43 protein-coding genes (1 of these 43 running past the window's edge) are annotated in these 57,671 nt (G+C 52.9%); 21 read left to right on the top strand and 22 right to left on the bottom strand.

Features of this window, described 5'->3' with window-relative positions:
* From AC23NW_RS31315 to AC23NW_RS31265, 11 genes are all read left to right on the top strand, one after another.
* Window positions 1–2,815 carry the 3' portion of a SusC/RagA family TonB-linked outer membrane protein gene (locus tag AC23NW_RS31315; protein WP_487454496.1) on the top strand. It extends 578 nt beyond the left edge of the window, so 2,815 of the gene's 3,393 nt are visible here — the last part of the coding sequence; its start codon lies beyond the left edge, outside the window; its stop codon occupies window positions 2,813–2,815.
* Window positions 2,816–2,833: 18 nt separating this feature from the next.
* Complete coding sequence (locus AC23NW_RS31310; RefSeq protein WP_487454495.1) at window positions 2,834–4,510, top strand: RagB/SusD family nutrient uptake outer membrane protein; 1,677 nt, start codon at window positions 2,834–2,836, stop codon at window positions 4,508–4,510.
* 150 nt (window positions 4,511–4,660) lie between these two features.
* Window positions 4,661–6,421 (top strand): FAD-dependent oxidoreductase, encoded by a 1,761-nt coding sequence (locus AC23NW_RS31305; RefSeq protein WP_487454493.1) that lies wholly within the window; start codon window positions 4,661–4,663, stop codon window positions 6,419–6,421.
* 72 nt (window positions 6,422–6,493) lie between these two features.
* Window positions 6,494–8,488: an FAD-dependent oxidoreductase gene (locus AC23NW_RS31300; RefSeq protein WP_487454491.1), complete on the top strand. Its 1,995-nt coding sequence runs from the start codon at window positions 6,494–6,496 to the stop codon at window positions 8,486–8,488.
* Between the two features lie 99 nt (window positions 8,489–8,587).
* Entirely contained in the window at window positions 8,588–9,895 is a 1,308-nt protein-coding gene (gene rimO / locus AC23NW_RS31295) for a 30S ribosomal protein S12 methylthiotransferase RimO (protein ID WP_487454490.1), read from the top strand.
* A 94-nt stretch (window positions 9,896–9,989) separates the two neighbouring features.
* A complete protein-coding gene (bshC, locus tag AC23NW_RS31290) occupies window positions 9,990–11,543 on the top strand; it encodes a bacillithiol biosynthesis cysteine-adding enzyme BshC (RefSeq protein ID WP_487454488.1) in 1,554 nt (517 codons plus the stop codon).
* Window positions 11,544–11,549: 6 nt separating this feature from the next.
* Window positions 11,550–12,155 carry a 5-formyltetrahydrofolate cyclo-ligase gene (locus AC23NW_RS31285; protein ID WP_487454487.1) on the top strand — a complete coding sequence of 202 codons (606 nt, stop codon included), beginning with the start codon at window positions 11,550–11,552 and terminating at the stop codon, window positions 12,153–12,155.
* Between the two features lie 86 nt (window positions 12,156–12,241).
* A complete protein-coding gene (locus AC23NW_RS31280) occupies window positions 12,242–14,146 on the top strand; it encodes a helix-turn-helix domain-containing protein (protein WP_487454486.1) in 1,905 nt (634 codons plus the stop codon).
* Between the two features lie 134 nt (window positions 14,147–14,280).
* The gene (locus AC23NW_RS31275; protein ID WP_487454485.1) at window positions 14,281–14,739 is read left to right on the top strand and encodes a nuclear transport factor 2 family protein; all 459 of its coding nucleotides are present in this window, start codon (window positions 14,281–14,283) and stop codon (window positions 14,737–14,739) included.
* Between the two features lie 36 nt (window positions 14,740–14,775).
* Entirely contained in the window at window positions 14,776–16,878 is a 2,103-nt protein-coding gene (locus AC23NW_RS31270) for a hypothetical protein (RefSeq protein WP_487454483.1), read from the top strand.
* 146 nt (window positions 16,879–17,024) lie between these two features.
* Complete coding sequence (locus AC23NW_RS31265) at window positions 17,025–17,861, top strand: ion transporter (protein ID WP_487454482.1); 837 nt, start codon at window positions 17,025–17,027, stop codon at window positions 17,859–17,861.
* Window position 17,862: 1 nt separating this feature from the next.
* Here AC23NW_RS31265 and AC23NW_RS31260 read toward each other — a convergent pair whose 3' ends face one another.
* Together AC23NW_RS31260 and AC23NW_RS31255 are read right to left on the bottom strand one after the other, a co-directional pair.
* Window positions 17,863–18,057 carry a cysteine-rich CWC family protein gene (locus AC23NW_RS31260; protein ID WP_487454481.1) on the bottom strand — a complete coding sequence of 65 codons (195 nt, stop codon included), beginning with the start codon at window positions 18,055–18,057 and terminating at the stop codon, window positions 17,863–17,865.
* Between the two features lie 71 nt (window positions 18,058–18,128).
* A complete protein-coding gene (locus AC23NW_RS31255; RefSeq protein ID WP_487454480.1) occupies window positions 18,129–20,192 on the bottom strand; it encodes a S9 family peptidase in 2,064 nt (687 codons plus the stop codon).
* 150 nt (window positions 20,193–20,342) lie between these two features.
* On the opposite strand from AC23NW_RS31255, the gene AC23NW_RS31250 reads away from it, so the two are divergent.
* A complete protein-coding gene (locus AC23NW_RS31250) occupies window positions 20,343–21,053 on the top strand; it encodes a sulfite exporter TauE/SafE family protein (RefSeq protein ID WP_487454479.1) in 711 nt (236 codons plus the stop codon).
* 3 nt (window positions 21,054–21,056) lie between these two features.
* Here AC23NW_RS31250 and rnc read toward each other — a convergent pair whose 3' ends face one another.
* From rnc to AC23NW_RS31235, 3 genes are all read right to left on the bottom strand, one after another.
* Window positions 21,057–21,821, bottom strand: a complete 765-nt coding sequence (gene rnc / locus AC23NW_RS31245; protein WP_293839387.1) for a ribonuclease III — start codon at window positions 21,819–21,821, stop codon at window positions 21,057–21,059.
* On the bottom strand, window positions 21,821–23,074 hold the full coding sequence (gene fabF / locus AC23NW_RS31240) for a beta-ketoacyl-ACP synthase II (RefSeq protein ID WP_293839389.1): 1,254 nt from the start codon (window positions 23,072–23,074) through the stop codon (window positions 21,821–21,823). Before fabF ends, rnc begins: the two co-directional genes overlap by 1 nt.
* 150 nt (window positions 23,075–23,224) lie before the next feature.
* Entirely contained in the window at window positions 23,225–23,464 is a 240-nt protein-coding gene (locus tag AC23NW_RS31235; RefSeq protein ID WP_293839391.1) for an acyl carrier protein, read from the bottom strand.
* A 293-nt stretch (window positions 23,465–23,757) separates the two neighbouring features.
* Between AC23NW_RS31235 and kdsA the strand changes: the two genes are divergently transcribed.
* On the top strand, window positions 23,758–24,567 hold the full coding sequence (kdsA, locus tag AC23NW_RS31230) for a 3-deoxy-8-phosphooctulonate synthase (RefSeq protein WP_487454477.1): 810 nt from the start codon (window positions 23,758–23,760) through the stop codon (window positions 24,565–24,567).
* Here the strand turns inward: kdsA and AC23NW_RS31225 are convergent.
* Window positions 24,564–26,948 (bottom strand): DUF11 domain-containing protein, encoded by a 2,385-nt coding sequence (locus AC23NW_RS31225; protein WP_487454475.1) that lies wholly within the window; start codon window positions 26,946–26,948, stop codon window positions 24,564–24,566. The two genes, kdsA and AC23NW_RS31225, sit on opposite strands and share 4 nt — an antisense overlap.
* Window positions 26,949–27,220: 272 nt before the next feature.
* Between AC23NW_RS31225 and AC23NW_RS31220 the strand changes: the two genes are divergently transcribed.
* The 3 genes from AC23NW_RS31220 to AC23NW_RS31210 all read left to right on the top strand — a co-directional run bounded on the left by AC23NW_RS31220 (window position 27,221) and on the right by AC23NW_RS31210 (window position 30,385).
* The gene (locus AC23NW_RS31220; protein WP_487454474.1) at window positions 27,221–27,817 is read left to right on the top strand and encodes a hypothetical protein; all 597 of its coding nucleotides are present in this window, start codon (window positions 27,221–27,223) and stop codon (window positions 27,815–27,817) included.
* Window positions 27,818–27,918: 101 nt separating this feature from the next.
* Window positions 27,919–30,171, top strand: a complete 2,253-nt coding sequence (locus AC23NW_RS31215; RefSeq protein ID WP_487454473.1) for a heavy metal translocating P-type ATPase — start codon at window positions 27,919–27,921, stop codon at window positions 30,169–30,171.
* 4 nt (window positions 30,172–30,175) lie between these two features.
* Complete coding sequence (locus tag AC23NW_RS31210; protein ID WP_487454471.1) at window positions 30,176–30,385, top strand: heavy-metal-associated domain-containing protein; 210 nt, start codon at window positions 30,176–30,178, stop codon at window positions 30,383–30,385.
* Between the two features lie 124 nt (window positions 30,386–30,509).
* Here the strand turns inward: AC23NW_RS31210 and AC23NW_RS31205 are convergent, their stop codons facing one another.
* The 9 genes from AC23NW_RS31205 to nagB form a co-directional block, all read right to left on the bottom strand.
* Window positions 30,510–30,893: a DUF4870 domain-containing protein gene (locus AC23NW_RS31205; RefSeq protein ID WP_487454469.1), complete on the bottom strand. Its 384-nt coding sequence runs from the start codon at window positions 30,891–30,893 to the stop codon at window positions 30,510–30,512.
* A gap of 161 nt (window positions 30,894–31,054) precedes the next feature.
* Window positions 31,055–34,504: a pyruvate carboxylase gene (locus tag AC23NW_RS31200; RefSeq protein WP_487454467.1), complete on the bottom strand. Its 3,450-nt coding sequence runs from the start codon at window positions 34,502–34,504 to the stop codon at window positions 31,055–31,057.
* Between the two features lie 243 nt (window positions 34,505–34,747).
* A complete protein-coding gene (locus tag AC23NW_RS31195; protein WP_487454466.1) occupies window positions 34,748–35,464 on the bottom strand; it encodes a Nif3-like dinuclear metal center hexameric protein in 717 nt (238 codons plus the stop codon).
* A gap of 67 nt (window positions 35,465–35,531) precedes the next feature.
* On the bottom strand, window positions 35,532–36,917 hold the full coding sequence (locus tag AC23NW_RS31190; protein ID WP_487454465.1) for an MATE family efflux transporter: 1,386 nt from the start codon (window positions 36,915–36,917) through the stop codon (window positions 35,532–35,534).
* Between the two features lie 373 nt (window positions 36,918–37,290).
* Window positions 37,291–38,481 (bottom strand): TlpA family protein disulfide reductase, encoded by a 1,191-nt coding sequence (locus AC23NW_RS31185; protein WP_487454464.1) that lies wholly within the window; start codon window positions 38,479–38,481, stop codon window positions 37,291–37,293.
* A gap of 109 nt (window positions 38,482–38,590) precedes the next feature.
* A complete protein-coding gene (locus AC23NW_RS31180; RefSeq protein ID WP_487454462.1) occupies window positions 38,591–38,752 on the bottom strand; it encodes a hypothetical protein in 162 nt (53 codons plus the stop codon).
* Window positions 38,749–39,216: a hypothetical protein gene (locus AC23NW_RS31175; protein WP_487454461.1), complete on the bottom strand. Its 468-nt coding sequence runs from the start codon at window positions 39,214–39,216 to the stop codon at window positions 38,749–38,751. The genes AC23NW_RS31180 and AC23NW_RS31175 overlap by 4 nt, the downstream gene beginning before the upstream one ends.
* Before the next feature lie 81 nt (window positions 39,217–39,297).
* Window positions 39,298–40,470, bottom strand: coding sequence for an acyltransferase family protein (locus AC23NW_RS31170; RefSeq protein WP_487454459.1), 1,173 nt, complete (start codon window positions 40,468–40,470; stop codon window positions 39,298–39,300).
* Window positions 40,471–40,568: 98 nt separating this feature from the next.
* On the bottom strand, window positions 40,569–42,515 hold the full coding sequence (gene nagB / locus AC23NW_RS31165) for a glucosamine-6-phosphate deaminase (RefSeq protein ID WP_487454458.1): 1,947 nt from the start codon (window positions 42,513–42,515) through the stop codon (window positions 40,569–40,571).
* Between the two features lie 384 nt (window positions 42,516–42,899).
* Between nagB and AC23NW_RS31160 the strand changes: the two genes are divergently transcribed.
* Entirely contained in the window at window positions 42,900–45,716 is a 2,817-nt protein-coding gene (locus tag AC23NW_RS31160) for a putative Ig domain-containing protein (protein WP_487454456.1), read from the top strand.
* A 73-nt stretch (window positions 45,717–45,789) separates the two neighbouring features.
* On the opposite strand, the gene AC23NW_RS31155 is transcribed toward AC23NW_RS31160, so the two are convergent.
* The 3 genes from AC23NW_RS31155 to AC23NW_RS31145 all read right to left on the bottom strand — a co-directional run bounded on the left by AC23NW_RS31155 (window position 45,790) and on the right by AC23NW_RS31145 (window position 49,343).
* Window positions 45,790–47,331: a Do family serine endopeptidase gene (locus AC23NW_RS31155; protein WP_293842755.1), complete on the bottom strand. Its 1,542-nt coding sequence runs from the start codon at window positions 47,329–47,331 to the stop codon at window positions 45,790–45,792.
* A 144-nt stretch (window positions 47,332–47,475) separates the two neighbouring features.
* Window positions 47,476–47,904 carry an Hsp20/alpha crystallin family protein gene (locus AC23NW_RS31150; protein ID WP_293842754.1) on the bottom strand — a complete coding sequence of 143 codons (429 nt, stop codon included), beginning with the start codon at window positions 47,902–47,904 and terminating at the stop codon, window positions 47,476–47,478.
* Window positions 47,905–48,074: 170 nt separating this feature from the next.
* Complete coding sequence (locus AC23NW_RS31145; RefSeq protein ID WP_487454454.1) at window positions 48,075–49,343, bottom strand: glucuronyl esterase domain-containing protein; 1,269 nt, start codon at window positions 49,341–49,343, stop codon at window positions 48,075–48,077.
* A gap of 82 nt (window positions 49,344–49,425) precedes the next feature.
* Between AC23NW_RS31145 and AC23NW_RS31140 the strand changes: the two genes are divergently transcribed.
* Window positions 49,426–49,929 carry a GNAT family N-acetyltransferase gene (locus AC23NW_RS31140; protein ID WP_487454452.1) on the top strand — a complete coding sequence of 168 codons (504 nt, stop codon included), beginning with the start codon at window positions 49,426–49,428 and terminating at the stop codon, window positions 49,927–49,929.
* On the opposite strand, the gene AC23NW_RS31135 is transcribed toward AC23NW_RS31140, so the two are convergent.
* The 4 genes from AC23NW_RS31135 to AC23NW_RS31120 all read right to left on the bottom strand — a co-directional run bounded on the left by AC23NW_RS31135 (window position 49,915) and on the right by AC23NW_RS31120 (window position 54,037).
* The gene (locus AC23NW_RS31135; protein ID WP_487454450.1) at window positions 49,915–50,532 is read right to left on the bottom strand and encodes a Uma2 family endonuclease; all 618 of its coding nucleotides are present in this window, start codon (window positions 50,530–50,532) and stop codon (window positions 49,915–49,917) included. The two genes, AC23NW_RS31140 and AC23NW_RS31135, sit on opposite strands and share 15 nt — an antisense overlap.
* Window positions 50,533–50,567: 35 nt before the next feature.
* Entirely contained in the window at window positions 50,568–52,661 is a 2,094-nt protein-coding gene (locus tag AC23NW_RS31130; RefSeq protein WP_487454448.1) for a BatA domain-containing protein, read from the bottom strand.
* Between the two features lie 145 nt (window positions 52,662–52,806).
* Entirely contained in the window at window positions 52,807–53,478 is a 672-nt protein-coding gene (locus AC23NW_RS31125) for a DUF1345 domain-containing protein (RefSeq protein ID WP_487454446.1), read from the bottom strand.
* A gap of 7 nt (window positions 53,479–53,485) precedes the next feature.
* On the bottom strand, window positions 53,486–54,037 hold the full coding sequence (locus AC23NW_RS31120) for a cob(I)yrinic acid a,c-diamide adenosyltransferase (protein WP_293842748.1): 552 nt from the start codon (window positions 54,035–54,037) through the stop codon (window positions 53,486–53,488).
* A gap of 207 nt (window positions 54,038–54,244) precedes the next feature.
* Here AC23NW_RS31120 and AC23NW_RS31115 point away from each other — a divergent pair, with 207 nt between their 5' ends.
* The 3 genes from AC23NW_RS31115 to tyrS are packed head-to-tail and all read left to right on the top strand — an operon-like array spanning window position 54,245 to window position 57,299.
* Window positions 54,245–54,760, top strand: a complete 516-nt coding sequence (locus AC23NW_RS31115) for a hypothetical protein (protein ID WP_293842747.1) — start codon at window positions 54,245–54,247, stop codon at window positions 54,758–54,760.
* A gap of 20 nt (window positions 54,761–54,780) precedes the next feature.
* A complete protein-coding gene (locus AC23NW_RS31110; RefSeq protein ID WP_487454444.1) occupies window positions 54,781–55,986 on the top strand; it encodes an S-adenosylmethionine:tRNA ribosyltransferase-isomerase in 1,206 nt (401 codons plus the stop codon).
* Between the two features lie 11 nt (window positions 55,987–55,997).
* Entirely contained in the window at window positions 55,998–57,299 is a 1,302-nt protein-coding gene (gene tyrS / locus AC23NW_RS31105) for a tyrosine--tRNA ligase (RefSeq protein WP_487454442.1), read from the top strand.
* Window positions 57,300–57,671 lie beyond the last annotated feature (372 nt).

The following is a 57,671-nucleotide window of genomic DNA, read 5'->3' as shown; positions in this document are numbered from 1 at the left end:
CTACCTGCTGAACATACCGAACGGCAGCATCACGCTGATTTATTCGTTCATCGGCTACGAAACGCGTGAAGTGGAGGTGAAAAACCAGACACAGATCAATATTTCGCTCGAAAACGACGTAAAATCGCTGGAAGAAGTAGTCGTGGTTGGTTACGGTACGCAAAAGAAAGTAAACCTGACCGGCGCCGTGGCGGCAGTCGATGGGGTTGAAATTGCCAAACGCCCGGTCGGGCAGACGTCTTCGGCCTTGCAGGGACTCATGCCGGGTGTCATCGTGAAAACGAGCTCAGGCAGACCGGGCGGTGACGGGGCAACTATCCGGATCCGCAACAGTCTGGGCGGTATGGGGCAGGCAGCACCCTTGACGCTGATCGACGGGATCGAAGGTTCGATTGATAACATCGATCCTAACCTGATTGAAACGATTTCGGTACTGAAAGACGCCGCGTCCTCGTCGATCTACGGATCGCGGGCCGCCGGCGGGGTAATTCTAGTGACTACCAAACGGGCGAAAAGCAACCGGATTTCGGTAAATTATAACAATTACGTAGGCATGCAGACACCGACCAACCTGCCGAAAATGGCCAATGCGGTTGATCACATGCTGCTGACCAACGAGGCTTATGTAAATGTCGGCCGCGCCCCGCTGTACTCGGATGACCTGATCCAGAAATACCGTACTGAAGGAGCTGCTAACCGCGACCTGTATCCGGATACCGACTGGCAGAAGGCGGTTCTGACCGGTTCCGGTTTACAGCAAAGCCACTTTCTGAGCATTAATGGCGGGAGCGAGCGTATCCGGTTTCTGACATCGATTGGCTTTTTCGATCAGAAAGGGATTATCGAAAGTTCAAGCTTCCGGCGGTATACGATCCGGAACAACGCCGATATTCAGCTCTCGAAGAAATTCAGCGCACGGGTCGATCTGCAGATTGTGGCGCCTACCACAATTGAACCGGGACGGGGTACAGAAGATGTCTTTCACTGGATGAACCGGATTCCGGCTAACCAGATCGGCATTAATTCGAATGGTACCTGGGGCGATGGCTGGAACGGGGATAACCCCATTGCCTTTTCACGCGATGGCGGTACCCGCAAAAATAACAGTCCGTATGTACTGCTGAACAGCGCCCTGACCTACCGGCCAACCAGCTGGCTGACGGCCGAAGTGGCGTTTGCACCAAAGTATGCCATCTCGTTCGACAAAAACTTCAATAAAGCCGTACAGACCTACAAGCCGAACGGCGCGCTCAGCTTCCTGGCACCAGCCAAAAGTACACTGACCGAAGCCAACAGCCGGTCGTTCTACAACACGCTGCGTGGTACGGTAACGGCTGATAAGGTATTCGGTGATCACGGGGTAAAAGTGCTGCTGGGCTTCCAGCGCGAAGACTTCCGGAACGATAACAACTCTGCCTACCGCGAGGGATTTATTCTGCCTGATTATCAGGTGTTGAATGCCGGTGCGTCGGATATTCAGCGGTCATCGGGAAGCGCATCAGAGTGGGCGTTGCAGTCGCTCTTCGGGCGGATAAACTACGACTACAAGCAGAAGTACCTGCTCGAAGCCAATGCCCGCTATGACGGATCATCGCGGTTTGCGGCGGGGCGTCAATATGGTTTCTTCCCGTCGGTATCGGCCGGCTGGCGGATTTCGCAGGAGGATTTTATGCAGCCCCTGTCGCATGTTATCAATGAACTGAAACTGCGCGGTTCGTGGGGACGCTTAGGTAACCAGAATACGACCGGTACATACGGCTTTACGTCTTATCTCAATTTCGGTGCCTATACCTTTGGCAAGCAGATTGTTAACGTAGCTGCCTTGAATACGATGGCCAATGCGGAAACCTCGTGGGAAACCAGCGAGATGACCGATGTCGGCCTTGACGCTACCCTGTTTTCGCATTTTACTGTTACGGCTGACTATTTCTACAAACGGACGTACGACATTCTGCTGACGCTGGATATTCCCGGCATTATCGGCCTGGGTGCGCCAACGCAGAATGCGGGTATTGTCGACAACCGGGGCTGGGAACTGGGTCTGAATTACCGTGGTGCTGTCAAAGACTTTAAGTTCGATGTAGGCTTCAATCTCTCGGACCTGACGAACAAGGTTATTGACATGCGCGGGGTGAATCAGACGGGTTTGACCGTTAACCGGGAAGGTTATCCGTCGGCGTCGATTTACGGGCTGGTGTCCGAAGGCTTGTTCCAGACTGCCGACGAGGTGGCGGGTCACGCCCAGCAGTTCGGGGTAATCAAACCGGGTGATATTAAGTATAAGGACCAGAACAACGACGGCATTATCAATGCCAGCGATGAGGTAGTCCTGGGCAGTCAGCTGCCACGGTTTACATACGGCACTACCCTGAATGCGTCATGGAAAGGCTTCAGTCTGAATGTGTTGGTGCAGGGCGTGGGCAAGGCAAACGGCTTCCTGTATCAGCAGGGTATTATGCCGTTCTACCTTGGCGGCACCGTACAGGAACAGCACAAAAACCACTGGACGCCGGAAAATCCGAACGCAGTGTTCCCGCGCCTGGCATTCAGCGAAGCCAACAACGAAAAGGTGTCGAGCTTCTGGATGAAAAACGCGGCGTATCTGCGCCTGAAAAACGTGCAGGTGAGTTACACGATTCCGTCAGCGGTAGTGCAGCGGGCGGGTATCAAAAACCTGCGGATTTTCGCCAATGGCCAGAACCTGTTCACCATCGACAAATTCTGGAACGGGTATGATGTGGAAACGCCGGTGGGCGTTGGTAATGCTTACCCGCAAGTGAAGCTGTACAGTTTTGGTATCGACGCAAACTTCTGATAAACCGCTGAACTCATCATGTTAAAATACATAAAATACGGAATGCTGGCGGCCGGTCTGATCCTTACCCTGCCCGCCTGCAACGATCATTATCTGGAGCGGTATCCGCTCGAAGGGCCGTCGGCCGAATCGTTTTTCTCCAACGAAAGTGAACTGCTGCTGGCGGTTAACGGGGCATACAAAGCCATGACCTACACGCCGAGCGACGGGATGCCGGTACCGCTGCTGCTCGATGTAGTGACCGATATTTCGTGGGACCGTAATAACAGCGCCTGGCAGCAGATCGGTAAAGGCAGCCACGACAGCAATAACTCGTATGTGGTGTCGGTCTGGAAGGAATCGTACAAAACGATTGCCCGCTGTAATTTCATTCTGGACAATATTGACAAGTTGCAGGGCAAAATGGACGCAGCGCTGTTTGCCCGTTACAAGGCCGAAACGCGGTTTGTCAGAGCCTATACCTATCATTATCTGGTCAGTTTGTACGGGGAGGTGCCGCTGGTGACCCATGTGCTGGCCCTGTCGGAGGCGCAGATACCCAAGAGTCCGAAGGCCGATCTGGTGACGTTTGTCCTGGACGAACTCGATCAGGCAGCGAAGGATCTGCCGGTTAGTTACGATGCCCGGAACAACGGCCGCGCCACAAAAGGAGCCGCGCTGGCGACAAAAGCCCGGTTTGCACTCTACAACGAGAAATGGGATGTGGCGGCAGCGGCGGCCAAGGCCGTTATGGATCTGAACTACCACAAGCTGCATACCAATTTCGGGGAGTTGTTTTCGTATAAGGGGCAGACATCGACCGAGATCATTTTTGCGTTTCAGTACCTGAAAGGCACACAGACGCATGCCACACCGCAGAACCTGCTCTCGCGGAATGCGCAGGGAGCATCCAACAAGGTGCCGGGGCAGTGCATGGTCGATTCCTATGAATGTACCGACGGTCTGTCGATCGACAAGTCGCCGTTGTATAACCCCAAAGATCCGTTTAAGAACCGTGACCCGCGCCTGGATTACACGATGGCCGTGCCCGGCTCGAACTACTTTAATTTCAAGTTTGAGACCCACAAGGACAGCGTAAAGACCTGGAATTATAACACGACACCGGCCACGCGGATTGATAACCAGGATGCTATTCACGCTTTTGCAACCTATACGGGGTATTGCTGGCGGAAATACACGGACATGACCGATAAGGACGACCGCAGTAATTCCGAAATCAATGCGATTCTGATCCGGTATGCGGAGGTGTTGCTGATTTATGCCGAGGCTAAAATTGAAGCCAACCAGATTGATCAGTCGGTGTATGATGCCATCAACGCCGTGCGGCAGCGGCCGGGAGTGAATATGCCGGCCATCAAAACCGGTCAGTCGCAGGCGGCGATGCGGTCGGCGGTCCGGAAAGAACGGAAATACGAGCTGGCGAATGAAGGCTTGCGGCTGTTTGACATCCGCCGCTGGAAAATTGCCGATAAACTGATCGCGGGTAACTTCCTCGGCCGGATTCCGAAAGGCTTGCTGGCAACGGCACCGAAAATTGACGAAAACGGGACACCGGATTACAGTGTGGTACCAAACCGTGTCGATATGCGGGTGGTCGAGGTACGGGTTTTCAATACAAACCGCGATTACCTGTGGCCGATTCCGAACATCGAAACGGTAACCAACAAGGCGCTGACGCAAAATCCAGGTTATTAACTATCAGGCAGATCGGTATAAAACGGTGGGTGGGTGCTTACTTCAGAAACACGTTTTTATATTGATTAAACGGGCGAATATTAATGGGCGGTTATTAACGGGCGACAATTAATGGGCGACCACGTGGGGTCGCCCCTACATTATAACGATATGTACTCAACACGACGCGAATTTATAAAACTGTCAGGGCTGGGTGGGCTGGCGCTGACAACCGGCTTATCTGCACTGTCTATCCATACGTCAGCCGCCCCGGCAGCCGCCGATTATGATCTGATCATCGTCGGCGGTACGCCCGGGGGTATTATGGCGGCAGTGGCAGCGGCCCGATTGGGCAAAAAATCCCTGATTCTGGAACGGACGGCCTACATGGGCGGGTTGCCTGCCAACGGGCTGGGAGCTACTGATATTGCCACCCGTGGGGCGACCGGCGGGCTGTTTCTGGAGTTCGTACAGCGGATCAAAAAACACTATGTAGAGAAGTACGGTGCCGATTCACAGCAGGTTAAGGATTGCTCGGATGGCTATCACTTTGAGCCGTCGGTAGCGGCAAAGGTATTTGACGATCTGCTCCGCGAGCATCCGGCCATCACGGTGCTGACGATGCGCCAGTTTGACTTTGAACCCGAAAACCTGACGATTCAGCAGAACCGGATTCAGGGTATTCGGGTCATTAACCGCAAAACGGGGCAGCCGGAAACGTATCAGGGCAGTATGTTCGTGGATGCTACCTACGAAGGTGACCTGATTGCGGCGGCGGGTGTGCCGTTTATGATTGGCCGTGAAGGAAAATCAGAATACGACGAAGTCGGTGCCGGCCGTGTGTATAAGCACTGGGCAGGGAAAGAAGGACCCGGCTCAACATTTGAGGCCGATAATGCGGTACAGTCCTACAATTACCGGCTGTGTGTGACCAATGACCCGAAAATCCGGACGAAGATTCAGAAGCCGGCCCGCTACAACCGCGAAGAGTATGTGTCGCTGGTGGGTGATGTAACAACCGGTATTCATACGGGCGTTGACGTGCTGAAACTAACCGACGCCCAAAAGGCCGAAAACGAACGCCTGGCAAAAGCCGGTATGCCGCCGGTTGTGCCGGGTATGCCCAAAGGGATTGCCTGGCTGACCAACATGGTGAAGCTGCCGAACGGCAAAAACGACGGCAACAACCAGCACCTGGCCTTTATTTCGACCGATCTGCCGGAAGAAAACTGGCCGTATCCGACTTCTGCCTGGGAATGGCGCGACCGGTATGCGCAACGCCTGCGCGAGTATACTGAAGGCTTATTTTACTTCGCTCAGAACGATCCCGCCCTGCCGGAGTGGTTCCGGAAACAGTGTTCGGAATGGGGCTGGGCTAAGGACGAATATACCGACAACGGCAATTTCCCGCGGCAGCTGTACGTGCGCGAAGGTCGCCGCATGAAAGGCAAATACATTTTTAAGGCCCACGATGCACGGCCAACGCAGCCGGGCGGGCGGCCGCCGGTGCATGCCGACAGCATTACGGCCAGTCACTACGCGCTGGATTCGCACGCGGTCCGGAAGCGGGAAAAAGGCCGGATTCACCTCGATGGTTTCCTGAGCTATCCGTCGGCGGTCTACACAGTGCCGTATGGCGTTATCGTGCCCGACGCACCGATTGAGAACCTGCTGGCACCGGTACCGGCCTCAGCCACGCACATCGGCTTTTCGACCCTGCGGATGGAACCGTGCTGGATGGCATTGGGCCAGGCAGCCGGTACGGCCGGTGCGCTGTGCATTCAGCAGAATAAGACCGTGCACTCGCTGCCGGTAAAAGACCTGCAAAAGGCGCTCCTGCAACAAAAGGCGATCCTGATTTATCCGCCAAAACTCTCGCCCACCGACCCGACCTTCGAAACCGCTCAGTGGGAAGCGCTGAATGGTAAGTGATTGATCTTATTCTTCTGAACTCCCCGAAAGTTCAAAACTTTCGGGGAGTTTGACATACATAGTCAAACCCCTATGCGAATCCTGAAAACCCTTTTCCTGAGCTTGCTGGCGTCGGTAGCCCTGGCGCAGCAGCAAGTCGATATTTGTATCTACGGCGGTACCTCCGGCGGGGTAATTGCGGCCTATACCGCCCGGAAGATGGGCAAAACCGTATTGCTCATTGAACCTGGTCAGCACCTTGGGGGTATGACCTCCGGCGGTCTCGGCCTGACCGATATCGGCAATAAATACGCCATCACCGGCCTTGCCCGGGACTACTACCGGCGTATCGGCCAGCATTACGGCAAGTTTGAACAATGGATCTTTGAACCGCACGTGGCCGAGGACCTTTTTAAGGACTATGTCCGACGCGGGAACGTATCGGTGCTGTACAAACACCGGCTGGCCGGCGTGAAGAAAAAAGACGGCCTGATTCAGGAAATCGTGCTGGAGCAGTCAGATGCCCCTGCGAAGAAGCAGACCATCCGCGCCAAAATGTTCATCGACTGCACCTACGAGGGCGACCTGATGGCCAAAGCGGGGGTTTCGTATTTTGTAGGGCGTGAGGATAATTCGGCTTATAACGAAACACTGAGCGGTGTACAACTGATGAACGGTCACCAGCTGCCCGACGGTTTGGATCCCTACAAGGTACCCGGCAAACCGGAATCGGGTTTGCTGTGGGGTATCAGCACGGCTAAACTGGCTCCCAACGGCACCGGCGATAAATCGGTACAGGCCTATAACTACCGCATCTGCCTGTCGTCGGACCCCGCTAACCAGGTGGCCATTACCCGTCCGGCGGGTTATGACTCCACAAAATACGACCTGCTGGCCCGGCTGATGGCGGCCCAACCGCAGAAAAAAACGCTGAACGATTACTTTATCTGGAGCGGAATGCCGAACAAAAAAACGGACATCAACAACCGGAACGGCTTTTCAACGGACATGATCGGCATGAACTACCGCTATCCGGATGCAGACTATGCCGAACGGGAGCGCATTATCCGTGACCATGAGCTGTATACCAAAGGCTTGCTGTATTTTGTCGGGCATGACCCGCGTGTGCCGGAAGACCTGCGTAAGGAAATGCGGAAGTGGGGCTATCCGAAAGACGAGTATACGGATAGCGGCAACTGGAGCTCGCAGCTGTATGTGCGGGAAGCCCGCCGGATGATCGGGGCGTATGTCATGACGCAGGCCAATTGCCAGGCGAAGGAAGTGGTCACGGATGGCGTCGGGCTGGCGGCTTATACGATGGACTCCCACAACTGTCAGCGGCTGGTGATTGAAAAAGACGGGAAGCTGATCGTTAAAAACGAAGGCAACGTCGAGGTAGGCGGTTTTGGGCCGTATCCGATTTCGTACCGCTCGCTGATTCCGAAGGCAACCGAATGCCGGAACCTGCTGGTGCCGGTCTGCCTGTCGGCCAGCCACATCGCCTACGGGTCGATCCGGATGGAGCCGGTCTTTATGGTACTGGGGCAGTCAACGGCACTGGCGGCTGCGATGGCGATTGATGCCAAAACCGATGTGCACCATGTGGACATTGCCCGCCTGCAACGGGAGCTGAAAATGAACCCGCTGGCCGACGGCTCAACGCCTGAAATTCTGGTGGATAACGAAGACAAGGACGGCATTACGGCCTCGGGTGACTGGAAGACCGACAAGAGCAAGGCAGGCTACGGGGCATCTTATCTGGTGTATGAGGCGCAGAGCGGGACACCATCGGTGCGGTTTACGCCGACAATTACGCGTCCGGGAAAATATCAGGTCTTTACCTATTTTCCACGGCTAGCCAAAAGCGCTACGGAGCTGGGAATCACCGTGTCTGACGGCAGAGGTAGAAAAGAAATTAAGGTAAAACCCGCTGATATTGTGGTAGTTGGCCAGACATCCGGCGAATGGGTAGCCCTGGGTGAGTATGACTTCAGTCAGGGTAAAAACGGCTTTGTGGAGATCGGTGCCAGCCAGCCCGACGGGCCTGTTGTGGCCGATGCCGTCCTGTTTGTTCCGGTACGGAAGTAGAGAAGGTTTTTTTCGGTGTGCTATTTTTCCGAACTTTGAGGAATAGTTCAACGTTGGCCATTGAGAGAGCCACGATTGGCTGCTAAAGCAGATAGTACATTGAAAACAAAAGGATTACGGACCAATAAAGTCAATATCGTTACGCTGGGCTGTTCAAAAAACCTGGTTGATTCCGAAGTTTTATACACGCAGCTCAGAGGAAATGGCTACGATGTGACGCATGAGTCGAAAAAAGACGATGCCAACATCGTGGTCATCAACACCTGCGGGTTTATTGACAACGCCAAAGAAGAATCGGTTAACACCATTTTGCGCTATGCCGACGCCAAGGAGGCGGGCATCGTGGATAAAGTGTATGTGACGGGCTGTTTGTCGCACCGGTACAAGGATGAACTGTCGGTCGAAATACCATCGGTTGACGCATGGTTCGGTACGAATGAACTGCCCCGGCTGCTGAAAACGCTGAAAGCCGACTACAAGCACGAACTGGTAGGGGAGCGGCTGCTGACTACGCCGGCGCACTATGCCTACCTGAAAATCGCGGAGGGCTGCGACCGTCCGTGTTCGTTCTGTGCCATTCCGCTGATGCGTGGCCACCACGTGTCGCGGCCGATTGAGGAGCTGCTGACCGAAGCCCGGTCGCTGGCCCGTCGCGGCACAAAAGAGCTGATTCTGATTGCGCAGGACCTGACCTATTACGGCCTCGATATTTACAAAAAGCGTAATCTGGCCGACCTGATGAACCAATTGGCCGATGTCGAAGGCATTGACTGGATCCGGTTGCAGTACGCCTATCCGTCGGGCTTTCCGATGGACGTGCTCGATGTGATGCGTGAGCGCCCGAATATCTGTAACTACCTCGATATGCCGCTGCAAACGGGTTCAACCGAGCTGCTGAAGCTGATGCGCCGTGGCATTACGCGTGAGAAAACGGAAGAGCTGGTGCACACTATCCGTGAGAAAGTGCCGGGCATTGCCCTGCGGACGACCCTGATTGTGGGGCACCCTGGCGAGACCGAAGCCATGTTCGAGGAAACGTATGATTTCGTGGAGCGCATGCGGTTCGACCGGCTAGGCGTGTTTACGTACTCGCACGAAGAAAATACGCATTCATTCTCGATGCCCGACGACATTCCGGACGACATTAAGCAGGAACGTGCTGATGCCATCATGGAAGTACAGCAGGGCGTTTCCTATGAACTGAACCAGGAGCGCGTCGGGAATACCTATAAAGTGCTGTTCGACCGTAAGGAGGGAGGCTACTTCATCGGCCGGACCGAGTTCGATTCACCGGAAGTGGATAATGAGGTGCTGGTGAAGGCCACGCAGTTTGTGCGTCAGGGCGATTTTGCCGACATCCGCATTACCGAAGCGCACGAGTTTGACCTTTACGGGGAGGTTGTGTAATCCCGTTAACAAAGCATTAACAGCATGACTTGGCGCCAGGGTGAACCTTGGCGCTTTTTCGTGTGTTGTGGTATTTCGTAAACCTTACTCCTTCATGGACTGTCAGTACCTGCCACTTGACGCTACAGGTCAGTTTTCGACTTTTTTTGTAGATTACATTACCCAGAATCCGGCGCTGACGCCGTTCTACAACCGGTTCCCGTCAATTGACGCCTTCGGGCCGCAAATTCAGCAGAAAAAGACGTTTTCCGCCGCACACCGGCAAACGCTGGTTACGGTACTGGAACGGCAGTATGCCGGTATTCAGCAAAAACCAGACTTCTCAGTGCTGAACGACCCCAACACGTTTACGGTTACGTCCGGGCATCAGCTCAATATCTTTACGGGGCCGTTGTACGTGGTTTATAAGCTGGTGACGATTATTAATCTGGCGAAAAAACTGAAGGAGACCTATCCGGATTACAACTTCGTGCCGGTTTACTGGATGGCCACCGAGGATCATGATTTTGACGAAATCAACCACTTCAGCCTTTTTGGCCGTAAACATACCTGGCAGACTACCCAAAAGGGAGCGGTCGGCCGGATGAATCCGGCGGAGCTGGCAGCGTTGTTCAAAACCATTCCCGAAAAGCTGTTCCTGTTTGAGGAGGCGTACCTGAAGCATGATACGCTGGCCGATGCTGCCCGTTACTACATGAACGAGCTGTTCGGCAGCGAAGGGCTGATTTGTCTGGACGCCGACGATGCCGACCTGAAAAAACTTTTTACGCCGGTACTGCACGAAGAATTGTTTCAGCAGGCCTCGGCCGGACTGGTGCAGCATACCACGCAGGAACTCGAAACACTGGGTTACCACTCCGTTATTTCACCCCGCGACATCAACCTGTTTTATCTCGACGATCAGCTGCGGGAACGCATTGAGCGCAAGGAAAACGGCTCGTTCAGTGTCGTGAATACAAAACTGACGTTCACGGCAGAGGAAATGGACACGCTGGTGGCTGAGCATCCGGAAAAGCTGAGCCCGAACGTGGTTTTGCGACCGGTCTATCAGGAAACCATTCTGCCGAATCTGGCCTATATCGGTGGTCCGTCGGAAGTCCCGTACTGGATGCAGCTGAAAACGGTATTTGATCATTACGACCTGCCGTTTCCGATCCTGATGCCGCGGAACTTTGCGCTGTATGTACCGCGTGTGAGTGCTAAGCGCATCGCCCGGCTGGGTATCACACCCGAAGATCTGTTCCGGAATACCTTTGAACTCAAACGTGATTTTGTGGAGCAACATGCCCATAACGCCCTGAAGTTCGGTAAAGAAAGTAAGCTGGTGAATCAGGCGCTGGAGATGATGCTGCAAAAGGCCATGCTGGTAGACCCGACACTGGAAAAAGCGGTGCTGGCCGAAACCAAACGGTTTGCCAATGCCGTGACCAACCTCGAAAAGAAAATGCGCCGCGCCGAAGAACGGAATCAGGCCGTGGGCGTAAGCCAGTTGCTGGCCGTGAAAAACGAACTCTTTCCCGGCGACGGCCTGCAGGAGCGCAGCGAAAACTACCTGACATTCTATCTGAACGACAAGGACTTCCTGAAAAAACTACTGCAACACTTCGACCCGTTTGATTTCCGGATGCAGATTTGCCTGGAAAGTTAACACCTGATGCACAACTCCGGAACCGATAAGGCAACGCTGCGGAAAACGTATCTGGCGCAACGCAAGGCACTGAGCCGCGACACGGTAGTTGCCTGGAGCATGCAGATTGCCGGGACGGTCAAGGCGCGGTTTCCGGTATGGCAGCAGACGTTTGCAGAGCCGGTGCGGGTGCATTGTTTCCTGCCTATTGCCCGGCAGAACGAGGTCGATACGTGGCCGGTCATTCGCTGGCTCTGGCAACAGCCGGGAGCAGAAGTCATCGTACCGGTGACCGATTTTGCCGGCGGCGGTCTGGCCCATGTCCGCTTATACCCGGATACACCCCTGATCACAAATCCGTACGGCATTCAGGAGCCTGACCTGACGCAGCATACGCTGGTTTCACCCGATGCCCTGGATGTGGTGCTGGTACCCTTGCTGGTAGCCGATCAGCAGGGGCAGCGGGTGGGTTACGGCGGTGGCTTCTACGACCGGTTTCTGGCGCAGTGCCGCCCCGATTGCCTTAAAACCGGCCTTTCCTTCTTCGATCCCGTGGAGCAGATAGCGGATACCTTTGCCGGGGATGTCCCGCTGGACTGTTGTATTATCCGTGACTATATCAGGTACTTTTAGGCTATGTCCTGTTAACCGGCAACTAGAAAAAAGCACTATAAAGTTGTCCGGAAACGGTATATTTGGTTGGTATAACAACGCCCCATATGGTAAGTGCTGACAGGCTCGTCATCGAGAAGCTGAACCGGTTAATTGATGATAATCTGAACAATCCGGCTTTTTCGGTTGATGTAATCTGTCAGATGCTTGGCGTAAGCCGGTCACAGCTACACCGGATTGTCAAGGAACAAAAGCAGCTGTCTACATCCCTCTATATCCGGCGGTACCGCCTCGAAAAGGCTGGTAATTTATTGCTGGACACTGATCTGCGCATCTCCGAAATCAGCGACCTGGTTGGCATTCAGAATCCTCAGAATTTCAGTACCTACTTTATTGAAGAATACAAGGTAAGCCCTACGGAGTACCGGAAACAGTACCAGAAAGCCCCGCAACCTGCCGGATCTCCCTCGTCACAACCTGCCGCCAACCCCGCTATTGGCGCTGAGGCCGTTCTGCCGCCAATACCGGTTAGCACAAAAAAGAAACAGTGGCGTCCGGTTATGATGGCGGTATTGCTGTTTCTTCTAATCGGTTTTAGCCTGTACCGTTGGTTTTTCAGGCCGTCGGTCAAGACACCGGATACCTCAGAACGATCAATCGCGATGCTGCCTTTTACCCGTTTGGGAATGGCAAATGATGACCCGACCAGCGAAGCGATCATGAACGAAATTCATACATCGCTGCTGGGGTTCAGAAACCTGAAGGTGATTTCGCGTTCGTCGTCGGAAAAGTACCTGGATACACAGAAAAGTATCTGGCAGATCGGTGATGAACTCCGGGTAGCAACCGTATTGCGGGGCAGTGTCCTGAAAACAGCTGATCAGCTACAGGTTAAAGTAGAAATTATGGATACCCGGGAAGATATCCGGTTATGGGCACACACGTATCAGTCGGCCTATAAAGACCTGTTTACGCTGACGGAGCAGATCGTCCGTGATGTAATCCGTGAATTGAACCTGACCAATAGCCCGTCGGCCTCCGAGAAGCTGGCCCATATCCGGACTCATAACCTCAGCGCCTACAATCTGTTTGTACAGGGAAAACAGCTGCTGGTAAGCCGGCTGGAACCGGATCTGATGGAGGCGCGGAACCGGTTTGATCAGGCGCTTCGCCTTGACTCCACGTTTGCCGAAGCCTATGCCCAGAAGGCGATTGCCTGTCACCTGCTGATCGGGTCTGCGAAAATTGATAACCCGACGCTGAACCGGCTGACGGAAGAAAATGCGCTTAAGGCCATTCAGTTCGACCCCGGCAACAGCTCGGCCTATGCTGTGCTGGGTAGCCTGTATTATTCAACGTACCAGTGGCAGGCCTCTGCCAATGCCTACCGGATTGCTCTGCAATATAATCCGAACGATGCCCAGACCTGTCATTGGTTCAGTCTGCTGATGCGCACCACCGGTCAACTCGATGAGGCTGTCCGGTACAGTACCCGGGCTATTGCGCTTGACCCGCTCCACCCGGTCATGATGAGTGCGTATATTTCGAACTGTGCCCTGTCGGGACGGTTCGGTTCCGCCCGTACCGGCATTGAGGCGGGGCGCGGGTTGTTTGATAAGTCGTTCGCCTTTCAGCTGGGTATCGCGTATTATTGGCTGGCCCGCGAAGAGTACACCAGAGCCGCAGCCTGTTTCCGGCAGATGATGGTCCTGAATCCGGACGACCGCGGGCAAATCCCGCTATTGCTCTATTGCGAGGCCCGGCGCGGTGACCGGCAGAAGGCCATTCAGTTTCTCCGCGGACTGTCAACCGCTACCCCCCGGGCCGATTATGAACGGGCCGTTGTCTATGCCGGGCTGAACCAGGCCGACAGCAGCCTGTATTACCTTACCAAAGCGGCCGGTGGCGGGTATTTCTACCGTGATACCAAGGTCATGCCTCCTTTCAGACAGTACCACAACAATCCCGTGTTTAAGGCAGTTCTGCGCCGGTTTAACCTGCCGGAAAACTAATGGCCTCCTCCTGCAACAATAGACGAAGTTTTTCGGCCTTCTGCAACAATAGACGAAGTTTCTGACACAATAGCAGAGCCCTTTTTACCGGTTTCCCCTCACCTTGTAGCCGCAACATAATCCTTGCTGCTACCATGAACTGTGCCTGTCTGTCACGTACGCCTGCCCGCGTCAGATTCCTTTTTTCCGGTTACATGCTGTTGGTGCTGGCTGCCTGTCAGTCCGGTGAGTCCCCAGGGCTGGAACAGCAGCAGACGGCCAATATGCTGTTGACGAAAACGCTGCATAAACACCTGAATAATCAGAACTGGCAGGCGGCCGGTACATTATGTGCCGATCGGGTACGCTATCGGGACCGCACTATGCTGCTTGCCGACGTAGAAGAGTCCAGAGCCTGGTTGCTGGACCACTACCGGTACCTGCACTATGCCGGCGAGCGCCGTGCACTGGAAATCCGGCAGCTTTATCCGGCCGGTAAATACCATGTGATTGTCGAAGGCCTTACCCGGGGCGACCCGCCCGACACCACACGACCCGTCTGTCTCATTTACACCATCGAACATAACCGGATTACCCGGCTCTATGCCTATTGATTACTTCTGTTTCATCTGTTAGTTAGCAAAAATTATATGAAAAAAAGACCTGTACAATCTATGGCAGCCCTGTGTTTGCTGCTGGCGGTATGTTTGTTACCGCTGACTACCCTGATGGCCCAGACCACAAACTGGACGGGCGGTTCCGGCAATGCCTGGAACAATGCCGGTAACTGGGACAACGGCGTTCCCACGGCAACGCTGAATGCGGTGATTCCGGCGGCACCGGTCAGCCAGCCTGTCATTAGTACAACGGCAGAGGCCAAATCGGTACATGTGCAAACGGCGGCTTCGCTGAGCCTTAGCAGCGCCGGTAGCCTTACTATCAATAGCTTTACGACCATGGGCGGCTACCCTAATGCGCTCTACAATGAGGGAACAATCATCAACGACGGTACACTGCTAATGGGCAACCTGGCACCGATTGGCCAGATTGGTATCCGTAACAGCGGTACATTTACGAATAGGGGTACCCTCACGATCGATCAGGCTACGAATGAGGCACTCATTAATGGAAGTACGTTCACTAATACCGGGACCATTACCATCGGATCGGTAGCCATCGTGGGAGGTAATGCGCTGTGGAATCAGGCATCGTTTAGTAATTCAGCAGGAGGACGTATTGCTATTGACCGGGCCGGCGGCTCAGCCTTGCTGAATACGGGCGGTAGTTTCGTCAACTCGGCTACGATCACGATCGGTGCATCGGCATCGGTTACCGGTACCGGAATTACAAATGCAGCGTCGTCCACGATTACCAATAGTATTGGTGCGCTGATTCAGATTGATAATACCGGCCGCACAGCGATACTTACGGCCGGTGTTTTTGCGAATAGCGCCGGCATCCGGATCGGCAGTCTGAGTACGGTTGCCGGACAGGGAATTTCCAACAGCGGATCATTCACAAATGCTTCGGGGGGCAACATCAGCATCAACCGGACCGGTACGGGTGTTGGCGGTGACGGGGTGTTCAATGGTGGTTCCGCAACATTTGTCAACGCATCGGCCCTGACGATCGGCGACGTTGCTTTTGTGGGGCAGGATGATATCTACAATGCGGGTAGTTTCACCAATACTACAAGCGGTATCATCCGGCTGGATCGGGCTTTTGGTAATGGCGTCTGGAACCAGTCGAACAGCCGGTTCCGCAACGATGGCAAGCTGATAATCGGCTCCGTTACCAATATGGGGGTGGGTATGCTTTGCACCGGTACGCTGTTCATGAACAGTGCAGGTGCTGAAATTCATATTGACCGGGTAACGCGGGGAATGACCAATGTAGAAGTCTTTACCAACGCCGGTCTGATGCGTATCGGGGCCGTTGTCCCTCCGTCTGAGCTGGCTATTCTGAATGTTAAAACGCAATCCGGTCATCAAGCCCTGTTTACGAATCAGGCCTGCGGGATTATTGAGGCGTTTGCGCCGGTTTCGCATCAGGATGGTTCGTTTACCAACGACGGTCTGCTGACGGTAAGCAGTTCACAGATCAGTCAGGAACTGCCTGTATCGGCTACAATAATCAACAACGGAACCATCAGTTATCCGCAGGGCAATCCGATTGCCAATGTGGATAACAATGACCTGATAATTCCGCAGGTTACCTCCTGTAGTGCAGTATATGCCAATGCGCTTCAGATCGGCGGAAGCAATAGCTTCAGTGTCGGTACGACCTGGTACCGTGATGCCGCCCTGACGCAACCGGCGGGTACCTATAATTCCGCAACGAATACGTTCACGGCTAACAACCTGCCTGCGGGGGTAACGATCCTGTACGCTTCGGTAACCGACAATGTCAATACGTGTACCCGGACAGTGGCCGTCGGCGTGAACCAGCAGCAGCCAGGTTCAGCGTCGATCCAGAGTTTGCTGGCGGCTACTTCGGCGTGTCCCTACCGCATCCAGGCTACGGCTACCGGTTCCTCTTTCGTGTTTACGGGGCCATCAGGCGTAGCCACGCCTGCTAGTACTTCGGGCGGATATGTGTTCAGTACTGTCTATCGGAACCCCGGAACGTATGCTGTGGCAGGGCCGGACGTCAAAGTGCCCGGCACCTACACCCTGACCGTGACGTCGGCCAACAGCTGCGGTATTGGTACCGCCAGTCAAAGCGTAACCATTTCGGCGAGCCGATGCCCTTAGAAGGCATTAATTAATGCTGCCGGTAATGTACCGGCCGTTGAGTAACCGATCAGGATGGCAACGGCCGGTACGTTTGAAAAACCAGCGCAAAAATCATTGCAGCAGACGGGGTTCCCTGGTATTTTTAGGTGCAAACCACCTGAAATATGCTGACTACTGAGAAACCTGCCCATAAAAAACGCAGTCATACGATCCGGCACCGGCTCTACCGGGCCCTTGAGACATCGTATGGCAAGCGTCGTGGCGTCAATCTGTACTTTAACCTGATTCTGGTCACGGTCATTTCCCTGAATGCCCTGGCCATTGTGCTGCACACCGTACCGGCTTACAACCTGAAATACGAGCAGCTTTTTTACGACTTTGAGCTGTTCTCGGTTACTTTTTTTACCATTGAATACCTGCTCCGTATCTGGGTATGTGTGGAAAACGAAAAGTACCAGCACCCTGTTAAAGGCCGGATCCGGTACATTTTTTCGACTTCGGCTATCATCGATTTTCTGGCAATTTTTCCTTTCTTCTTCACCTTGTTTGCCGCTGATCTGGCCATTATCCGGATTCTGCGGCTGTTCCGTATTTTCCGGTTATTCCGCGTATCACGTTATTCGCATGCCTTCCGGATAATTCAGCATGCGGTGGCCGACCGCAAAGAAGAATTGGTATTGAGTGCCGTATTGATTGTATTTATGCTGATTATTGTGTCGAGTCTGATGTACTATGTTGAACACAATGTGCAGCCAAAACTGTTTTCCAGCATTCCGGCTACGATGTGGTGGGGCGTCACGGCCATGACCACCGTCGGGTACGGCGATATTTACCCCATTACGCCGCTGGGCAAGTTACTGGGTGGTCTTGCAGCCATTATGGGGGTTGGCCTGTTTGCCTTGCCGACCGGTATTCTGGTATCCGGCTTTCTGGATCATATCCGGACTACTAAGTCAGCTTCCCAAAAACGGTTTTGCCCGCACTGTGGCAAAGAGTTGTAATTTATTCCTCGGCTAGATTTGTCTCCTGCATGGCTTTCAGGCACGTTACGCACAGACAGTCTGCAAACTGCGCACGGATATAGGCCCGCTGACGCTCCGTCAGAACAATTCCGGAGCAGGGGCAACTGCCGATGGCTCCAACCCCGCAGCTGAAGGGCTCGCCGCAGCGCGGGCAGGTAGTTGGTCGTGGTTGCATGAGGTTAATTGGGAAACTGTCGTGATGGCGCGACGACGAGGCTTTTTTTCGTAGTCGCGCCATCACAGTGATTAACTTCGTATTCCCATCAGATTCAGGATAAAGGCAAAATCCAGCGCAATGTCTTTCAGCGCCTGAAAACGTCCCGATGCGCCCCCGTGACCTGCCTCCATATTGGTGTGCAGCAACAGCTGGTTCGTGTCGGTTTTCAGCGTCCGGAGTTTGGCGACCCACTTGGCCGGTTCCCAATACTGCACCTGCGAATCGTGCAGGCCGGTGGTAACGAGCAGGTTCGGGTATGCCTTGGCCTCAACATTGTCGTAGGGCGAGTAGGACAGCATGTAGTCGTAATAAACCTGCTGCTTGGGGTTTCCCCATTCCTCAAATTCGCCGGTCGTAAGCGGAATGCTTTCATCAAGCATGGTCGTAACCACATCGACAAACGGCACCGCCGCCACAACCCCTTTGTACAGATCGGGGCGCAGGTTGATAACGGCACCCATCAGTAAGCCACCCGCACTGCCGCCCATCGCAAAAAGGCGGTCCGTCTGCGTATACCCGGCCTTGAGCAGATGCTCCGAGCAATCGACAAAATCGGTAAAGGTGTTCTGCTTTTTCAGCATTTTGCCATCCTCATACCACCGGCGGCCCATTTCCTGACCACCCCGGATGTGGGCGATGGCATAGATAAAGCCGCGGTCGAGCAGACTCAGGCGCGTCGAACTAAACGTCGGGTCGATGGAGTAGCCGTAGGAACCATAGGCATACTGAAGCAGCGGGGCCGAACCGTCGATAGGCGTATCGTTCCGGTAAACGATTGAGATAGGTACCTGAACACCGTCGCGGGCAGTGGCATAAATCCGCTCCGACACATAGTTGGTCCGGTCAAAACTGCCCAGCACTTCCTGTTGCTTCAGAAGCGTTTTTTCGCGGGTATCCATGTTGTAGTCAAACGTGGAGCCCGGCGTGGTCAACGACGAATAGCCGAACCGGAGCACATTGGTATTGAAATCGGCATTCACTGAAATACCGGCGTCGTAGGCCGGTTCGCCGAAATCAAGGTAATGCTCTTCCTGCGTTTGCTGATTAACCACCCGCAGCTGCACCAGTCCCTCGCGGCGTTCACCCAGCACCAGGTGGTTGGCAAATACTTCCATCTGCTCCAGATACACATCCGGCCGGTGTGCAATCACTTCCTGCCAGTTTGCCTTATCGGCCTGCAACCCTTCCTTAACGGCCATGAGCCGGAAGTTTTCGGCTTCGTCGTTGGTCCGGACATAGAACGTATCCCGGAAGTGCTCCAGACTGTATTCATGGCCCCGTTCACGCGGGTAGAATGTGGCAAAGGCCGCAGTCGGCTGGCTGGCGTCAAGCAGCTGGTATTCCGTCGAAACGCCGTTATGGTCCGACACAACGGCAATGTATTTTTTCGACTTCATCCTGTACAGGCCCATGTAAAACTGGTTGTCCTGTTCTTCGTATACCAGCACATCCTGCGCCGGATCGGTACCGAGTTCATGGCGGTAGACCTGGTAGCCCAGCAGCGTTTGCTGATCGCGGCGGATATAGAACAGGTGTTTGTTATCGGCTGCCCACGCATAGCTGCCGCCTTCCGTATCGGCAATGCTTTCGGGGTAAATGTCGCCCGTTTTCAGGTTCTTAATCCGGAGGGTATAGTTACGGCGGCTGACCGTATCTTCGCCGAAAGCGGCCAGCTCGTCGTTATCCGAAATTTCGTAGCCGCCCAGGTTGTAGTAGTCGTGGCCTGCTGCCAGCGCGTTACAATCAAAGAGTATTTCTTCTTCTGCGGCCAGCGAACCTTTTTTGCGGCATAGAACCGGATATTCGCCGCCGGTTTCAAAGCGCGAGTAGTAAAAATAGTCCCCGTCTTTGTAGGGCACCGACTCGTCCTGCTCCTTAATCCGGTTTTTCATCTCCGTAAACAAGGCTTCGCGGAACTCCTTTACGGGCGCCAGTACCTGTTCCAGATAGTCGTTTTCTGCGTTGAGGTAGTCGATTACTTCCGGATTTTCGCGGTCGTTGAGGTAATAATATGGGTCAATACGGGTATGCCCGTGGGTAGTCAGTTCAGTTGGTTTTGGGGCCGCCACGGGCGGAGTCAGCGTATTTGTCATGGTAAAAGGTACTGATGTATGTGTTTAACACCGCTTTGAGCCGGAAAGGTTGCCGCTGCTGCCCGGCTCCGGTCATCTCGCCCGTAAAAAACGGAAAATAGCTGGTAAAATGCGGAGAAAATCCTACTTTTCAGCAGGTAAAATGATGGTATGATTGTTTTCTATATACTGGCGCTCCTTGCCGAAATTGTCGGCACCGTCGGCGGCTTCGGCTCATCGCTGTTTTTTGTGCCGCTGGCGATTCACTTCTTTGGATTCCACCGTGCGCTGGGCATTACGGCCATGCTGCACCTGTTCAGTAATGTGTCAAAAATCGCGCTTTTCAGGGAGGGCATTGACTGGATGCTGTTTATAAAAATCGGCGTGCCGAGTATCCTGTTGGTAATAGCCGGTGCCTGGCTGTCACGTTACATTCCGGGCGAAACAGCCACGTACGTACTGGGCATATTTATGTGTCTGTTTGCCGGATTTCTGCTGCTGCGGCCGGACTTTACCATTCAGCCGACGAATACCAACGCGGCTGTGGGGGGAGGGCTTGCGGGCTTTATGGCGGGTCTGGTCGGCACAGGCGGGGCAATCCGCGGTCTGACACTATCCGCGTTCCGGGTGGATAAGGCGGTCTTTCTGGCGACTTCGGCGCTGATTGATCTGGGCGTCGATGCTACCCGTTTCGGTGTCTATGTCGTACAGGATTATCTGGCGTCGGACGACCTGATGCTGGCAATACCGCTGTTACTGGTATCGGGCGCCGGTTCGTATATCGGCAAAATCATCCTTGACCGGCTGACGTACGAGCGTTTCCGGTTTATTTCACTGCTCCTGATTTTATTAGTAGGGTTGTATACGCTGCTGAACCCGTAAGGATTATTTCAGCTGTAGCATTTCAAAGGCCTTTTCCGCCGCCGACTGCTCGGCTTTCTTCTTCGAATAGCCGCTGCCGGTGGTGTAAGGCTCATCATCAACCAGTACCTGCGCGATAAACTCGCGGTAGTGGCTGTTGCCTTTTTCCGAAATAATTTCAAACCGGATTTCCTTGCCTTCGCGTTGCGCCCATTCGATCAGACGGCTCTTGAAGTTTGCGTTGTTGTTGACAACGGCGTCAAGGTCATAATGCGTCAGCAGTTCTTTCAGGATAAACCGGCGGGTAAAGCGGAAGCCTTTGTCGAGGTAAACCGCACCGACAAGGGCTTCGAGCGCATCGCCGTACATGGATGTACGGGCGGGGAGATTCCGGGTCCGGCTTCCGTCATATTCAATAAGCCGGTCGAGCCCGATCTTCCGTGAAATGCCGTTAAGCACTTCCCGGTTGACGATGCGGGAGCGGATTTCAGTCAGGAAGCCTTCGTCCTTGTAGGGGTATTTCTTAAAGAGAAACTCGGCGATGACCATGCCAAGCACGGCATCGCCCAGATACTCAAGACGTTCATTTGACTCGCGGAAACCCTGAATAACTGTCTCTTTCGAGGCAGACGAGTGGCGCAGCGCCATTTGGTACAACCCTATATTAGAAGGCCGTTCGCCGATAATGTGCGTAATAGACTTCTTCAGCTTTTGTTTTGACTCAAGGTCAGCAAGCCGGAGAAAACTCAGTATGGGGTGAAAAACGCTGCGCGACAAGGCCAACTGCACTATTCAGAAAGTTTTCGGAAAATAACGGAAGCATTATGCCCACCGAAGCCAAACCCGTTGCTCATCACCGTTGTCATTTTACGGGGCTGGGCATGATTCAGCGTCAGGTTAAAACGCGGATCAATTTCAGGATCGGCCGTAAAGTGGTTAATGGTTGGCGGAACGATCTGGCGTTCTAACGCAAACAAACACGCAATGGCTTCAACCGCACCGGCGGCACCCAGTAAGTGGCCGATCTGCGATTTGGTTGAGCTGATGTTCATGTTGAACGCATGCTCACCAAAGATTTTCTCAATCGCCTTCAGCTCCTGCGGGTCACCAATCGGGGTTGATGTACCGTGTGTGTTAATGTAATCAATGTCTTCAGGCTTGATGCCGGCATCCTCCATCGCATCCTGCATACCCAGGTAGGCGCCTAAGCCATCAGGGTGCGGGGCTGTGATGTGATACGCATCGGATGACATACCGCCACCGATCAGCTCGGCGTAGATTTTGGCACCACGCGCTTTGGCATGTTCGTATTCTTCCAGAATCAGGGCACCGGCCCCTTCTCCCAGCACGAATCCGTCACGGTCTTTGTCGTACGGACGCGATGCTGTTTCCGGCGAATCGTTACGCTCCGACAAGGCACGGTTGGCATTAAAACCACCGACACCGGCACGGGTTACTGCTGCCTCTGAACCACCGGTCACACAGATGTTGATCCGGCCGAGACGGATGTAGTTAAACGCATCGATCATCGCGTTCAGACTCGACGCACAGGCCGAAACCGTTACGTAGTTTGGTCCGCGGAAACCGTAGCGCATCGAAATCTGACCCGGCGCGCTATCGGCAATCATCCGCACGATGAAGAACGGATTCAGTCGTGGCGTACCGTCGCCCTGGGCATAGTTGATGACCTCTTCTTCGAATGATTTAAGGCCGCCAATGCCGGAACCCCAGATTACACCGACTTTATTTTTGTTGATGGTATCCAGATTTAACCCTGAATCACGTACTGCCTGATCGGCAGCGATCAGCGCATAGTGCGTGAAGGGATCCATCTTGCGGGCATCCTGACGAGGAATGTACTGTGTCACATCCAGTCCTTTCAATTCACAGGCAAACTGTGTTTTGAATTTGCTGGCGTCAAATTTGGTGATGGGGCCAGCACCACTGGTACCGGCAGCTAAATTATCCCAGTAAGTAGGAACGTCGTTGCCAATCGGTGTTAAAGCACCGAGGCCCGTCACGACAACTCGTCTAAGCGTCATACAGATGGACTGTAGGGGAAAAGTCAAAAGAGCTCATTCTGAACTCTGTAAAGTAACAGGAAAAAGTTTTATAGTTGTAGAGTGAGACCAGCCTACAGAGTTGTTTTAGCGAACGCTGAACCGTAACAACTCTACAACTGTAAAACATAATTACTTACCGGCGTTTTCTTCCAGGTAAGAAACTGCCTGACCAACTGTACCGATGTTTTCGGCCTGATCGTCAGGAATAGAAATGTTAAATTCTTTCTCGAATTCCATGATCAACTCAACTGTATCCAGTGAATCAGCACCCAGGTCATTAGTGAAGCTTGCCTCAGGGGTAACTTCAGACTCTTCTACACCCAGTTTTTCAACGATAATCGCTTTAACTTTAGTTGCAATTTCCGACATTTTAGTAGTCCATTGGGGTTAAAAAACGACGCAAAGAAAACCATTTATCTCCTTATTGTCAAACAATTTTTTGGATGGTGAAACGTTAATTTCTTTTGTTAGTTAGTGGTTTATCTTATTTATAGTCAGTAGCTTATAGAGCTAAAAAAGGTAAATTGACCGGCATGCTCCAACCAGGCATTCCTATGGAATTATCCACTTTTCCAGTATAAAACCTGTTCTTGTCAAGCAGGAGTGACCAAAGAATCATTGGCTTTTTGCAAACTTTGCATTTCCAGGAAAATCCGTAAAACATGCAGTTAACAAAGTTAAAACATACCGATTCGTCCGGCTTTTTTCTGATGGCGGGACCCTGTGCCATCGAGGGGCGTGATATGGCATTACGTATTGCTGAACAGATTGTAACAATCACCGATAAGCTCCGTATACCCTACATTTTCAAGGGATCTTACCGCAAGGCCAACCGGACAAAAGCAAACTCATTCACCGGTATCGGCGATGAACTGGCCCTGTCAGTGCTGGCTGAAGTAGGCCGCACGTTTGACATTCCGACGGTGACTGACATCCACGAATCTGACGAAGCCGCCATGGCAGCCGAAGCGGTGGATGTACTCCAGATTCCGGCCTTTTTGTGCCGCCAAACGGAATTGCTGGAGGCAGCGGCCAAAACCGGAAAGGCCGTTAACATCAAAAAGGGCCAGTTTCTGTCAGGTGAAAGCATGGGCTTTGCCGTTGAAAAGGTAAAATCGGTAAATCCTGAGGCCACCGTGATCCTGACCGACCGCGGTAACTCATTCGGCTATGGCGATCTGGTTGTTGATTACCGGAACATACCGGCGATGCAGCAGTTTGGCGTACCGGTGGTGATGGATTGTACGCACTCGCTGCAGCAGCCTAATCAGGCATCGGGCGTAACGGGCGGTAAACCGGCGCTGATCGCCACGATTTCCAAAGCCGCTATCGCTGTCGGTGCCGACGGCCTGTTTATTGAAACGCACCCTGTCCCGGCCAAAGCCAAATCAGACGGGGCTAATATGTTGCCGCTTGATCAGCTACAGGGACTGCTCGAACGGCTGGTGCGGGTCCGTGAAAGCATTCTTTAAGGCTTTACCCGTATATCGACCTGCGTAGTATCGTCTTCTCCGTTGTCGGTGCCGTTATTGGGCGTAGAGTCGGGGTCGGCGGGCGAAGCAGCCGTGATCTGAAGGTTCACCAGACTTTGCCCGCTGCCCGTTACCTGTGTCCGGAAAATCAGCTGCGCCGTGCTGTTTGCGGCCAGGCTGCCAATGGTTGCCGTCAGCGTATTGCCATTCTGACTGAATGAGTTACCCGGCACAAACTGCTGACCCGCCGGTAGATAGGCCGCCAGGTTAATGTTACCGGCGGTTGCTCCTCCTGCATTACTCACAAAAACGGTATAAGTAAGTATGTCATTCAGGTTAGGCGCCCGGTTGCTGACGACGAGGCGGACCGATAAATCAGCCAGATTTGGGTCCGGAGCCGGCTGATTTGACTGGACAGCGGGGACCGGAAACTGGTTCGGGTTTGGTGAGGCATAAACGGCCGAATCGCTGACCGGCGTTGTCCGGATGTCGGTAATGGCGGCATCGTCTTCCCCGTCGGCGGTGCCGGAGCCCGGGCGGCTGTCGGGATCGGTGTTGTCAACCTGCATGATTTCGGCGGCATTCCGGTAAACGCCCGAAGCCGTGATCCGCACCCGGAAACTGGCCGATACCGTCGAACCGGCCGGAATCTGCGTAAAAGTAGCCGACACCACCCCATTCTGATGAACAATACCCGAACCGGCATCAAACACCATATTGGCCGGTAACCGATCCTGCACCACCACATTTGTAGCCGTTGCCGGTCCCTGGTTCAGCACACGCAGCGTAATTGTTGCTGTATCGTTAATCGGTACGGTCCGCCGGCTGGCCGTCTGCGTCAGCTGAAGGTCGGTGGGCGTGGGTGGTGTACCAATCTGAAAGATATTGGACGGTACGCCGGGCACGACGGGATTGGTAGCCACTACGCGGATCCGGTAGCTGCCGGATGTAATCGAGCCCAGCAGATTTACGGTAATCGGGCTGCTGCTGCCGCCCCCCAGCAACGTTACGAAACGCCCCTGCGCATCAAGCAACTGCACCTGCCATTGATTATCGTTATTGAAGGTTCCGGTTGTGACAAAGGCAACCGTCACGCTGCTGCCTGCCTGCATCACTTTGGCGACCGGGCCGGTAACCGCCAGCTGATCGGGCAGCACCGGTGTAGCAGACTGGAAAAATGAATTGTCGAGACTTGTGTTCCAGTTACGGGCAAAGCGCGAAAGCCCCATATCGGCCGGAATACTGTTAGGATTCAGGTAATAGTACGGAAACGGCGTTACCCGCTGGCTGTTGCGGAAGTGAACGTCCACCGAACCGGCATTCCGGTTAATGATCGTGTCGTTAAATGGACCCAGAAACGCATTAAGTCCGCCGGTATTGACAACCTCAATCTGTTTGGTGATCAGATCCGGTTTGTTGACCGAACCGTCAAACGAGGCGCGGGCAATCATCCACGGGACGTTCCGGTTGTTAAAATCCTGACGGCTGCGCTGGATCAGCTGCCGGAGGCGGTCGGCATAGAACGGTACACTGCCGCTGCCGTTATCGCCGTATTCGGCTTCACCCTGATGCCAGAGAACGGCCCGTACGCCGCCCGTTGACCCGTAATACTGCAACAGGTTTTTGAGGTTGGTATACGGCTGTAGGTTAGGCCAGTCGCCGTTACACCAGTAGCGGTTACAGGCCGGAATGCCATTAGCGGTATTAATCCAGTTTTCGATCGTCGATGAATCCCAGCCGGCGTCGTAGAACGCAACCGGCACATTGTAGCGGTTGACAATATAATCACCCAACTCGCCCCAGCCCCACGAACTTTCGCCCATCGGGAAAACACGCCGCGTGGCCGATAAGGCCTTATAGGTCGGATAGGGCATCGGATCGCCGGACGAAAAAAGCGGCGAGTTGCCGGGCGGATAATAATGGTTGATCGTATCGATGGTACTGACGCGGTCGCTGATGGCGCCGAGGTCGTTGTCGCCGATCCCCAGGCCACGAGAGTTCGACTGCCCGGCGGTGATAAAGACCTCACCGATACCGACCGGTTGCAGCGTAGTCTGGTTAACCAGGGCACCGTTGAGGGTGGCCCGCACGGTCAGTATGTACCAGCCGCCGGATCCGGTGATGACGCCGTAAAACAGGTTTTTCTGCGGATCGCGCTGAAGCGCCTGCCAGCCTGTTGCTACTCCCTGACCGGCCGAGACGGGGGTGAGTTGTGCCTCAATCTGATCGGCTGCCACGCCGTTGATCAGGCCGCTGACCAACAGCTTACCGGTACCGTCGCTGCCGCGCTGGACAACCAGGCGGGCTACCGGAGCGGTGAGCTGCAATTGTGCAAAAACAGGTGTAGTTATCAGTAAAAACAGCCAGATCAGACGTCGCATTTATGTAAATGAGTGAAAGAATGAATGGGTGGAAACAGTACCGGAACGTCCACCAGCTATGCAGCCTGCTGACCGCACATTATCAATTACCTGCCTGCAAAGATGCAGTCTAATTTGGCAAAAAACGATTGAATTGAGTGTATGGTTTAGACAGCGTGACTGATTGAAAACCGCGCAGATGAATAATTTTTCGGGTTAATTATATCGCAGGGCTTGGCTTAACCGTTGTTTAATGGAATTTTTGCCTGTCCGTTTTCGACAAAAATTACCGAATGAGAAAAATTCCGGTTCGCGGGCTTGCCCTGCTATTACTGACTTCGACGGTTGCCTGCCACCGTCCGTACGCCTTACTCCAGCGCACGCCAACTGAACATTTTACGACAAAGCAGCCTGTAGCGCCGGTGCATCCGGCCGATATGCCTGCCGATACAGCCCGGCCTGAAATCGCTTTCGAGGCACTGCCTGCCGAAACAATAACGCCTGATGTTGTGGCAAGTGCTGATCAGCAGGTGGCGGCCACGTCGGCCGGCAAGCAGGTACAGCGCCGGTTGCAGCATATTCAGCGGTTGCTGGGTGCATCGGCCAGTGCGCCTGTTACTGAACCGCAGCAGCCCCGCCCGAAACCGAAAACGCAGCGAAAGGGTATGACGCTGCGGGAGTTTCTGGGGCTGCCTGAGAAAAAGCCGAAAACGGCCTGGGAGCGGATCAACTGGAATATTAAAGCGGGGGTGGTGCTTATCCTGCTGGCCGTCGTCTTTGCCTTGCTGAAAATCAATCTGCTGGCCATTCTGTTTGGTATTTTCGCCATTCTGATTCTCCTGCGCGGTATGCGGAAGACGTGGAAAGGCGGCGGTTTCCTCGGGCTATAAATCCTGCACATCCGGTACTGAATCCTGTACAACCGGCAGGATGAACCGGCCGTATCTTTGCCCTGTTATCAAAAGAGCACAGCCATCTGTGCTTTCCTGACATGGCAACAACAACCAAAGACCCCGTCCGCGGCGGTCAGCAACATAGACGCAAAACGCTGCCCGTACTCGAAATGAGTTGTGCGGCCTGTGCCGTCAGCGTAGAAAGTACCTTGAAATATACGCCCGGGGTGTTCGATGCCTCGGTCAATTTTGCTACACAGACCGTAGCCGTCGAGTATGATCCGGCGGCTACGGATCTGCCTTCCCTCCAACAGGCCGTTCAGCAGGCTGGCTATGACCTCGTGATTGAAGACGATGAGGAAGAAAGCCGTCAGCAGGCCGAAGCTGCCCGTCAGCAGCAGTATCAGTCGCTTACCCGCCGCCTCATGGGCGCAGCCATACTGTCGGTGCCGGTTGTCATTCTGGGCATGTTTCTGATGAACGTACCGTATGCCAACTACATGATGCTGGTACTCAGCACGCCCGTGGTATTCGGCTTTGGCTGGCCGTTTTTTGTGAATGCCTGGAAACAGGCCCGTCACGGCAAAGCCAATATGGACACGCTGGTGGCGTTATCGACCGGTATTGCCTATCTCTACAGCGCCTTCAATACGATTTTTCCGGACGTCTGGCACCGGATTGGGCAGGCTGAGCATCCGCATGTTTATTTTGAGTCGGCAACGGTCGTGATTGCCTTTATCCTGCTGGGCAAATGGCTGGAAGAACGGGCAAAGGCGAATACGACGGCATCCCTGAAAAAGCTGATGGGGCTTCAGCCGAAAACAGTGCGGATTATTGCCGGCGGTCAGGAACAGACCATTCCGCTGGCGCAGGTGCAGGCTGGTATGGTGGTACAAGTACGGCCCGGCGAGCAGATTGCGGTCGATGGCCGTGTACAGTCCGGTCAGTCGTTTGTTGATGAAAGCCTGATTTCCGGTGAGCCGGTACCGGTTGGAAAAACGGCCGGTAGTCCGGTGTTTGCCGGTACGCTGAACCAGAAAGGCAGCTTTCTGTTTGTGGCTGAGCAGGTCGGCGGCAAAACCATTCTGGCGCAGATCATCCGGCGGGTGCAGGAAGCGCAGGGCAGTAAAGCCCCTGTGCAGCAGCTGGTCGATAAAATTGCCGGTATCTTTGTTCCGGTAGTCATGGGCATTGCATTGCTGACGTTCATTGCCTGGCTGGTGTTCGGCGGCGAACAGGCACTGCCGCAGGCCCTGATGTCGATGGTGACGGTGCTGGTCATTGCCTGTCCCTGTGCGCTCGGGCTGGCAACGCCGACAGCGGTTATGGTCGGAATCGGGAAAGGGGCTGACCTGAATATCCTGATCAAAGATGCCGAAAGCCTGGAGCTCGGGCACAAGGTGGATACGGTCGTGCTCGATAAAACGGGTACTATTACGGTTGGCAAACCTACGGTCACCGACTGGTATTGGGCCGATGGCGTGGATGTACCGACGGCTTCCGCTGTACTCCGTGCCCTGGAAAGCCGGTCGGAACACCCGCTGGCGACGGCGGTTGTGGAGGCACTGAACGTACCGGATGCGGTGTTATCGGGTTTTGAGAGCCTGACCGGCCGGGGCGCAAAGGGGATTTCCGGCGATAAAACCTACTGGATCGGCAATCAGCGGCTGATGGACGAACAGCATATTTTGCTGCCGGATCAATTGCTGCAACAGACTGCGTCGTTACGGCAGTCGGCGAAGACGGTTGTCTTTTTTGCGGATGCTACGCAGGTGCTGGCGGTGCTGGGCATTACCGATCCGGTAAAACCAACCGCAAAGGCGGCTATTGACCAATTGAAGCAACAAGGCATTCAGGTCTGGATGTTGACCGGTGATAATGAAGAGACGGCTAAGGCGGTGGCCGGTCAGGTGGGCATAACACAGGTCCGTGCCGCTGTGTTGCCCGACGATAAGGAGCAGCTGGTGTTGCAACTGCAACGCGACGGCAGGGTAGTGGCCATGGTCGGCGACGGTATCAACGATTCACAGGCACTGGCGCGGGCAAACGTGAGTATGGCCATGGGTAAAGGCTCAGACATTGCGATGGACGTGGCCCACATGACCCTGATCAGCTCCGATCTGCTGCTGGTAGCGAAGGCGCTGCAGTTATCCCGACGGACAGTGCGGACCATCCGGCAAAATTTATTCTGGGCCTTTATTTACAACCTGATTGGTATTCCGATTGCGGCAGGGGCGTTGTATCCGGCGTTCGGCTTCCTGCTAAGCCCGATGATTGCGGGTGCGGCGATGGCCCTCAGCTCGGTATCGGTCGTGACCAACAGCTTACGATTACGGTTTATTAAACTATAAAATAATGGAAACACTAACGTTCAAAACCAATATCAAATGTGGCGCCTGCGTCGCGAAAGTAACCCCGGGACTGGATGCGCTCGAAGGCGTTACAAAATGGTCGGTCGATTTAACCAGCCCGCAGCGGGTGCTTACCGTTGACGCCGACGGTGCTACGCCCGAAGCCGTACAGGAGGCCCTTGCCGGAGCCGGTTATAAGGGCGAAAAAATCTGATGTAAACCGGAATGATAGTCCGGCTACGTGCATATAACAGTGGCACGACTGAAACAGATCACTGTCTGACAGCTGATTCAGTCGGGCCACTATTTTTTAACGGGGAGTATCCTTCCGCGCTACATTAGCTGATAAACCGTATAGAAAGCGGGTATCGGTAATACTCGCCGTTATTGGCCCGGATACCGGCAACAACCGTCAGTACCAGCGCGACCAATCCTACAATCCAGATCAGGAAAAAACCGACCAGAATAAATACCAGGATAAAGCAACCAACTAAGGCAAGAGCGATTGTAATGTGAAAGTTCAAGGACTCCTTTGCGTGATAGGTAACGTAGGCTGACCTGTCTTTGTAGACCTGCCAAACCACAAGCGGGGCAATGATGCTGCCAAAAGGAATCATAAGGCCGGTCAGGGCCAGCAGGTGGGCCAGCATGGCCCAGGTACGTTCGTCCTGCGGATTGAGTGGCTGAACAGGTGGCGGTGGCGGCAGTTGTTGATTTTCCATGAGGGTTCCGGTTTGGTTTACAGTATAATAGTCACTTATTTTCAGCGAAATGACAATAATTTATGAGGCTGTAAAACAAAAAAGGGACAGCCGGTCCGGCTGCCCCTCAGAAGGTATAAAATCGTGACTTGTATTTTAATAATGCGCAACCATTTCTGCTGTCAGACAAGTTCTACTACCCAGTCATCCTGCTCGACAACGACGCCTTCGCGGAGAATAACCTGCTTGACGGTGCCTTCGCGCGGGGCGGCCACGATGCTTTCCATTTTCATGGCTTCGATCACAAACAGCGGCTGGTTTTTCTTCACCACATCGCCGGCTTTCACCATAATTTTCGACAGACGACCCTGTAGCGGTGTCCCGACGTCGCCGTCCTTGCTGACTTTCTGGTTTTGGGGACGGTCAACCTTCTGCGACTTATCACGGACTTTTACCTGACGGCTTTGACCGTTCAGTTCGAACGTGATCGTCCGCATACCCTGATCGTCAGATTCCGACATGAAGAGCAGCCGAACCAGAATGTTCTTGCCTTCGTCGATCGGGATCATGATCTCTTCGTTCTCTTTCAGGCCGTACAGGAACGCCGGCGTCGGAATAATACTTACCTCGCCGTACTGTTCGCGGGCTTTGTAATATTCGTCGTAGACTTTCGGGTACATCTGGAACGACAGGTAGTCGAGGAAACCTTCGTTATGCGGATATTTCGCCTGGAATTTCGCGAAATCTTCGTCAAAGTTGATTGGGGCGAGGTGCTCGTTCGGCCGGCCGGTCAGTGGTTCGTCGCCTTTCAGCACCACATCCTGCACCTCTTTCGGGAAGCCGCCGTAAGGCTGCCCCAAAATGCCTTTCATCAGTTCTTTCACCGACTCAGGGAACGACAGCGACTCGCCGCGGCTGAGGACATCCTGCGCCGTCAGGTTATTCGAGGTCATGAACAGGGCCATGTCGCCGACTACTTTCGACGATGGCGTAACCTTCACGATGTCGCCGAACAGCTGGTTGGCCACCGAGTAGTTCTTCTTCAGCGTCTCGAACTTGTCGCCCAGACCAAGGGCAATGGCCTGCGGTTTCAGGTTCGAATACTGGCCGCCCGGAATCTCGTTTTCGTAGACTTCGGCGCTGCTGGCTTTCATACCCGACTCAAACGGATAGTACCATTCGCGGACATCTTCCCAGTAGTTTGAGTAGGCATTGAGCGAGTGCTGGTCAACGAGGCATTCGCGCTCATGTCCTTTCATCATCGCTACAACCGAGTTAAAGTTCGGCTGAGATGTCAGACCCGATAAGGCACCCAGCGCACAGTCAACGATGTCGACACCGGCGTCGATGGCTTTCAGATAGGTAGCGGCCTGAATACCCGCCGTATCGTGGGTATGCAGGTGAATCGGGATGTTTACGGCTTTCTTCAGCTCCGTAACCAGCTTTTCGGCGGCCAGCGGCTTGAGCAGACCGGCCATGTCCTTGATTGCCAGCATGTGCGCGCCTTCGTCTTCGAGCTGACGCGCCATGTCAAGATAATACTGAAGCGTGTATTTATGCTGATTCGGGTCGAGGATGTCGCCGGTGTAACAGATGGCGGCTTCGGCAATACCGGTCGTCCGCTCGCGTACGGCACGGATACTGACTTTCATCGCTTCTACCCAGTTCAGGGAGTCGAAAATCCGGAAGACGTCGATGCCGTTCTCCCATGATTTTTCCACAAATTCTTCAATCAGGTTGTCGGGGTAGGCCGAGTAACCAACCGCATTCGAGCCACGGAACAGCATCTGCAACAACATGTTCGGCATGGCCTCACGGAAGGCTTGCAGGCGTTTCCACGGGTTTTCGTGCAGGAAGCGCATCGTTACATCGAATGTAGCGCCGCCCCAGACTTCCATCGAAAACAGTTCCGGATGGCTTTTCGCAAACCCTTCGGCTACTGCCAGCATGTCCTTCGTCCGGACACGGGTGGCGAGCAGCGACTGGTGGCCGTCGCGGAAGGTGGTATCGGTATAAAGTACCTGCTTCTGATCACGGACCCACTGCGTAAACTTCTCCGGCCCCAGGTCGCGGAGCATGTCCTTACTCCCTTTCGGATATGCCGCATACGGGTCGAAGGCAGGTACCACCGGCTGGCGGAAAACCTTTGTCGGGTCCTTAAATTTCACTTCCGGATTGCCGTTAACAATCACCTCGGCCAGGTAGCGCAGGGCGCGTGTTGACCGGTCATTGGTTTTCCGGAGATTGAACAGTTCAGGGTGGTTTTCAATGAACGATACCCGTGCTTCACCGCGCTGGAAAATCGGGTGGCTGATAACGTTCAGCAGGAACGAAATGTTGGTTTTTACACCACGTATCCGGAACTCGATCAGGGCGCGGGTCAGTCGCTGGGTCGCGCCTTTCAGCGTCCGTCCGCGGGCGGAAACCTTCACGATCATGGAGTCGAAGTACGGCGAAATCCGCATACCGGCGTAGCTGCTGCCTTCGTCGAGACGGATGCCGAAGCCGGCCGCGTTCCGGTAAGCTGTGATCGTGCCGAAATCCGGTTTGAAACCGTTGCCCGGGTCTTCGGTAGTAATCCGGCACTGGATGGCGTAACCGTTGAGCGGTACTTCGTCCTGGTGATTGATGTAAATACCGTTGTCAGACAGTTTATACCCCATCGCCACCAGAATCTGCGTCCGCACCAGATCGATACCCGTTACTTCTTCCGTGATCGTGTGCTCAACCTGAATCCGTGGGTTTACTTCGATGAAGTAGATATTTTCCTGCCGGTCGACCAGGAACTCAACGGTACCGGCGTTGTAGTAGCCGGCCTGCCGCCCGATCTTCAGGGCATATTCATACAGTTTGTTTTTGGTGTCCTGCCGGAGACCAAACGACGGCGCCACTTCGACCACTTTCTGGAAGCGGCGCTGCACTGAACAGTCGCGCTCGTAGAGGTGAATCAGGTTGCCGTGCTGGTCACCGAGGAGCTGAACCTCAATGTGTTTCGGGTCTTCGATGAACTTTTCGAGGAAAATTGTATCGTCGCCGAACGCGTTTTTTGCTTCGTTACGGGCCTCGTTGTACGACCGCTCGAAATCGTCCGGATTCCGGACCACCCGCATACCACGGCCACCGCCACCGGCTGCCGCTTTAATCATCACCGGAAAGCCGATCCGCTCCACCTCTGACTGGGCCAGGCTAAAGTCCGACAGATCGAGCCGGGAATCCGGAATCATCGGCACATTCGCTTTGGTCGCCAGGTTTTTCGCCCGTACCTTATCGCCCAGCGCATCCATCGCCTCAGGAGACGGACCCACGAAAATAATGCCCTCTTCGCGGCACCGGCGGGCCAGCGTTACGTTCTCAGACAAGAAGCCATAACCAGGGTGAATGGCGTCAATCCGTTTATGTTTGGCCAGCGCAATAATGCTTTCAATGTCGAGGTAAGGCTTGAGCGTTTCATCATCGCGGCCGATCTGGTAGGCTTCATCGGCTTTATAGCGGTGAAGCGAATAGCGGTCTTCGTACGTGTAAACGGCAACAGTTGTAATGCCTAATTCTGTCGCGGCCCGCATGATGCGGATCGCGATTTCGCCCCGGTTGGCAACCAGCAAACGATTAATCGGACGGATGTATTCTTTCATGTTGGGTTCATGACCGGCTATCCGGCAAACGAAAGAGTGAATGACCACATAAACAACTTGTACCCGAAGGATGAAAATTGTTTACAATTACTACATAATTTTCAATTAAGGCGGATGCTGATCGAAGTGTTTGCTAATGGTTGAGCAATTTCATTGAAAATTTTGGAAAAACCTTAATTTGCCGAAGGATATAAGGTAAAGTCAAGTTTTTATAAGAATATTGCAGTCATAGTATGAGGATAGTCATGCATGAAGAATAATTGTGGTCTCCGGCAGTCTTGCCGGCAACAGGGTGGCTAATGTCCGGAGTCCATATTGCTCACACCGCTCATGGCCGGTAGCGAAAACGGCCGGAGACCGGTGGGTTTTCATCGCAGCCGGGCGGTACTGACCGGTGATGTACAGATCAACGCCACGGCTGACAGCTTCGTCCAGTAACGCCTCATTCATCGCACCGACAACAGCTACGCGTTGAATATTTCCGGTCAACTGCCCTGCCGATATCTCGAAGCCATTAAAGATGCTTTTCAGTTGATGCTCCCACTGTTGCTGCGTAGCAGGGGCTACACTGCTGATCATGCCGATGGGGCGGTGCAGGCCGTTTACCGCTTGCTTATACCCGAATTCCTCAAGGCCGGTCATCTGTAAACAGCTGGCCAGCTGGACATTATAGCCCATCGTAAGCTGTTCGTCAAACGGGAGATGATGGTAGAGAACCGGAACGGGTAAGGCGTTGGGAGAGAGCTTCCAGGGACGATGCAGCCAGACCGCATCCAGTTGCTGTTGTTTAACCCAGGCAGTCAGTCCCGGCCACGGCTCAAGGGCCAGCCCGAGGCGGGTAACCGGATGGCCGGATGCTTTCCCGGCGTAAAGGCCGCCACGTTCGTCGGTGTCGTAGCGGTCGGTGTGCATCAGCTCGTCCAGATGCTGAAGGATGCGGTTAATGGTTGGTGCAGACATAATCTATCTGCGGAGCCGCCATAGCAGACGGTCCGCAGATAGGAATAACATCGGAGAAAAGGTATTGTTACACTTTTACTAGTTTCCACTTCCCTTGCCGGAAAATGATGACGGCGATTACGGCCAGCAACGACTCGCTGATGGCGACCGACCAGAATACGCCCGACGGGCCGAAATTAAGGACTTCGGCCAGGGCATAGGCCAGCGGAATTTCGATCAGCCAGAAGCAGATAATGTTAATAATCGTCGGCGTTTTGGTATCACCTGCCCCGTTGAACGACTGACTGATGACCATGCCATAGGCCCAGAATACGTATCCAAGGCAGAAAATCCGCAGGCACTGTACTGCAATATCGACCACGGCCGTCGTGTCATTGAACACCCGCACAATCGGTTCGGCGCCGAGGTAAAAGCCAATACCGACCAGCAGCAGAAACACAAAGTTGCAGAAAGCCGCCCGCCATGCCGAGGCTTCGGCCCGGTCGGGCTGATTGGCGCCCAGATTCTGGCCTACTAGCGTAGCGGCCGCATTGGCCATACCCCACGATGGCAGAATGGTAAAGATGATGATCCGGATCGCAATGGTATAACCGGCTACCACATCGCTGCCGAACGTCGATAAAATACGGGTCAGAAACACCCAGCTGGCGGAGCTGATCAGGAATTGCCCCGTACCACCGGCGGCCAGCCCCAGCAGTTGCCGGATCATATCAGCGTTCGGACGCAGGTCTTTGCCAAAGACGGTAATGGTCTTTTTATTACCGAGAAACGCGCTCAGCTGGTAGATCATCCCGACCGACCGGCCGGCCGTTGTGGCGATGGCCGACCCCATGACGCCCATCGCCGGGATAGGGCCCCAACCAAAGATCATGATTGGACACAGGACAATGTTGATACCGTTGGCAATCCAGAGCGACCGCATGGCTACGGAGGCTTCGCCGGCCCCACGCAAGGCGCCGCTGAGCGTATATAGCAGCATAATGGCTGGTGAACTGGCAAAAATCATGCGGGTGAAGCCGGAGCCGTTGGCAATCAGGCGTTCATCGCCGCCCATGAGCCGCAGGATTTCGTCACCCCAAAGCAATCCAGGAATACCGAGCAGGAGTGAGGCCGCCAGCGAGACCAGAATGACCTGACCCACGGCCATGCCTGCCGACCGGTGATCGCCCTCGCCTACGCGGCGGGAGACAAGCGCGGTCGCGGCAGTACTGAGGCCAATGGCAATGGAATACACCAGCGTCAGGACCGACTCGGTCAGTCCGACGGTGGCTACCGCTTCGGTACCGATTTTGGCAACAAAAAACACGTCAACGACGGCGAACAGCGACTCCATGACCATCTCCAGAATCATCGGGACGGACAGCAGGAAAATCGCTTTGTTGATACTGACGGTTGTATAATTTTTTTCTGAGCCGCTCAACGCAGCCAGTAATAGTTTTAAAAACTTTTTCATGAGGCAAAGGCACTTTGCGGCCTATGATCGTGGCTTGGTGTGCCGCAGACCGATACAGCGGTTGCCGCGCAAACCAGGAGCAGACCAACGCGACACGGTAAATGCCGGATTGACAGATAGATGAATGATAAAAAAGAAAACAGGAAATTATGCATCACGGCAGGGAGCGCGTGACGGCGGTAACAGGAAGTGGTCGCCCGTGCGGGAGGCTTTGCACCCGGACGGGACTTAGCAGGTGATCAGTACCATGAACGTTTGTCGTTGAGCCGCAAAGGTAGTGATAAGTTTGAAAAGTCTGCTATTTGTAATCCATAGTTAGACAAAAGCAGTTATTTAGCGGTATCACAACAGGTTATACCCATGGACGGCTTTTTTAGTTACGGGCCAGCTCATTTGTCAATACGTTATGAATGGTTTCTACAACGTCAGGTGTCCATCCGCTGATTGTATGGACAACCCTGCCGGTCCGGTCGATGACGAAGAGAGCAGGGGAGCTTGTGACATTATATTGCTTTACGATGGAATTACCTTTGTAAACAGATTGCATCGTAACGTTTCGCAGTTTCAGGAATGCAGCAAGTTTATCCCTGACCGGGTCGTCAATTGTGTTTATGCCTACAAAAACAACATCATTCGGAGGGAAAGTATCGTGTAGTTTCTGTAATGCAATCATTTGCTTCTGACAGGGTGCACAGGCTTTATACCAAAAGTCCATCACAACGATTTTACCCTTAAGATCGGATAGTTTCAGCGAATCGCTGCCAATTACGGGGAGTTGCCAGGCCGGGGCAGCCGTACCTGCCGGTAGCAGTTCACCAGCAGTAGCATCGTCCTGTGGGTTGTATTCTTTTTCGCGGGTATACTCACCCAGTCGTTCTTTGGTAAAATCGCTTTCCGGAACCGGTCCGGCCTGAATGGCTGAGACAGAATAGTCAAAAATCAAGATCTCTTCCGCTTTTCCAATGGTTGAGCGAAGGGTAGTTAACTCGCGGACGGGCAGAAAAGAGCGGACGGATACATAACAGAACATTTCTGTCCGGTTTTTCCGGGACAACTCGCTGTCAAGGCTGAGTTTATAGCAGAGCTGACCTTGAAAAACCTCCGTACCTACCAGTTTAATGGTACGCCCTTCTACATTGTTGTGAAGATTCAGTGACCAGAGTGCTTTCTGGAAAAAGGGGTACTGGTATGCAAAGGACTTAATTTGTTTCGGATAGGTTTTTGCCGGTGTTACTTCCAGTGTCTTATCCCACGGCAGCAAGCTGAAAAGATTAACGCCATTATAGATTTGTGTATATCCGTCAGTCCGGAAAGCGGCGATCTTAAACCCTAGTAAGGTGTCTGCCGTATTTTGCCTGAAACGTACCTTAGTCGTGTGGGTAGTACGTGTCGTATCCTCGCCAACCGCAATCTTTATAACCAGGTCTTTGTATGTATACCGGCCTTCTCTCAAGTCTTTAACTGCCTTATTTATGTTACTCAATAGCGATTTTGTATCAAGTGATTGGGCGTTAAGTACAGATGTCAGGCATGTACAAAGACAAAGCAGTAGTATCTTTTTCATAGGGTCAGTAAATAGGAGTGGATATCGATTCTGGTTTGCTGTCAGCAGTTGCTGATAGTTACAGTACCTGTTTAGCGTGAGGATAAGTCATGCCTTACAAGTGACAACATCAAGCTTTTATTTGCCGGATGGACGCTGTCGGTACTGTTTTGGCTTTTGCCTTATAATTCCGGATAAACAGGCTGATCTGTTGCCGCTCTTCATTACTCGGATACCGGTTGACAACTTCAACGTCTTGCTCTTCGGTTGCTTTTAGCTTTTTCGGTTTCATACGTATAATTTAATTAAATGTGCGGCTGCTTGTGTATCGATAAACATCCTCGCTGAACTTCCTATGCGCTGTGCACCCAATAAATCGTGGTAGTAACTGATCAATCTTGTTTTTGATTCAAAGACAACAAAGCCATCATAGCCTTTTGAAAAAGATTCCTGACAGACGACAGCAAATAAGTTGCCCGCTACTCCCTGATACAAGCGCTCCTGTCCCCGGTTAAATATAGCAGATTCAACAAGGTTTACAAAAAGATGATCACCTGAATCAGACCAGCTGATGAGCCCCTGAATAACATCAGGGTTTTCCTGGGTTGTTAACTTATAAACAGTACGGTCAGCTGATTTAATTTCCTTTTTCCAGTCAAATACCCATAATTTTTTAGTTAACCGCCCGGCATCTTTACCAGTTAGTTTAACGCACGATGTTTTAAACTGCTCCCGACTTATTCTGTTGACAATCAATGTATTTATTAAAGGTTTTAGCAAAGATAGATCACCATTACAAGTGTTTATAAGGCGCCTTAACGTTTGATTGCTGCCTGATCACACCTTAATAATAATCCCTTTCCGGTACATAACCCACAGAATACCCAGCCAGATCAGGACGAAGGTGAGAGCACCGGCAAGGGAGGCATTGATAGGCTCGGCGAAGTAGGGGACAAAAAAGGTCTGGTACATCCACTCTTTGGCCCCGAGCTCTTTTCCGTCGGGTGTGGTGACGTGGATCATGTTCAGGATGCGGGGAATCAGGCCGGAAAGAAAGAAAACGGTGATGGCATTGACACCGTAGGCCACGAACGGCTTCGACCATGTGCGATAGCCCAGTACATCAATCAGGTAGTAGCAGGTAGCCAGCCCGATCATGGCCAGTCCACCCGCCAGCAGTACAAACGAGCTGGTCCACAAGGATTTATTAATCGGGAAAATGCCGTCGAAGCAAAGGCCGCCGATAGTGAGTAGCACCCCGGCGGTAAAGAGACCCGCCAGCCGTTCAGTGACAGGCTTGTCCTGCCGCCGCAGCCACGTGCCGGTCAACATCCCCAGCAAGCCGGTACCAATAGCCGGCATAGTGCTCAGCAGCCCTTCGGGATCCCATACTTTCGAACTCTTCCAGAGGTGGTTGCCCAACAGGCTCCGGTCGAACCACGCGCCGAGATTGGTTTCCGGATCCAGATTGGCATAGCCGACGCCAGGCACCGGCACCAGCGTCATCAATAGCCAGTAGCCGATCAGCAGAATGGCGGCAAGCTGTATCTGCTGACGGATGTTTGTGCGGAGGTAAATAAGGGAGCAGATGGTATACACCAGCCCAATGCGTTGCAAAACGCCCGGTATCCGGAAACTGCTGAAGTCAAAACGCGGGAAAAGATTCAGAAATGCGCCCAACCCAAACAGGATCAGCCCCCGCTTCACAATCTTCCACTGCGCACCCCGCATACCGTCTATGCCATTTACGGCCTGTCCGCTACTGCCCAGGGCAAACGTAATCGATACGCCGACGATGAACAGGAAAAACGGGAAAATGAGGTCGGTAGGTGTCCAGCCGTTCCAGGGGGCATGTTCCAGCGGCGGGTAGATGTGGCCCCAATCGCCGGGGTTGTTCACCAGAATCATGGCGGCAACGGTAATGCCCCGGAATGCATCAAGGGATAACAGGCGTTGGCGGGCCGTGCCGGCAGGTGCGGGTGTTGAGACTGGCGTTGAGGTTGCTTGCATGTGCGCGAAACGTAATGTCAGAAAAGAAAACGGGATTACCGGGATCTGTGATACTAAGTTCAGCAAAATCCCCGTAATCCCGTAATACTGTTCTAAAATTAGTACTGCCAGCGCACAAATGCCTCCATGGCTTCGTATTCGGCGAGGCCTAAGCGGTTGTATAGTTCAGCGGTGCCGCGGTTGCGTTCCTCGGCCCGTTGCCAGAACTCGCGCGAATCGGCGCCCTGATACACCACGCCATCTTTCTGCGACTGGTGTTTAAAGATACCGAACCGCTTCTTCATCACCTGATCCGGCGACATTGGTACGGCCATTTCAATCTCGTGAATGTCCCACTCAGCCCACGCACCGCGGTACAGCCACACCCAGCAGTCTTTCATGAAGTCCTTGCCTTTCAACCGGCGAACGGCTTCCATGATGGCGTCCAGACACACCTTGTGCGTGCCATGCGGATCGGCAAGGTCACCGGCGGCGTAGATCTGATGCGGCTTCACTTCTTCGATCAGCTTCATCACAACCAGAATGTCTTCTTCGCCCAGCGGCTTCTTCTCAACCTTACCGGTTTCGTAGAACGGCATGTTCATGAAGTGCGCGTTTTCGACCGGAATCCCTACGAAGCGGCAGGTTGATTTGGCTTCCCCTTTACGGATCAGGCCTTTCACATAACGCACTTCGTCGGTATCCATTTCACTGTCCTTTTTCGCACGCAGGAACGCAGCGGCATCCTGGAAAATGCGCGTGGCTTCCGGGCTGTCGATGCCGAATTTCTCGTTGAAATCAACGACGTAATCCGCAAAACGCAGCGCTTCGTCGTCGGCAACGGCAATGTTTCCTGATGTCTGATAGCCGATGTGTACTTCGTGGCCCTGATCGTGCAGGCGCTGGAAAGTACCGCCCATCGAGATAATATCGTCGTCAGGATGCGGGCTGAAAATCAGACAGCGTTTGCTGGCAGGCTGCGCGCGCTCCGGCCGGAACGTATCATCGGCGTTTGGCTTACCGCCCGGCCATCCGGTGATGGTGCGCTGCAACTGGTTGAAAACGTCGATATTAATATCATAGGCCTGACCGTACTGCGCCAGCAGATCGCTCATACCATTATCGTTATAATCGCGGTCAGTCAGTTTGAGAATAGGCTTGCCCAGTGTCAGCGACAGGTGGGTAACCGCCTTTTTCTTCATGTTGTTGTCCCAGGTAACCGAGTCAACCAGCCACGGCGCTTTCATCCGGGTCAGCCCCGAAGCAGCGGCTCCGTCAATGACAAACAGGGTATTCGGATGCGTTTGCAGGTACGATGCCGGATTGTGTTCCGTAACCGTGCCTTCAACCGCACTGCTGATTACCGGAGCCTTGCGCTCACCCCAGGCCAGCAGCACTACCCGTTTGGCGCTCAGGATGCTGGCAACCCCCATGGTAATGGCTTTACGCGGTGTCCGTGGCAGTCCGCCGAAGTCCATCGATGCCGCCGCCCGTGTCGAGTGGTCAAGCATCATCAGACGGGTGCGGGAATTGCTCAGTGAACCCGGTTCGTTAAAGCCGATATGGCCGTTACCCCCGATACCCAGCAACTGGAAATCAAGGCCGCCGGCCGCTTCAATCATATCTTCGTAATGGCGGCAGAATTCAGCTACCTTGTCATACGACACGGTGCCGTCCGGAATATGGTAGTTGCCTGCCGGAATATCTACATGGTCAAATAACTGCTCCTTCATGAAACGCCAGTAGCTCTGCAGCGAGTCGGGCTCCATCGGATAATATTCGTCCAGGTTGTAAGAAACCACGTTTTGAAAGCTAAGCCCTTCTTCGCGGTGCATCCGAACGAGTTCGGCATAAACCGTTTTTGGTGAAGAACCGGTGGCAAGGCCCAGGATACATGGCAAACCTTCACTTTGTTTCTGCCGGATCAGAGCGGCAATCTCACGCGCTACAGCCCGTGAAGCAGCCTTAGCGTCTGAGTAAATGTGCGTCGGGATTTTTTCGTACGTGATCGCCGACTGAACGGGGCCGCCCGTTGGCGTCTCAAGTACTGATGATTCGGTAATCATATCGTTGACTTTGACGATGATTGAAAGTGAATTGCAAAGTTCAGGAAAAACAATGTATTAGCGAATGTTCTCCCGGTAAATTTTTAAAATTTTTTAAAAACTAATTGATAAGGCAATCTACATCTGTAAAATGTAGATAATCAGTAGTATATGGTTTTTCGTTTGTCGTTTCCGTAAAACAGACCCGTCGCGGGCTGAATTTATCCGTAAAAACCGCACTCATTTTGACGTTTATCAAAATGGCTTACCTTTTTGTGTATTTAAGTATACCGGTGCATTGATTTAACGAATTTGTTTTATCATATTTCTACTTCAAATCATCTCACCAATTGTATGCTTACAACAATACGAAAAAAAATAGTAGCAGGGCTACTATCCACAAGTTTGGTAATAGGATTGACGACCCTCACGACGTCTGCTCAGACAGTTATTGAGCAATTAAAGCAACGTTCTGCCGATGCCAGGCTATCGGTATCGCTGTTACCGCCTGATAAAGCATTTATTGAGCCGGGGAACAGTGACCTCAGATCCACTACAGGACTCTGGAGTAAAAATGGTCTGGTTGCCATTAACGTATACGCGAGTGACGATAATGGCATTGAATTACTGCGTGCTTTACAGACAGCCGGGCTACAGGAGGCTAAACGGAATGGCCGGTCTATATTCGGCTTTTTCCCGCCGGCAAAACTGGGGGATTTAAAGAATCTGCCGGGGCTGGCGTTTGTTTCACAGGTGTACAAACCGAAACTACAGGCCGGCTCCGTGAACTCACAGGGTGATAAAGCCATGCGGGCCGATATTGCACGGGCTCAGGCCGGGGTAAACGGCAGAGGGGTAAAAGTCGGGGTACTGTCAGATTCGTATGATGCGCTGGGAGGTGCTGCCGACGGCGTTACTTCCGGTGATTTGCCTCCTAATGTACAGGTACTGGACGATTACTTGTTTGAGGATGCTATTGACGAAGGACGCGCCATGGCCGAAATCGTTCATGACGTAGCGCCGGGTGCAGATATTGCCTTTCATACAGCCTTTAACGGGGAGGAAGGCTTTGCTGAAGGCATTATTAAACTGGCCGAAGCGGGTTGTAAAGTTATTGTTGATGACATTATTTACTTCGCCGAGCCTATGTTTCAGGACGGTATTGTGGCACAGGCCGTTGATTATGTCGTGAAAAACTTCGGTGTGTCTTATTTCTCATCGGCGGGTAACAATGCCCGCAATTCCTACGAAGCTCCCTTTAAAAGCTCGGGCAGAGTACTGTCTGATCCTTTTCTGGGGACGTTAGGTGTAGCGCATGACTTTGGTACAAATGCGATTACACAACGGATTATTATTCCGGCACGAGGCTCATTTGAGGCAATTCTGCAATGGACAGACTCCTTTTATGGGCTGAACGGGAATACGTCAAAAACAGATCTGGATGTATTGGTTTATTACAACAATGTATTACGTCCTGATCTGTCCAGCCTTAACGGAAATACGTTTTCTGGTCCCGTTGAGCGCGTATCTGTCAGCAATGTTACATCCACAACCGTTGCTATTGATCTGGTTGTTGTGCGGTATAGCGGCCCGAATCCGGCCCGTGTAAAGTGGGTGAACTTTGGATCAAATGTAAGTGTGGCGTTCGATACAAAAAGCGCCACCAGCTATGGACACGCAAACGCTGAAAATGCAATTGCGGTCGGTGCCGCACGCTATACGCTGACACCGGCTTTTAATACCACTTTAGCGGCGCCGGTTATTGAAACGTTTTCGTCGGCCGGTGGGGTACCCATCCTTTTTGATGGCAGTGACGCCGCGATCAGTGCCGTTTATCGGCAGAAGCCGGAAATTGTGGCACCTGACGGTGGGAATACTACGTTTTTTTACGCAGCAAGCACCGATCTTGAGAAGGATGGAATACCCAACTTTTTCGGTACATCGGCGGCGGCACCACATGCGGCGGCTGTCGGGGCGTTGCTGATGGAAAAGGCAGGCGGTTATCTGTCGCCGCAACTGATGAAAAGCTACCTGCAGCAGTCTGCAATTGATATGGACGACCCGTTAACGCCGGGCTTTGATTCTGGTTTCGATTACCTGACCGGCTATGGGTTGATTCAGGCCGATAAGGCTATGACATTTATTCAGCAGCTGGCTCTGGTACAACCGCAGTTTGATTGCCAGACCGGTATGCTGACATTCCAGACAACCGGGGGTGATGGGTCTCCGGTTGAGTATATGGCCGTCGGAGTGACAGGCTGGACAACCAGGGCGGTTCATACGATTGATCCGGCAATTCTCGGCGATCCGAATACAAAAATCCTCAACCTGATGGCCCGGCAAAACGGACAGGTGGTGTCTTATCTGTTTAACTTCCGGAACTACTGTCAGGGCAGTGGGGCTAACCAGCCACCGGTGCTGGTCATGCCGCTGGCCAACCAGGTCGTGCAGCAGGGGGCGGCGTTCAGCTTTCAGGTTCCGGTAAATACGTTTGCTGACCCCAACAGCGATGTACTGACCTATGCTGCGGCAGGCTTACCAGGCGGGCTGAGTTTTAATGCAGCCACCCGTACGATCTCCGGCACAGTGACCGCGCAGGGCAGCTACCCGGTTATTATTACGGCAACTGATCCGGGCGGGCTGTCGGCTCAGGCGTTGTTCAGCATTATTGTATCTCCGACCGGCGGTATGCAGCCACTGGCGCTGATCGCACCCCTCTATGATTGCGCAACCGGAGCGATCACGTTCCGGACAACGGGCGGCGACGGTAGCCTGATCAATTACATTGCCATCGGCGTACAGCGGGCCTCGCTCAGCAACCCGACCGGAATCGTTGAGCCGGGCTTACGGGCCGACCCGAAACCGCTCATGATTTATGCAACTCAAAATGGGGTAACGGTAAACTACACGTTTAACTTCGCAGCCTTTTGTTCCGGTGCCGCGCGGATGTCAGCTGGTGAGCCGGCTGGTAACCTGACACTGACTGTACTCGAAAACCCGACCAGCCGGGAGCAGGTAGCGGTTGAGGTGCAGGGAGCAGCCGGTATGGAACTGACCCTCCGCATGATAAACGCACAGGGCGAACTGCTCCACGATCAGGTGATTAAGGCCGCATCGGCACGTGAGCGGCAACTGATTCCGCTCCGGCAGGCGGCGGGAGTTTATTTCGTGCAGGCGATCAGTGGTAGCCGCCGGCAGGTAGTTAAGGTAGTTAAACAATAACCGGTTTTATACAGGCAATAAAAAAAGCTGTCCGGGTTGCCGGACAGCTTTTTTAGTATCTGATCAGGAGTACTTAAACAGGCACGGCGTAGTAGTACATCCGTGAGCTGTTCGGATACATACCGATCAGCATCAGGCCTTCACCTTCTTTCACGTTAGACAGGATGGCTTGCAGATCTTTTACTGATTTTACATTTTTGCCATTTGCCTTCACAATGATGAAGCCTTCTTCGATATCCGTTTCCGCCAGTTTACCGTCGGTGATCTGTTTGATGCGTACCCCGCCGCTAACACCCAGCTGCTTGGCATCATTCTGAGTGAGGTCTTCAAACTGAGCACCCAGTACACCTAATGAGGTAGCAGCTACTTCTTCGCGTTTGATGACTTCGTTACCACCGTTCCGGTTCCGCAATACCACTTTGACATCGCGCTCAGAACCATTCCGGTTGATGGTTACCGTAATCGGATCGCCAGGACGACGACGGCCGATGATTTCACGCATCTGGGCATCTGAGTCAATGTTCTGGCCTTCCATTTTCACGATAACGTCACCTTTCTGGAGACCGGCAGCCTTGGCTGCACCGTTATCTGTTACATCGTTCACGTAGATACCGCGGCCAACTTTCGAACCCAGTTCCTGGGCTTTTTTGCTGTCCAGTTCTACCGGGATGACACCCAGATAACCCCGTTGTACGTTACCGAATTTCACAATATCGGCCGTTACTTTTTTCACCAGCGATACTGGTACGGCAAAACCGTAACCACTGTAATAACCGGTTGCAGAGGCAATGGCGGAGTTAATACCGACCAGTTCACCACGCAGGTTTACCAGTGCACCACCTGAGTTACCAGGGTTGATGGCAGCATCGGTCTGAATAAAGGCCTCTACCGGCGTGTCAACTGCCTTTTGCTGGCCGGAACCCTGACCCTGACGTTGCTGACGCTGGGCAAAATCCTGCTCCAGAATACCAATCCGGCGTCCTTTCGCACTGACAATACCGGCCGTTACCGTTGATTCCAGGTCAAGCGGATAACCAACCGCCAGTACCCATTCGCCTAATTTCAGGCCGTCCGAATCACCTAACGTAATGGCAGGCAGGTTGGCGGCTTCAATTTTCACGACGGCCAGGTCAGTCAGCGGGTCAGTACCAATCACTTTCGCTTTATAGCTGCGTTTGTCGGTTAAGACAACCTCAACCTGGTCAGCATCCTGAACCACGTGATTGTTTGTTACAATGTATCCATCCTTGCTGATGATTACGCCCGAGCCGGAAGCCTGGCCCTGCTGGCGCTGCTGACGGGGTGCCCCGCCAAAGTCATCACCGAAGAAATCGCGGAAAATATCAGGCATCTGTTGCTGACGAACGGTACGGGTCATGGTTGTACGAATGTGTACAACGGTAGGCGACGCCAGTTCGGCAGCGAATGAGAAATCACCGGGCGCACCGGCTGTAGTAGCACCGCCGGGCATAGAAACTAAGCGACTAATGGGGTTGCTGCCTGAATCACTGAAAACAACGTCCTTATTATTGAAACCCAGGAAGTTGTAGGCAGCCAGTGTTAAACCGCTTGATAGCAGCGAAATTAACGTTAATGCTTTCCAGTTACTTTTCATGGTCTATTTACTAGGGTGTATTTTACTGTTCCTTTTGTGTTATGTTCTGAAGAAATCCTTCGCCAATATAACGGAAACAGGTGCTTGAAAAATTTCAGGTATTTAGGTACTTAACAAATTTTAACAACAGCTTGTTAAAGCTACTTAATTAATCGCAATCTGGCGGGCCGCTTTGGGTTTTGCCTCTTCCCGTTTCGGTAAGTCAACCGACAGAATACCGTCTTTGTAACTCGCCTGTATGTTGTCGCTGTCTATGGTATCCGGCAGCGTAAAACTACGTTTGAACGACGAATAACTAAACTCACGGCGGGTATAATTCTCACCGTCAGTTGTCTCTTTTTTGTCTTCCTGAACGGCTGAGATAGTTAGTGTATGCTGATCAAGATTGAGCGCAAAGGCCTCTTTCGGTAAGCCCGGCGCGGCAACATCAATCCTGAAGCCGTTCTCGTGTTCAACTACATTAACTGACGGGGTCGCTGTTCCGTTGGTCCAGGCGCTGCTTACTTCGCGGCCGAAAGGAAAATTGCTGAAAAAAGACGGGGCATGATTATGGAAGCGTGCTATTGAGTTCATGGTTTTGTTCTTATGTGTTGTTGTTTAAAGACAACCATACTGTAACAAACCGTATACCAAATCAATTTTTATGACAATATGTCCTGAATCGGGGTTGTTTTAGGATTGACTTTTGCCAATGTGTCCGGATTTTAGACTTGTGACAGTATGATCTGATTCGTGTCCGGTAATCACGGCTTTCCGAAATGCTTGTCCGCAAACCGGATGTATTGTTGCCAGTCGTAGGGCGTAATGTCATGGCCGCCGGTCCGGATATGGTAACCGATGGTATGCCCGACCGGCTGATCGACCGCCGGCATAGTCGATACACCAAGTCCTTTTTTGCCAAACAGCGTCCAGACCGGTTCGGCTTCTTTTGCCCCCAGGAACTCGCCCTTCGGGTCAGCCCAATGGTCGTCTTGCGCGCTGGCTACATAAAGGGGGCGGGGGGCAACCAGGGCCAGCAGCATATGCTGGTCAGTCGGCATGGCATTTTCGTTTTGATTATAGCTTTTGAACTTGCCGACAAACCAGTAAGGAAACGAGGTGTTGATCCGTTCGACGGTTTCGCCGAACATACGGCGCGCAATCGCAGCCCCGCCCTCGCCCGAGTCGTTGGAAATGACCATGGCAAACCGCGCGTCATTGGCACCGGCCCAGAGCGCGGCTTTTCCCAGCCGTGAGTGCCCGTGCAGCATCACCCGTTTTGCATCAACGGCCGGATCGGTTTCCAGATAATCCATCAGGCGGCTGAGCCCCCATGCCCAGGCGCCGATGGCCGACCAGGCTTCGGGAGCGATATGTAGTTCATCCTTGAGTGTGGTCCGGATACCGGTCTGCCAGCCGGTTGCATGGTCGGGTTCCAGGTCACCGTAATAAACCGTCGCCGTTCCGTAGCCATGTGCAATCAGTTCCTCAACTTCCCAGCGGCTGGCCTGCATACCGCGTGCTTTTTCCGTAGCCCGGTTAGTTACCACTTGCTCATTGCGGTTTGGTAACCACCGCGTTGACAGCAGGATACCCGGGTCGTTGCTGATACAGTGATTTCCGAAAAAATTGAGGCCGGCAAAAACAGGAGCGGGTTTGGTGGTTTTGGGCAGATACAGTAATATCTCCATGTTCGGGGCATCGTCGCCGTTGCCAAAAAACAGGGTCAGCTGCTTCCGGATAGCCTTTCCGCCCAGTGCCTGCTCGTCTACTGACCGCACCACGGAGCGGATCACACGGGGTTTACCGGGCATTTGGCCATATACATGCTCTTTAAAAAGTTGCAGGATCGCCGGCCGCTGAACGGTGCTCCATTGCTTTGCCGAGGTCACCGGCTGTCCGCCCGGCAGCTGCAATACATTGGGCAGCGTGTAGGTCGGCACCTTATTCTCATCGTAATTCGGTTTAAATGCAGGTTGCGCCATGGCACAGGTGGCTAGGGTGATCAGGATAGCTGAAAGCCGTATTTTCACAGGAATAACGTTTCGTTTATATGCAGAAAAGGCTGAAAACCTGTTTATTTACCGCTGTTTTCACGGTATAAACTGACAAGCCATGACGATTACCTTCCGCAACGACCGCCTGGATGATTTTATCAATGTATTACGTGAGGTCGGACAGTGGCTGATCGACAACGGGCAGGTCATGTGGGATATACAGGACCTGTCGGTAGAAACGCTGGTCGATGACTTTACGCGGGATAACTGCCATGTAATGTATGTCGACGGGATACCGGCCGCTACGTTTATTCTCCAGTGGAAAGATCCGCTTTATTATGATAATGTCCCTGACGGCACGGCCGGTTTTGTGCATAAAGTTGCTATTCGCCGCACCTTTGCCGGGCAGAATCTCTTTCAGTGGATGCTTGATTTCTGTCTTGCGGAGGGACGAAAAAAGGGCGTTCGCGAAATCCAGCTTGAAACGGATGCGACACGCCCTAAATTAATGGCTCAGGATGAACGCTACGGATTTGAGCCTACCTATCGCCGGTCTATTGAAGAGTTTGGTAAGGTATATTACTGTCAGTATTACCGAATGGCCTGCTTACCGGAGCAGTGACAGGTTAAAGCTGAAATCAGGCAGAATAGCCTCACCGGATAAATGATTGTCGAACCCCTGAACGACGCTGACCGAACCATCCTTACGGTAAATGTAAGCCGTTTCTGTTTTCGGATAGATAAGCCAGCCAAGCAGACAGCCATTATCCATGTATTCCAGCATCTTTTTACGGCCCTCTGTGAGTGAGTCTGACTCCGAAAGCAATTCTACCAGGAAGTCCGGGCACAAGGGCGGGAATTTTTTACGTTCTTCTGCTGTCAGGGCATTCCGGCGGTCAGCTGAGACCCATGCAATATCCGGCGACCGTGTGGCACAGTTCGGTAACCGGAAACCGGTTGACGAATCATAGACAAAGCCTGTCCGGTCTTTGCGGTTCCACAATACCAGTTCTGCATTTAACTCGCTGTTGCGTTCGCCGGTTTCACCGCCTGTTTGTCCCATAATGTCAATGTTACCCAACGCATCCCGCTCAAACTTGTAGTCAGGATTGTCCTGACAGAAGTAGTAAAACTCATCATCCGTCATTTGTCGGATTTCCTCGGCCAGACGATGGTGATCGCCTGGCTCAAGCTGAATCGGTAGTTGTAACTGAATCGTAGGCATGAGCGGATGCAGGTTAGCTGGTCAAATATAAGCATTTATCCCTTCATAAACCGGACGAGGGCGATCTCAAACAGCAGGAAACCGAGTGCTGCCAGCAGGAAATATTTCCAGAGGCTTTTGCCCAGATTTTCCTGTTCCAGTACCTGGACAAAATCATTGTCGGTAATACTGTCGAATACTTCTACATTCGGTTGCCCGCTGAAAGCCTGCCGCAGCTCATCGGCAGAATAGAAACTCATTGCCGACTCTTCGTTGCCGTGGTTCAGAGCCAGCAAACGCTCTGTTTTACCATTGTTATCCTGAAGTTCGTAGTAGCCGGCTTCTACGTCCTGACCGGCAGCCAGCTGATTACTTTTCGGCATTTCGAGCACCAACTGATTGCCGATAACCCGCTGCACCGGAATAATCTCCAGTTTATCTTTCTTCAGTTTGTAAACCGCCTTTTCCGATGGGTTGGCGACCGGAATTGTCACTACGTTTTCATCGAACGAATAAGCGCTCCGCTGTGCCTGTACGCTCAGTGCGGCGATTTTGTACATAATCGGCACAAACAGCGCGTGCTCAGCCAGATTACCGTACTGGTTGCCTAGCGGATTGGCAAAGACATATACCTTGCCCTGCCGGCCGTTTGTATTGCCAACGGTTGTCTGCGTCAGGAACGGGTTGCCGTCGCGGATGGCCAGCAGGCGCTGACCGGCATTCCAGCGCCACACCGGTAAGGCGCCCGGTAAATTGAGCGGCTCCGATTGAAAACTTTGTTGGAACACATCCGCAAAGAACGGGTTGCGCCGGTCGGGGTCGTTGAGGGGCAGGGTAGGCGCATTGGCCGCCGGTGGTGTCACCTGCAGGCCGCTGATGCCCAGACCGGCCAGGAATGGCCCGTAGCTGTTTACATCCGGTGTCGGCGGCGGAATAACGGCTAAACTGCCGCCCTGGCGGACAAAGCGGTCCAGCTCGGTACGAAGTGTACCGGCAATCTGGCTGACGCCTTCCAGCACAACCAGATCCGTTTCTTTTAACTGACCGACATCAAAGTTCTGTGCAGAAAAACTCCGGCGGACAAACAGACTGTCGTTTGAGTATACGGTCGATACATAATCGACACCGTTGCCGCCCGCCCGTTCGCCATACAGGTGCAGCACCCGGATTGAGGGCGAGGCTTCAATGACAAAGTAATATTCGTTGTCGAACGTGATCGGGTAATCTTCGAACACAATCCGGCCGCGGTGGTAGCCTTTCGACGTTACGTTGAAGTTCAGGGCGATGGTCGCGCTACCTTCGCTGTCGAGGTTGGCCGTACCGGTCGAGGTTTGTGTATTGTCAATATAAAGCCGGACCGGCAGGTTTTTGACCGTTTCGCGGCCACCGTTGCTGAGTTTAATGTTGAGGCTGTTGTTCTGCATTTCCCGGATAAACGGCGTACCCAGCCAGACAGAATCTACATAGACGTTTTTGGTCTGTTTGGCATTCATCGGCACCAGAAAAACACGGTCGGAGGTATCCGTCTTGAGCCGCGAGAGCTCACCGGCTGTGCTTTTCTGAAAATCCGAAAACCAGAACAGCTGATTTTTGCCGCCCGGGTTCAGGGTGGCCATCAGGTTGCGCTGCCGCCGGTAAACCGATTCGAGGCTACGGGGCGTATGGGCAAACCGCACCGAAGTGACCCGGTCGCGGATGGCTTCGGCACTGCCCGGCCGCTGTTCGTCGGCCGAAAAGTCGTTCGTAATCAACTGGAGAGAGGTAGCGTTCCGGAACAGCGTCAGCAGCTCATCGAGCTTGCCGGTGGCCATATCCAGATAGCGTTTTTCATTCTGCTCGTTCTGCATACTGTACGAATTATCAACGTACAGGCTGGTAACGCCCTGACGGGACAAGCCAAGCTTACTCTTGCTGGGAATAAACGGCTGGGCAAATGCCAGTGCCAGACACGCCAGAAACAGGCAGCGCGCCAGCAGGATCAGCAAATGCTTCAGCCGACGGAACGACTTGGTTTCTGTCTGAACATTCTTCAGTAACGCAACATTCGTAAACAGAACCCGGCGTGTCCGGCGAAAGTTGAACAGGTGAATGGCAATGGGTACAGAAACGGCCAGCAGGCCAAAAAGAAACTGAGGATATAAAAAGTTCATCAGGTTGCCTTGAACGAATACAGCTTACAAATGCAGTCAGTAAGTGACTAAAAACGTAATATAAATGAGAAACCCAAAAATAGCTAACGATTTCCGGACCTAAATTAGTGATGTAGTGGCAATAATCATGCAGAATATCCCTGGTTTAACGTCCCAGCAGCCCGGAAACTGTATTTATGGTCAATGCAACAATTAATGCGTTAAATACAAATGACAGTAAGCCATGTAACAAAGCCAGCCGGCGCATGGGTTTCGACGAAATCTGTACATCCGAAACCTGACTGGTCATGCCGATCACAAAGGAGAAATAGGCAAAGTCCAGATAGTCCGGTGCCTCGTCATCCGGAAAGTCCAGTCCGCCGGATTTGCCCTTCTGCGTACTGTCATAATAGACATGGGCGTAATGAATAGTGAAAAGCGTATGCACCAGAAACCATGAACACGAAATAGAACACAGCGACAGAATAATATGCACGACAATCTTGTCCTGTGGTTCGTTCTGGACAGAGCTGATGAGGTACATCACGGCAAACAGACTAACCATGGCCGCTACTACAACCAATGTATAGATCAGTGACCGGTTTGAATCCTGTACTTGTACGCGCCTGCGGATATCTGCCGGATGCGCCTGAAAAATGGTAGTCCAGGTCAGCGACAGGGCTGTTCCTGCATAGCAAATCCAGGCAATGACCGCCTGCGCAATCCACGGTAAGCTTCCGTGAATTACCAGCAGGGATAAACCTGCAACGGCCAGGCCGATCAGCAGACGCTGGTGCGCGTCGAGGTGAATGATGGTATGCCGGAGCCTGTTGGTCATATACATATTATACCCGTGGTTTCCAGGCGACCTCTTCGCTGCCTAGTTCCTGTGTCATTTTACGGCTGAGAACAAACAGGTAATCTGACAGCCGGTTCATGTACTGAATCACCAGCTCATCCACCGGACTCTGTTCGCTGAGGTGAATCACGAGCCGTTCGGCACGGCGGCAAACCGTACGGGCCAGGTGGCAATATGATACCGAGGCATGACCGCCCGGCAACACAAAGGCGCGGAGTGGCGGCAGGCTGGCATCCATGTCGTCCATTGCCTGTTCAAGCAGCGTAATGTCGTCCTGAATAATATCAGGAATCGCTTTTTTGACGGCTTTTTCGGGGTCAGTAGCCAGCGAGGCCCCAACCGTAAAGAGCCGGTCCTGGATTTCCTTCAGCAGTTCTTTCCGTGATTCATTAACAGGCTGATCCCGAAGGAGACCAATCCACGAATTCAGCTCGTCGACGGTCCCGTAAGCGTCAATCCGCAGATCGGCCTTGCTGACCCGCCGGCCGCCAATGAGTGAGGTCTGTCCCTTATCTCCCGTTTTCGTGTAAATCTTCATCAGTCAATTATAATCCTTAATCCGGCCGTAAATATGCGGTTAAATACAGACAAACTCAGGCTATCTATAAATATCTGTGTAAATCCGGTTAATCTGTGGCTAACTTTGCACCTCAATTAACAGAACTGATTCCTGTGCGTCAGGCCGGAGCGGAGCCAACACCGTATACTGCTACGCTTTTGCCGGATGTCACATTACTAATGTATTATGAAAGTAGGAACGTTTTTTGTCCGCGTATGGCGTTTCGGCTCTATTCTTGGCGTAGCTATTTCACTAATCAGTTGTTACATAGCTTACCCGGCCGAAGTGGCTGTATTGTTCAACGAAATAGGTCAGGCAACGAAGTACATCGATCGTGAAACGATTTTTTATGCCAGTGTTGCCCTGTTCCTGATCAATAACACGCTGATTAACTCAATCGCGCGTCTGTTTCCGAAACTGCCGGACGACCGGCTGCCGTTTGCTCCGGTCTGGATTGCTCATCGCGACCAGTTAAATGAAGTAATGCTGAACTGGTTTTATGCCCTCATGGCGGCCATCAATACGATTCTGGCCCTCGCGTTGTTTGTATTGTCGATGCTGAACCGGTCGGATATTCAGAACGACAGCCTGAACTACAGCTGGCTGCTGCCGTTGAGTACCGCCATTATTGCCATTGTCTTTATTTCGCTACCCGTGCGGATTCTGCTGATGAAGCCGGATGCGGAAGAAGTCCTCAGTTAAGCGGGTAAGTATATAAGGATATGGAGGAGTTGAGTAATAAACAGTTTCTGTATGACCTGCCCGATGAGCGGATTGCCCGTTTTCCGCTGGCAGGGCGGGATCAGTCGAAACTGTTGGTGTATCAGGGAGGGCAGATCAGCCATGCGCATTTTTATGAGCTGGCCGATTGGGTGCCCCCGCAAAGCTATCTGGTTTTTAATAATACGAAAGTAATACCGGCCCGGCTGTTGTTCACACGGGCAACGGGGGCAGTAATTGAACTGTTTCTGCTGAATCCGGATCCTGCCGACCGCTCTATGAGTGAAGCCATGCAGGATACGGCAACGACAGTCTGGCAATGCATGATCGGTAACCGGAAACGCTGGAAAGACGATGAAGTATTGCAGGTACAGATCCCGGCCGGAGACCGGAGCATTATCTTGTCAGCAGTGCTGGAAGATAAGGAGAAGTCGCTCGTCCGGTTCAGCTGGCAACCTGTAGCGGAGTCCTTCGCACAGGTCATTCAGCTGGCCGGTCAGATGCCGTTGCCGCCGTATCTGAAGCGCGATGCAACCCGGGCCGACGAAGACACCTATCAGACAGTTTATTCAAGGGAAGAGGGAGCCGTTGCCGCGCCGACTGCCGGCCTGCATTTTACGGACCGGGTATTTACCACACTGGCTGCGAACGGAATCAGTCATGATTTTCTGACGCTGCACGTGGGCGCCGGAACGTTTCAGCCGATTAAAACGGATAATGTACGGGAGCACCGGATGCATGTTGAGCAGGTAGTATACACCCGCCTGAACGTACAGAACCTGATTGCGCATGCCGGGCATCTGTTGCCGGTTGGTACCACCTCGATGCGTTCGCTGGAAAGTTTATACTGGATGGGCGTAAAGCTGATCCGGCAGGAGGCCGACCCGTTCCGTCTGGATCAGCACTATGCCTATACCGTTCCAGAGCCGGAGCGACCGGCAGTGGCTGATGCCCTGAAGGCTGTATTAATGTATATGGATGATACACACAAAGAGCAGGTAATTGCACATACGGGTATTTACATCATGCCGGGTTACCGCTTTATGATGTGCCGGGGTATCATAACCAACTTCCATCAGCCAAACTCAACGCTGATTCTGCTGGTTGCTGCGCTGCTGGGTGACGACTGGCGTAAGGTCTATGAAGCAGCCCTTGCCAATGACTACCGGTTTCTGAGCTACGGTGATTCCTCCCTGCTGTTACCATAAACTACTATTTTATGAATTTCATTGAAGAACTACGCTGGCGGGGCATGTTACACGACATGACTCCCGGCACTGAAGAGCAACTTGTAAAGGAAATGACCGCCGGCTATATCGGCTTTGATCCGACGGCTTCGTCACTGCATATCGGTAACCTGGCAACAATCATGCTGCTCGTACACTTGCAGCGGGCCGGTCATAAACCATTCGCACTGGTAGGCGGTGCTACCGGAATGATCGGTGACCCGTCCGGTAAAGCGGCTGAACGGGAGTTTTTGTCAGAAGAAACACTCCGCAGAAACCAGGACGGTATTAAGGCCCAGCTGGAGAAGTTTCTGGATTTCGACTGTGGCGCCAACTCGGCCGAAATGGTTAATAACTACGATTGGTTTAAGGATATCTCCTTCCTGGGCTTTTTACGGGAGGCCGGCAAGCACATTACCGTCAATTATATGATGGCAAAGGATTCGGTGAGAAAACGGCTGGAAACCGGGATTTCCTTTACTGAATTCTCCTACCAGATGTTACAGGGGTACGATTTTCACTGGTTATATAAGCATAAAGGTGTACGCCTCCAGATGGGGGGCTCAGACCAATGGGGAAATATCACGACAGGAACCGAACTGATCCGCCGGATTGATAATGCAACCGGCGGACACCAGGAAGAAAGTAAAGCATTTGCCCTGACTACGCCGCTGGTGACGAAATCAGACGGAACAAAATTCGGCAAGAGTGAAAGCGGCAACCTGTGGCTGGATGCAGGCATGACGACGCCTTACCAGTTTTACCAGTTCTGGATTAATGCAGCCGACGAAGATTGTGGCCGGTTAATCCGTGTGTATACCTTATTACAGAAAGACGAGATCGAAGAACTGGAGCGTCAGCATGCCGAAGCCCCGCACTTACGGATTCTGCAAAAAGCGATTGCCAAAGACGTAACGACCCGTATTCATTCGGAGGCAGGTTATGAACTGGCAGTAAAAGCGTCTGAAGTACTGTTCGGAAAAGCAACCCTGGAAACACTGCGGTCTATTAAAGCCGATGAATTTGACGTAATCTTTGACGGGGTCCCGCAAACGGAGGTCACAGAAGCGGAACTGGCCGGAGCGCAGAATATAACGGACCTGTTATCTGTAGCGTCGAAAGGCGAAGTTTACGCGTCGAAAGGCGAAGCACGTCGGGCAATTACACAAAATGCAGTCAGTCTGAACAAAATAAAGGTATCAGATCCGAATGCATTGCCTGATTTGGAGTGGTTGCAGGGTAAATATCTACTTATATCGAAGGGCAAAAAGAACCACCTTTTGAAAAAAGTATAAAATAATACGCCGGCCAATCTGCTATAAACCAGTAGATTGGCCGGATTGTTTTCAATTCTGAAAACTTTTTTCAGAAAAAGGCTTGACAAAAGGGTGAAAAATGCCCTACCTTTGCAGTCCCAAATGAGGGAAACGGTTGAGAAAACAAAGCAAATGCGCTGAATATCAACCAATTGTTGACAAGTTGTTCTTCGAAAGATTCGAAAAAAATATTTTGAAAAACACTTGACAATGAATTTGAAAAGTACTACTTTTGCACTCCCAAATGAGGGAACGCAGCCGACACGAAAGAGTCATCCTGATACGGCGTTTGACAAGCTGAATTTCGAAATAAAAGTTAAAAAAAATATTTTGAAAAACACTTGACAACGA

Source organism: Arsenicibacter sp. R0_47, assembly GCF_057652235.1.
Note: the sequence above shows the minus strand (reverse complement) of the source record. Positions and strands in the feature narration are given on the sequence as shown.

Excerpts from the sequence above, each read along its gene's own strand:
- AC23NW_RS31310 (WP_487454495.1), top strand. The coding sequence starts at position 2,834 with ATGTTAAAATACATAAAATACGGAATGCTGGCGGCCGGTCTGATCCTT.
- AC23NW_RS31305 (WP_487454493.1), top strand. The coding sequence starts at position 4,661 with ATGTACTCAACACGACGCGAATTTATAAAACTGTCAGGGCTGGGTGGG.
- AC23NW_RS31300 (WP_487454491.1), top strand. The coding sequence starts at position 6,494 with ATGCGAATCCTGAAAACCCTTTTCCTGAGCTTGCTGGCGTCGGTAGCC.
- bshC (WP_487454488.1), top strand. The coding sequence starts at position 9,990 with ATGGACTGTCAGTACCTGCCACTTGACGCTACAGGTCAGTTTTCGACT.
- AC23NW_RS31285 (WP_487454487.1), top strand. The coding sequence starts at position 11,550 with ATGCACAACTCCGGAACCGATAAGGCAACGCTGCGGAAAACGTATCTG.
- AC23NW_RS31280 (WP_487454486.1), top strand. The coding sequence starts at position 12,242 with ATGGTAAGTGCTGACAGGCTCGTCATCGAGAAGCTGAACCGGTTAATT.
- AC23NW_RS31275 (WP_487454485.1), top strand. The coding sequence starts at position 14,281 with ATGAACTGTGCCTGTCTGTCACGTACGCCTGCCCGCGTCAGATTCCTT.
- AC23NW_RS31270 (WP_487454483.1), top strand. The coding sequence starts at position 14,776 with ATGAAAAAAAGACCTGTACAATCTATGGCAGCCCTGTGTTTGCTGCTG.
- AC23NW_RS31265 (WP_487454482.1), top strand. The coding sequence starts at position 17,025 with ATGCTGACTACTGAGAAACCTGCCCATAAAAAACGCAGTCATACGATC.
- AC23NW_RS31260 (WP_487454481.1), bottom strand. The coding sequence starts at position 18,057 with ATGCAACCACGACCAACTACCTGCCCGCGCTGCGGCGAGCCCTTCAGC.
- AC23NW_RS31255 (WP_487454480.1), bottom strand. The coding sequence starts at position 20,192 with ATGACAAATACGCTGACTCCGCCCGTGGCGGCCCCAAAACCAACTGAA.
- AC23NW_RS31250 (WP_487454479.1), top strand. The coding sequence starts at position 20,343 with ATGATTGTTTTCTATATACTGGCGCTCCTTGCCGAAATTGTCGGCACC.
- fabF (WP_293839389.1), bottom strand. The coding sequence starts at position 23,074 with ATGACGCTTAGACGAGTTGTCGTGACGGGCCTCGGTGCTTTAACACCG.
- AC23NW_RS31235 (WP_293839391.1), bottom strand. The coding sequence starts at position 23,464 with ATGTCGGAAATTGCAACTAAAGTTAAAGCGATTATCGTTGAAAAACTG.
- kdsA (WP_487454477.1), top strand. The coding sequence starts at position 23,758 with ATGCAGTTAACAAAGTTAAAACATACCGATTCGTCCGGCTTTTTTCTG.
- AC23NW_RS31225 (WP_487454475.1), bottom strand. The coding sequence starts at position 26,948 with ATGCGACGTCTGATCTGGCTGTTTTTACTGATAACTACACCTGTTTTT.
- AC23NW_RS31220 (WP_487454474.1), top strand. The coding sequence starts at position 27,221 with ATGAGAAAAATTCCGGTTCGCGGGCTTGCCCTGCTATTACTGACTTCG.
- AC23NW_RS31215 (WP_487454473.1), top strand. The coding sequence starts at position 27,919 with ATGGCAACAACAACCAAAGACCCCGTCCGCGGCGGTCAGCAACATAGA.
- AC23NW_RS31210 (WP_487454471.1), top strand. The coding sequence starts at position 30,176 with ATGGAAACACTAACGTTCAAAACCAATATCAAATGTGGCGCCTGCGTC.
- AC23NW_RS31205 (WP_487454469.1), bottom strand. The coding sequence starts at position 30,893 with ATGGAAAATCAACAACTGCCGCCACCGCCACCTGTTCAGCCACTCAAT.
- AC23NW_RS31200 (WP_487454467.1), bottom strand. The coding sequence starts at position 34,504 with ATGAAAGAATACATCCGTCCGATTAATCGTTTGCTGGTTGCCAACCGG.
- AC23NW_RS31195 (WP_487454466.1), bottom strand. The coding sequence starts at position 35,464 with ATGTCTGCACCAACCATTAACCGCATCCTTCAGCATCTGGACGAGCTG.
- AC23NW_RS31190 (WP_487454465.1), bottom strand. The coding sequence starts at position 36,917 with ATGAAAAAGTTTTTAAAACTATTACTGGCTGCGTTGAGCGGCTCAGAA.
- AC23NW_RS31185 (WP_487454464.1), bottom strand. The coding sequence starts at position 38,481 with ATGAAAAAGATACTACTGCTTTGTCTTTGTACATGCCTGACATCTGTA.
- AC23NW_RS31180 (WP_487454462.1), bottom strand. The coding sequence starts at position 38,752 with ATGAAACCGAAAAAGCTAAAAGCAACCGAAGAGCAAGACGTTGAAGTT.
- AC23NW_RS31170 (WP_487454459.1), bottom strand. The coding sequence starts at position 40,470 with ATGCAAGCAACCTCAACGCCAGTCTCAACACCCGCACCTGCCGGCACG.
- nagB (WP_487454458.1), bottom strand. The coding sequence starts at position 42,515 with ATGATTACCGAATCATCAGTACTTGAGACGCCAACGGGCGGCCCCGTT.
- AC23NW_RS31155 (WP_293842755.1), bottom strand. The coding sequence starts at position 47,331 with ATGAAAAGTAACTGGAAAGCATTAACGTTAATTTCGCTGCTATCAAGC.
- AC23NW_RS31150 (WP_293842754.1), bottom strand. The coding sequence starts at position 47,904 with ATGAACTCAATAGCACGCTTCCATAATCATGCCCCGTCTTTTTTCAGC.
- AC23NW_RS31140 (WP_487454452.1), top strand. The coding sequence starts at position 49,426 with ATGACGATTACCTTCCGCAACGACCGCCTGGATGATTTTATCAATGTA.
- AC23NW_RS31135 (WP_487454450.1), bottom strand. The coding sequence starts at position 50,532 with ATGCCTACGATTCAGTTACAACTACCGATTCAGCTTGAGCCAGGCGAT.
- AC23NW_RS31130 (WP_487454448.1), bottom strand. The coding sequence starts at position 52,661 with ATGAACTTTTTATATCCTCAGTTTCTTTTTGGCCTGCTGGCCGTTTCT.
- AC23NW_RS31125 (WP_487454446.1), bottom strand. The coding sequence starts at position 53,478 with ATGACCAACAGGCTCCGGCATACCATCATTCACCTCGACGCGCACCAG.
- AC23NW_RS31120 (WP_293842748.1), bottom strand. The coding sequence starts at position 54,037 with ATGAAGATTTACACGAAAACGGGAGATAAGGGACAGACCTCACTCATT.
- AC23NW_RS31115 (WP_293842747.1), top strand. The coding sequence starts at position 54,245 with ATGAAAGTAGGAACGTTTTTTGTCCGCGTATGGCGTTTCGGCTCTATT.
- AC23NW_RS31110 (WP_487454444.1), top strand. The coding sequence starts at position 54,781 with ATGGAGGAGTTGAGTAATAAACAGTTTCTGTATGACCTGCCCGATGAG.
- tyrS (WP_487454442.1), top strand. The coding sequence starts at position 55,998 with ATGAATTTCATTGAAGAACTACGCTGGCGGGGCATGTTACACGACATG.